The sequence below is a fragment of the Halomonas bluephagenesis genome (assembly GCF_054790765.1).
The window spans coordinates 633,915-691,585 of sequence record NZ_CP133631.1; the positions used below are offsets into that span (position 1 = coordinate 633,915).

49 protein-coding genes (1 of these 49 only partly in view) are annotated in these 57,671 nt (G+C 53.2%); 12 read left to right on the plus strand and 37 right to left on the minus strand.

What is annotated here, in order from left to right; translation table 11 throughout:
* Positions 1-112: 112 nt before the first annotated feature.
* Positions 113-1,087, minus strand: a complete 975-nt coding sequence (locus REH51_RS02850) for a malate dehydrogenase (RefSeq protein ID WP_009721774.1) — start codon at positions 1,085-1,087, stop codon at positions 113-115.
* 268 nt (positions 1,088-1,355) lie between these two features.
* Between REH51_RS02850 and REH51_RS02855 the strand changes: the two genes are divergently transcribed.
* Complete coding sequence (locus REH51_RS02855) at positions 1,356-2,447, plus strand: efflux RND transporter periplasmic adaptor subunit (protein ID WP_009721773.1); 1,092 nt, start codon at positions 1,356-1,358, stop codon at positions 2,445-2,447.
* Positions 2,431-5,505: an efflux RND transporter permease subunit gene (locus REH51_RS02860; RefSeq protein WP_498936796.1), complete on the plus strand. Its 3,075-nt coding sequence runs from the start codon at positions 2,431-2,433 to the stop codon at positions 5,503-5,505. The genes REH51_RS02855 and REH51_RS02860 overlap by 17 nt, the downstream gene beginning before the upstream one ends.
* 681 nt (positions 5,506-6,186) lie before the next feature.
* Here the strand turns inward: REH51_RS02860 and rsd are convergent.
* The 9 genes from rsd to yrfG form a co-directional block, all read right to left on the minus strand.
* Positions 6,187-6,675, minus strand: coding sequence for a sigma D regulator (gene rsd, locus REH51_RS02865; protein WP_009721771.1), 489 nt, complete (start codon positions 6,673-6,675; stop codon positions 6,187-6,189).
* 133 nt (positions 6,676-6,808) lie between these two features.
* Positions 6,809-7,309, minus strand: coding sequence for a disulfide bond formation protein B (locus REH51_RS02870; protein ID WP_009721770.1), 501 nt, complete (start codon positions 7,307-7,309; stop codon positions 6,809-6,811).
* Positions 7,306-8,946, minus strand: a complete 1,641-nt coding sequence (gene gshA, locus REH51_RS02875) for a glutamate--cysteine ligase (protein WP_009721769.1) — start codon at positions 8,944-8,946, stop codon at positions 7,306-7,308. Before gshA ends, REH51_RS02870 begins: the two co-directional genes overlap by 4 nt.
* A gap of 141 nt (positions 8,947-9,087) precedes the next feature.
* Positions 9,088-11,487 carry a Tex family protein gene (locus REH51_RS02880; protein WP_498936798.1) on the minus strand — a complete coding sequence of 800 codons (2,400 nt, stop codon included), beginning with the start codon at positions 11,485-11,487 and terminating at the stop codon, positions 9,088-9,090.
* A gap of 373 nt (positions 11,488-11,860) precedes the next feature.
* Complete coding sequence (gene msrB / locus REH51_RS02885) at positions 11,861-12,358, minus strand: peptide-methionine (R)-S-oxide reductase MsrB (protein ID WP_009721767.1); 498 nt, start codon at positions 12,356-12,358, stop codon at positions 11,861-11,863.
* Positions 12,359-12,498: 140 nt separating this feature from the next.
* Complete coding sequence (locus REH51_RS02890) at positions 12,499-14,055, minus strand: phosphoenolpyruvate carboxykinase (RefSeq protein WP_009721766.1); 1,557 nt, start codon at positions 14,053-14,055, stop codon at positions 12,499-12,501.
* 311 nt (positions 14,056-14,366) lie between these two features.
* On the minus strand, positions 14,367-15,242 hold the full coding sequence (hslO, locus tag REH51_RS02895) for an Hsp33 family molecular chaperone HslO (protein ID WP_498936800.1): 876 nt from the start codon (positions 15,240-15,242) through the stop codon (positions 14,367-14,369).
* A gap of 58 nt (positions 15,243-15,300) precedes the next feature.
* Entirely contained in the window at positions 15,301-15,690 is a 390-nt protein-coding gene (gene hslR, locus REH51_RS02900) for a ribosome-associated heat shock protein Hsp15 (protein ID WP_009721764.1), read from the minus strand.
* Positions 15,690-16,367: a GMP/IMP nucleotidase gene (gene yrfG, locus REH51_RS02905; RefSeq protein WP_009721763.1), complete on the minus strand. Its 678-nt coding sequence runs from the start codon at positions 16,365-16,367 to the stop codon at positions 15,690-15,692. The genes hslR and yrfG overlap by 1 nt, the downstream gene beginning before the upstream one ends.
* Before the next feature lie 70 nt (positions 16,368-16,437).
* Here yrfG and nudE point away from each other — a divergent pair, with 70 nt between their 5' ends.
* Positions 16,438-17,052 (plus strand): ADP compounds hydrolase NudE, encoded by a 615-nt coding sequence (nudE, locus tag REH51_RS02910; RefSeq protein WP_009721762.1) that lies wholly within the window; start codon positions 16,438-16,440, stop codon positions 17,050-17,052.
* 202 nt (positions 17,053-17,254) lie between these two features.
* On the opposite strand, the gene REH51_RS02915 is transcribed toward nudE, so the two are convergent.
* The 12 genes from REH51_RS02915 to nrdR all read right to left on the minus strand — a co-directional run bounded on the left by REH51_RS02915 (position 17,255) and on the right by nrdR (position 32,126).
* Positions 17,255-18,307, minus strand: a complete 1,053-nt coding sequence (locus REH51_RS02915; protein ID WP_498936802.1) for an oxidoreductase — start codon at positions 18,305-18,307, stop codon at positions 17,255-17,257.
* Positions 18,308-18,403: 96 nt separating this feature from the next.
* Positions 18,404-20,248 carry a dihydroxy-acid dehydratase gene (gene ilvD, locus REH51_RS02920; RefSeq protein WP_009721760.1) on the minus strand — a complete coding sequence of 615 codons (1,845 nt, stop codon included), beginning with the start codon at positions 20,246-20,248 and terminating at the stop codon, positions 18,404-18,406.
* Positions 20,249-20,411: 163 nt separating this feature from the next.
* Positions 20,412-22,577 carry a methyl-accepting chemotaxis protein gene (locus tag REH51_RS02925; protein WP_009721759.1) on the minus strand — a complete coding sequence of 722 codons (2,166 nt, stop codon included), beginning with the start codon at positions 22,575-22,577 and terminating at the stop codon, positions 20,412-20,414.
* Positions 22,578-22,725: 148 nt separating this feature from the next.
* Positions 22,726-25,185, minus strand: coding sequence for an endopeptidase La (gene lon / locus REH51_RS02930; protein ID WP_498936804.1), 2,460 nt, complete (start codon positions 25,183-25,185; stop codon positions 22,726-22,728).
* A gap of 172 nt (positions 25,186-25,357) precedes the next feature.
* Positions 25,358-26,611 (minus strand): DUF945 family protein, encoded by a 1,254-nt coding sequence (locus REH51_RS02935; protein ID WP_498936806.1) that lies wholly within the window; start codon positions 26,609-26,611, stop codon positions 25,358-25,360.
* A 130-nt stretch (positions 26,612-26,741) separates the two neighbouring features.
* Entirely contained in the window at positions 26,742-27,215 is a 474-nt protein-coding gene (locus REH51_RS02940; RefSeq protein ID WP_009721756.1) for a phosphatidylglycerophosphatase A family protein, read from the minus strand.
* Positions 27,212-28,189: a thiamine-phosphate kinase gene (thiL, locus tag REH51_RS02945; RefSeq protein ID WP_498936808.1), complete on the minus strand. Its 978-nt coding sequence runs from the start codon at positions 28,187-28,189 to the stop codon at positions 27,212-27,214. Before thiL ends, REH51_RS02940 begins: the two co-directional genes overlap by 4 nt.
* Before the next feature lie 35 nt (positions 28,190-28,224).
* Complete coding sequence (nusB, locus tag REH51_RS02950; protein WP_009721754.1) at positions 28,225-28,728, minus strand: transcription antitermination factor NusB; 504 nt, start codon at positions 28,726-28,728, stop codon at positions 28,225-28,227.
* Positions 28,725-29,213, minus strand: coding sequence for a 6,7-dimethyl-8-ribityllumazine synthase (gene ribH, locus REH51_RS02955; protein WP_009721753.1), 489 nt, complete (start codon positions 29,211-29,213; stop codon positions 28,725-28,727). Before ribH ends, nusB begins: the two co-directional genes overlap by 4 nt.
* 4 nt (positions 29,214-29,217) lie before the next feature.
* The gene (gene ribBA / locus REH51_RS02960; RefSeq protein WP_009721752.1) at positions 29,218-30,384 is read right to left on the minus strand and encodes a bifunctional 3,4-dihydroxy-2-butanone-4-phosphate synthase/GTP cyclohydrolase II; all 1,167 of its coding nucleotides are present in this window, start codon (positions 30,382-30,384) and stop codon (positions 29,218-29,220) included.
* Positions 30,385-30,456: 72 nt separating this feature from the next.
* Positions 30,457-31,623 (minus strand): bifunctional diaminohydroxyphosphoribosylaminopyrimidine deaminase/5-amino-6-(5-phosphoribosylamino)uracil reductase RibD, encoded by a 1,167-nt coding sequence (gene ribD, locus REH51_RS02965; RefSeq protein WP_498936810.1) that lies wholly within the window; start codon positions 31,621-31,623, stop codon positions 30,457-30,459.
* Positions 31,623-32,126, minus strand: coding sequence for a transcriptional regulator NrdR (gene nrdR / locus REH51_RS02970; RefSeq protein ID WP_498936812.1), 504 nt, complete (start codon positions 32,124-32,126; stop codon positions 31,623-31,625). Before nrdR ends, ribD begins: the two co-directional genes overlap by 1 nt.
* Before the next feature lie 237 nt (positions 32,127-32,363).
* Between nrdR and REH51_RS02975 the strand changes: the two genes are divergently transcribed.
* The 3 genes from REH51_RS02975 (at position 32,364) to dsbG (ending at position 35,905) form a co-directional block, all read left to right on the plus strand.
* Positions 32,364-34,133, plus strand: a complete 1,770-nt coding sequence (locus REH51_RS02975) for a sugar phosphorylase (RefSeq protein ID WP_009721748.1) — start codon at positions 32,364-32,366, stop codon at positions 34,131-34,133.
* A 105-nt stretch (positions 34,134-34,238) separates the two neighbouring features.
* Entirely contained in the window at positions 34,239-35,054 is an 816-nt protein-coding gene (locus REH51_RS02980; RefSeq protein ID WP_009721747.1) for a TlpA family protein disulfide reductase, read from the plus strand.
* Between the two features lie 71 nt (positions 35,055-35,125).
* Entirely contained in the window at positions 35,126-35,905 is a 780-nt protein-coding gene (gene dsbG, locus REH51_RS02985; protein ID WP_009721746.1) for a thiol:disulfide interchange protein DsbG, read from the plus strand.
* 132 nt (positions 35,906-36,037) lie between these two features.
* On the opposite strand, the gene REH51_RS02990 is transcribed toward dsbG, so the two are convergent.
* The 11 genes from REH51_RS02990 to REH51_RS03040 all read right to left on the minus strand — a co-directional run bounded on the left by REH51_RS02990 (position 36,038) and on the right by REH51_RS03040 (position 45,986).
* Positions 36,038-37,093 (minus strand): c-type cytochrome, encoded by a 1,056-nt coding sequence (locus REH51_RS02990; RefSeq protein WP_009721745.1) that lies wholly within the window; start codon positions 37,091-37,093, stop codon positions 36,038-36,040.
* Positions 37,090-37,785: a c-type cytochrome gene (locus tag REH51_RS02995; protein WP_009721744.1), complete on the minus strand. Its 696-nt coding sequence runs from the start codon at positions 37,783-37,785 to the stop codon at positions 37,090-37,092. The genes REH51_RS02990 and REH51_RS02995 overlap by 4 nt, the downstream gene beginning before the upstream one ends.
* Before the next feature lie 104 nt (positions 37,786-37,889).
* Positions 37,890-39,236 (minus strand): ATP-binding protein, encoded by a 1,347-nt coding sequence (locus REH51_RS03000; protein WP_009721743.1) that lies wholly within the window; start codon positions 39,234-39,236, stop codon positions 37,890-37,892.
* Complete coding sequence (locus REH51_RS03005) at positions 39,233-39,934, minus strand: response regulator (RefSeq protein WP_009721742.1); 702 nt, start codon at positions 39,932-39,934, stop codon at positions 39,233-39,235. The genes REH51_RS03000 and REH51_RS03005 overlap by 4 nt, the downstream gene beginning before the upstream one ends.
* A 154-nt stretch (positions 39,935-40,088) precedes the next feature.
* Entirely contained in the window at positions 40,089-40,511 is a 423-nt protein-coding gene (locus REH51_RS03010) for a DUF6691 family protein (protein ID WP_498936814.1), read from the minus strand.
* Between the two features lie 10 nt (positions 40,512-40,521).
* Entirely contained in the window at positions 40,522-40,983 is a 462-nt protein-coding gene (locus REH51_RS03015; protein WP_009721740.1) for a YeeE/YedE family protein, read from the minus strand.
* Positions 40,984-41,001: 18 nt separating this feature from the next.
* On the minus strand, positions 41,002-41,193 hold the full coding sequence (locus REH51_RS03020; RefSeq protein ID WP_009721739.1) for a YgaP family membrane protein: 192 nt from the start codon (positions 41,191-41,193) through the stop codon (positions 41,002-41,004).
* A 27-nt stretch (positions 41,194-41,220) separates the two neighbouring features.
* Positions 41,221-42,087 carry an MBL fold metallo-hydrolase gene (locus REH51_RS03025; RefSeq protein ID WP_498936816.1) on the minus strand — a complete coding sequence of 289 codons (867 nt, stop codon included), beginning with the start codon at positions 42,085-42,087 and terminating at the stop codon, positions 41,221-41,223.
* Positions 42,088-42,447: 360 nt separating this feature from the next.
* Positions 42,448-43,668 carry a glycosyltransferase family protein gene (locus tag REH51_RS03030; RefSeq protein ID WP_009721737.1) on the minus strand — a complete coding sequence of 407 codons (1,221 nt, stop codon included), beginning with the start codon at positions 43,666-43,668 and terminating at the stop codon, positions 42,448-42,450.
* Positions 43,669-43,688: 20 nt separating this feature from the next.
* A complete protein-coding gene (locus tag REH51_RS03035) occupies positions 43,689-44,624 on the minus strand; it encodes an HAD-IIB family hydrolase (RefSeq protein WP_498936818.1) in 936 nt (311 codons plus the stop codon).
* 348 nt (positions 44,625-44,972) lie between these two features.
* The gene (locus tag REH51_RS03040; RefSeq protein WP_498936820.1) at positions 44,973-45,986 is read right to left on the minus strand and encodes an OmpA family protein; all 1,014 of its coding nucleotides are present in this window, start codon (positions 45,984-45,986) and stop codon (positions 44,973-44,975) included.
* A 205-nt stretch (positions 45,987-46,191) separates the two neighbouring features.
* Here REH51_RS03040 and REH51_RS03045 point away from each other — a divergent pair, with 205 nt between their 5' ends.
* The 3 genes from REH51_RS03045 to REH51_RS03055 are packed head-to-tail and all read left to right on the plus strand — an operon-like array spanning position 46,192 to position 48,342.
* The gene (locus REH51_RS03045; RefSeq protein ID WP_009721733.1) at positions 46,192-46,902 is read left to right on the plus strand and encodes a hypothetical protein; all 711 of its coding nucleotides are present in this window, start codon (positions 46,192-46,194) and stop codon (positions 46,900-46,902) included.
* 4 nt (positions 46,903-46,906) lie between these two features.
* Positions 46,907-47,500, plus strand: a complete 594-nt coding sequence (locus tag REH51_RS03050; protein ID WP_009721732.1) for a FlgO family outer membrane protein — start codon at positions 46,907-46,909, stop codon at positions 47,498-47,500.
* 41 nt (positions 47,501-47,541) lie between these two features.
* Positions 47,542-48,342 carry a glycosyltransferase family 32 protein gene (locus REH51_RS03055; RefSeq protein WP_009721731.1) on the plus strand — a complete coding sequence of 267 codons (801 nt, stop codon included), beginning with the start codon at positions 47,542-47,544 and terminating at the stop codon, positions 48,340-48,342.
* Between the two features lie 151 nt (positions 48,343-48,493).
* On the opposite strand, the gene glyA is transcribed toward REH51_RS03055, so the two are convergent.
* From glyA to REH51_RS03075, 4 genes are all read right to left on the minus strand, one after another.
* Positions 48,494-49,759: a serine hydroxymethyltransferase gene (glyA, locus tag REH51_RS03060; protein WP_009721730.1), complete on the minus strand. Its 1,266-nt coding sequence runs from the start codon at positions 49,757-49,759 to the stop codon at positions 48,494-48,496.
* A 156-nt stretch (positions 49,760-49,915) separates the two neighbouring features.
* The gene (locus REH51_RS03065) at positions 49,916-51,307 is read right to left on the minus strand and encodes a hypothetical protein (RefSeq protein WP_009721729.1); all 1,392 of its coding nucleotides are present in this window, start codon (positions 51,305-51,307) and stop codon (positions 49,916-49,918) included.
* A 51-nt stretch (positions 51,308-51,358) separates the two neighbouring features.
* Positions 51,359-53,923, minus strand: coding sequence for an ABC transporter permease (locus REH51_RS03070; protein ID WP_009721728.1), 2,565 nt, complete (start codon positions 53,921-53,923; stop codon positions 51,359-51,361).
* Complete coding sequence (locus REH51_RS03075) at positions 53,916-54,749, minus strand: ABC transporter ATP-binding protein (protein WP_009721727.1); 834 nt, start codon at positions 54,747-54,749, stop codon at positions 53,916-53,918. The genes REH51_RS03070 and REH51_RS03075 overlap by 8 nt, the downstream gene beginning before the upstream one ends.
* Between REH51_RS03075 and REH51_RS03080 the strand changes: the two genes are divergently transcribed.
* From REH51_RS03080 to REH51_RS03090, 3 genes are all read left to right on the plus strand, one after another.
* On the plus strand, positions 54,748-55,419 hold the full coding sequence (locus tag REH51_RS03080) for an arylesterase (RefSeq protein ID WP_009721726.1): 672 nt from the start codon (positions 54,748-54,750) through the stop codon (positions 55,417-55,419). The two genes, REH51_RS03075 and REH51_RS03080, sit on opposite strands and share 2 nt — an antisense overlap.
* 120 nt (positions 55,420-55,539) lie before the next feature.
* A complete protein-coding gene (locus REH51_RS03085; protein WP_009721725.1) occupies positions 55,540-56,253 on the plus strand; it encodes a transglutaminase-like cysteine peptidase in 714 nt (237 codons plus the stop codon).
* A 14-nt stretch (positions 56,254-56,267) separates the two neighbouring features.
* Positions 56,268-57,671 carry the 5' portion of an EAL domain-containing protein gene (locus tag REH51_RS03090; RefSeq protein WP_498936822.1) on the plus strand. It continues 504 nt past the right edge of the window, so the window shows 1,404 of its 1,908 coding nt (coding positions 1-1,404); its start codon is at positions 56,268-56,270; its stop codon lies off the right edge, out of view.

The following is a 57,671-nucleotide window of genomic DNA, read 5'->3' on the forward strand; positions in this document are numbered from 1 at the left end:
GCACCGCCCAATAAAAAAACCCCGCAAGCATTAAGCCTGCGGGGTTTCGCATTACTGGGCATTGTTCTTAAAACTGTTCTCAAAACCGTTCTAAGAACGCCAGCAGGCGTGCTTAGCCGAGCAGGTGCTCAACGGCCGCGCGCTCTTCACGCAGTTCTTTCTCGGTAGCCTGCATCTTCTCTTTGCTGAACGCGTCCAACTCAAAACCTTGAACGATTTCATACTTGCCACCCTGACAACGGACTGGGTAGGAGTAGATGATGCCTTCTTCAATGCCGTAGCTGCCGTCAGACGGGATCGCCATGCTAACGATACCATCGCAACCCAGCGCCCAATCACGCATGTGGTCAATCGCTGAAGACGCCGCAGACGCTGCAGAAGATGCGCCACGTGCTTTAATAATCGCCGCGCCGCGCTGCTGTACTGTCGGGATAAAGTCGTTTTCGTACCAGTCACGCTCGACCAGATCAAAGGCAGCTTTGCCGTCTACTTTGCACTGCGCCAGATCCGGGTACTGGGTAGCACTGTGGTTGCCCCAGATAATCATGCTGTCAACGTCAGACACATGCTTGCCAGTTTTCTGAGCCAGCTGCGTCAGCGCACGGTTGTGGTCCAAACGCGTCATTGCGGTGAACTGACCTGCATCGAGGTCCGGCGCATTGCAAGAAGCAATCAATGCGTTGGTGTTAGCCGGGTTACCGACGACCAGCACGCGCACATCACGGCTAGCGTGATCGTTCAGCGCTTTACCTTGTACAGAGAAGATCGCGGCGTTGGCTTCTAGCAGATCTTTACGCTCCATCCCTGGGCCACGCGGACGTGCACCTACCAGCAAGGCGAAATCGGCATCTTTGAAGGCAACGTTCGGATCATCAGTAGCAACGATGTCTTGTACCAGCGGGAAGGCACAGTCGTTAACTTCCATGACAACGCCATTCAAGGCGTCCATGGCTTGGGGAATTTCGAGAAGCTGGAGAATGACTGGCTGATCCGGCCCCAGCATATCGCCAGCGGCGATGCGGAAAATAAGAGAATAGCTGATCTGGCCGGCACCGCCGGTAATCGCAATACGTACTGGATCTTTCATCATTGCTCCTTGATGGTTCGCCTAGTGAGGGTTCTCGTCTGAGAGTGGGTCGACAGAACTCAAGACGCAAAGATGGTATGCCCAGATGTGCAAAAACTCAATCATACATGAGACTACTACCCATTCTCTCAGCGGCTTGGTACTCGCTGCCAAACGCCAGTTGCGCTATGGTGTGTCGGTCAATAAGCATTAACTCTTAATATGACTTCCCCCTCAGCATGACTTACCTTGTGTGATTTTTTTGGGTTAATACGGATATAAATACCCCATGCGACGAATCCCCTACTCTTACGCGCTTGCTAGTCTACTGGTTCTGGCGCTTGTGATATGGCTAGCGGTTGGCGATTTCCAACGTTTTCAAAGCACGCCGCCTGATGTGAATTCCACTGAACGCGACTCAACACCCCGCGTAGAAGTGATCACCCAACAGAGCGCGCCCTATATTCCCAGGCATGTGCTGCAAGGCCAGCTAACCGCGGAAAGAGAAACACTGCTGCGTGCCAACGTGATGGGCTATGTCGCAGAAAAGCCGGTGGCCCAAGGAGAAACTGTCAGCCGAGGCGAAACACTGCTGATACTGGATAACGACGCGCTACCCCAACGTTTACAGCAGGCACGTGATGAGTTAACGCTTGCTGAGTCAGAGTACGCGGGGGCCCAAAACCTACGCCGCCGTGAGCTGATTTCTCAGCCAGAACTGCTGCGCCTGCAAAGTGCATTAAGCGCCAGCGCAGCCCAGGTAGCTCAGTTGGAAAAGCAGTTAAGCGATACCCGCCCAACCGCTCCCTTTGAAGGCGTGCTGGATCGCGTCCAGGTAGAGCTTGGCGACTTACTGCAGCCCGGCGAAGAGTGGGCACGACTGATCGACGATCGGCGACTAACCGGCACAGCATGGGTTGCCCAACAGCAAATCGGCGAGTTAAGCGTTGGCTTACCGGTCACCGCGCGACTGCTCAACGGCCGTTCGCTTTCCGGTGAAGTGTCCTACATTAGCAGCCGCGCAGAGGAAGCCACTCGCACGTTCTATATCGAAGTAACGCTCGACAATCCAGAAAGGCAACGCTTAGCAGGCGGCAGCGCTGAATTCACCGTGACGCTGCCTCCTCGCCAGGTGCATACCCTATCACCCGCTCTTTTTAGCCTGGATGATCAGGGCCAACTAGCCATCAAACACGTTGTTGAGAATAACCGTGTTGCCCAAACGGCTATTGAGCTGGTGAGTGCCGATACCGAACGCGCCTACGTCACCGGCTTACCTAACACCGTGCGGTTGATCACCCTGGGCGCAGGCTTAGTCAGCCCAGGCGAAACCGTAGCACCAGTGTCTACCCAGGAAGGTGGTCATGCGTCAGTTGATTAATGCGGCGCTAACCCACACACGAACCACCCTGCTGTTGCTGGTCGGCCTGCTGCTGGCGGGTACGACTGCCTGGCAGATGATTCCGAAGAAAGCCAATCCAGACGTCACTATCCCGATTATTTACGTCTCACTTTCGCTGGAAGGCGTTAGCCCGGAAGATGGCGAGCGCCTGCTGGTCCGCCCAATGGAGCAAGAATTGCGCGGAATTGAAGGGTTGCGCAAGTTTACCGCCCAGTCTAGCGAAGGGCATGGTTCGGTGACGCTAGAGTTTGATCCCGGCTTTGATCCGGATACGGCGCTTTCTGATGTACGCGAGCGCGTGGATATCGCCCGCAGTAGCTTACCGGATGAGGCGGACGAGCCGCGGGGAATGGAGGTTAACGTCTCCGAGTTTCCGGTCCTGAGCATTGGCCTTTCCGGCGAGCTGGATACCCGAGAACGGGTCACCATCGCGCGGCGCTTGAAGGAGGAGATAGAGGGCATTGCCGATGTTCTAGAGGTCGATATTGCTGGCGACCGCGAGGATTTGCTCGAAATCGTCGTTGATCCGCTGGTGCTGGAAAGCTATGGCGTTGATTTTGACACGCTATTTAATCAAATCTCACGCAATAATCGCTTGGTAGCTGCTGGCAGTTTGGATACTGGTGCTGGGCGGTTGGCGCTAAAGGTACCAGGCATTATCGAATCATTAAACGATGTCATGGACATGCCGGTGAAAGTTGACGGCGATCAGGTGGTTACGTTTGGCGATGTTGCGTGGATCTTGCCGACCTACAAAGACCCCGAAGGGTTTGCCCGCATAGACGGCCAACCTGCGGTAGTGCTGGAAATTTCCAAGCGTGCTGGGGCGAATATCATCGCCACCATTGACGCAGTGAGAGAGCGCTTTGCCCAGGCGGGCGACCTGCTGCCGGAACAACTGCGCATCACCACGATTTTAGATGAGTCGGTTACCGTTCAAAACATGCTCTCTGAGCTATTAAATAACGTGCTAACCGCGGTGGTATTGGTATTGATTGTTGTAGTAGCCGTGATGGGCTGGCGCATGGCGCTGCTGGTAGGCCTGACCATACCCGGTGCGTTTTTAACCGGCATTCTGCTGGTTTGGGCGTTTGGGTTTACGCTCAACATTGTGGTGCTATTTGCGCTCATCTTAGTCGCTGGCATGCTAGTTGATGGCGCCATTGTGGTCAGCGAGCTTGCTGACCGACACCTGCATGAGGGGCAATCTCCCCACCAGGCTTGGCTGAATGCGGCGACACGCATGAGTTGGCCGGTTATTGCCTCTACCGCGACAACGCTTGCGGTATTTGTGCCGCTGCTGTTTTGGCCAGGCGTGGTAGGCCAGTTTATGAAGTACCTGCCTGCCACCGTCATATTGTGCCTTCTTGCATCGCTAGCCATGGCACTGGTGTTTCTGCCTACCCTGGGTCGACTGTTTACCCGTACATCCCCTACAGCTACTGCTGAAGCCGGCCCTATCGATGAAAGCACGTCACTTGGGCGTGGCTATCGCCGCGTATTAGGGCGCTTGCTACAGCACCCTGCCTGGGTATTAGTATTTGCGGTACTGCTAATTGCACTGCTGTATACCGGCTATGCTCGCTTTAACCATGGTGTTGACTTCTTTCCCAATGTAGAACCGGACAGCGCTCAGGTTCTGGTACGCGCTCGTGGCGATTTTTCTGCCAAAGAATCCGATGCCATCTTGAAGCGGGTAGAGAACCGCTTAGGCAGCATGGGTGAAGTCGAAGCGCTTTATGCGCGCTCCTTTGCAGTGCCCGACCAACAAATGGGCAATGATGTGATCGGGATGCTGCAGTTTCAGTTTGTCGACTGGTATCAGCGCCGCCCTGCCCGCGCGATTCTGGCTGACATGGCCGAGCGCACCCAAGATCTACCGGGCATTAACCTGGAATTCCAAGAGCAAGATATGGGACCCGGTGGCGGTAAGCCAATTGTGCTAGAGGTAAGTGCCACCGACCCAGATATTGCTAACACTGGCGTTGACCAGATTACTGCACTGATGCGTGAGCTAGGCGGTTTTACCGATATACAGGATAACCGCAGCCTGCCGGGGGTCGAATGGCAGGGAAAGGTTAACCGGGAAGCCGCTGCCCGTATGGGAACCGACATCACCACCATTGGCAGTGCCGTACAACTGCTGACTACTGGCCTTCAAGTCGCTAATTATCGCCCGCCCACCGTTACTGATGAAGTGGATATTCGCGTGCGATTACCGGAACACTGGCGCACGCTCAACCAGCTTGAACGACTGACTATCAACACCCCACGTGGCCAAGTGCCTATAGCTCACTTTGTAGAAATTACGCCTGCTCCTAAAGTGGGCACCCTGAACCGTATTGATGGGCGCCGTGCTATTACCGTTGAGGCTGATTTAGCGCCTGGCTATTTAGCAGACGAGCGACTGCGGGCGCTACTGGATGCAGGCCAAGGCCAGCTTCCCGATGGTCTGATGGTTAATGTGGCGGGTGAACAAGAGGATCAGCAGGAATCCATGCAGTTCTTGATCAGCGCGTTCTTGATCGCGATCGGGTTAATGGCGCTGATTCTGGTGACACAGTTCAATAGCTATTATCAAGCAGCCCTGGTGCTGTCGGCCATTGTGTTTTCCACTGCGGGCGTTTTGATGGGGCTGCTTATTACTGGCCAAGCATTTGGGATTGTCATGGTGGGCATGGGCGTTATCGCCCTGGCGGGGATTGTAGTGAATAACAATATCGTCTTAATCGACACTTACAACGAGTTGCGCGGCCAAGGCATGACCCCGACAGAAGCAGCATTGGAAGCAGGCACCCTGCGCTTGCGGCCAGTGCTTCTCACCGCCATTACCACCGTGCTGGGGTTAATGCCGATGGTGCTAGGAATCAACGTTAATCTTTTTGCACCCGCGCTAGGGTTTAACGCCCCTTCCGCCCAATGGTGGACACAAATGTCCAGCGCGATTGCAGGTGGCTTAACCTTTGCCACTGCCCTAACGCTCTTGCTAACGCCTTGCATGTTAGTAATAGGCGGCAAGCTAAGGCGTGAGACGTGAGGCTGCATAGCAGGCGCGGCTAGGCCACCGTTCGCGGGTGCCTCATTTGCTCGTGCCTCGCAAGATTCGTTACTCCGGCTACAAAATATATTGAATGCACAGGGGTTGTAGCGCGTGGTAAGCGAAGCGCACCCGCGAGGCATCGCCACAGCAACCATGCGTGCCGGGCCACCGTTCGCGGGTGCCTCATTTGCTCGTACCTCGCAAGATTCGTTACGCCGCGCTACAAAATATATTGAATGCACAAGGGGTGTAGCGCGTGGTAAGCGAAGCGCACCCGCGAGGCATCGCCGCAGCAGCCATTCGTGCCGGGCCACCGTTCGCGGGTGCCTCATTTACTCGTGCCTCGCAAGATTCGTTACGCCGCGCTACAAAATATATTGAATGCACAGGGGTTGTAGCGCGTGGTAAGCGAAGCGCACCCGCGAGGCATCGCCACAGCAACCATGCGTGCCGGGCCACCGTTCGCGGGTGCCTCATTTGCTCGTGCCTCGCAAGATTCGTTACGCCGCGCTACAAAATATACTGAATTCACAGGGGTTGTAGCGCGTGGTAAGCGAAGCGCACCCGCGAGGCAACGCCACAGCAACCATGCGTGCCGGGCTCAACGTTCGCGGGTGCCTCATTTGCTCGTGCCTCGCAAGATTCGTTACGCCGCGCTACAAAATATAATGAATAGTGCTAAGCAGGTGACTTCATCTGCTGGGGGCTGTGGGCGGCGTGCATACGGGCGATTAGCTGATCTTCAAGAGCGAAGCGCTCTGCCAACCCTTTCGCTAAACGGTCAATCCATGCAGGTAAACGCACTAGGTTCTGCTGGCAACGCACTGGCGAGGCAAAGTCTTCGTCAAACTCCAGCACCATAGCCGTCGACATTTCTAAGCGCTCAAGGAGCTTTGCAGCGATGTGCAGCGCACTCTCGTCGTCAAATGCCTTTGCTTCCTCAGCAAGCTGGGGGTAAATCTCGAAGTGCCCTGCGCTGATGTAGTCCATCAGTAACTCACTAAAAGTATCAATGCGTGCTTTGCTAATCGCCTCTAATTCGGCGTCACAGGCATCTTTCAGCTCAATGAAGCTAACTAACAGCGAGCGGCGCTGATCAAGCCAACGATCAATCAAGCTGTGCACGCCTCCCCAGCGCTCCAGGGCATTTTTGCAATCTTCGAGCATGGGGCTTTCTCCTTACAGATAGCCGTCTCCAACTAAGCTAGACTCGCGCGTCCGGGGACAGCTGTCAATCCTAGCGGGTACGGTTTACTTAATTAAATGAGGCCAATCAATTAGCGTAAACCTTATCACTTATTTAACTCTTTTTTACAGACCATAGAATACGCAGAGGCGCGATCGCGAGCAATAAAAAGCCAATCAAGGTCCATGCAGGAAGTGATAAGCCCAAAAACATGAAATCGATTTCAGCACACTCGCCAGAGCCGGTAAGCACCATGGCAACGACTTCTTGCATCGGCAAGATATCCATCATGTACTCAAGTCCTGGGCCGCAAGTCGGCACTTCGTCAGCGGGCAAGCCTTGAAGCCATACATGCCTTCCTGCAATAAAAGCACCCGTGCCTACTGCGGCTAATCCCAGTAAGCCGTAGATAGCTTTGCCTACTTTACCGCTTGGGTTATGCAGGGCAGCGACACCTAGCACCAGCCCTGCGGCAATCACCGCGACCCGCTGAAAAATACACAACGGGCAGGGCTCCAGCCCCATAATATGCTCAAGCCCCAAGGCTAACGCCATCATTAGTACACAAAAGACGAAGCCCGCTAACGCGGTGGGGCGAACTGCTAATGATGTCATTGACCATCCTCTGGTGAAATAGCAGACAGCGCTCTGGACTCACGCGCTTTGGCAAAATAAGTGCTTAGGAACTCACTAAAGCTCTCTTGATCGGCCACTTCAATATCATGCTGCTGTTGGTGTGAGGTTTCGATCAACTGAGCAAGCAGTGCTTCACGAGAACGCAGCATGGGCGTGGATTTAAGCTTATCAGCCTGCTCTTGAGCTAGTTGCAGCAACGTATCGCTGAGCGAGCCATTACCAGCCTCTAGGCGCGCCAGCAGCTGTGCAGAAGGTGTTAGAGAAGGATCTTTCAGCCGCGGCGCTAGCTCATCGAGTGCTGCGGCATGAGGGACACCCTCTTCTACCGCATCCAATAGGCGCGCCACTTCGGCCATTTCCGCAAAAATTTGCTCGCCCCACTCCTGCACAGACGTTGCTTTACCGTTGTGGACCAAGCTCAGCGCCGGGTCGCGCCCACGCTCTACGACGAAACGGCGATTGTCGTCTAAGCGGTCGCACTCTTCGTCTGAAATCCACGGGCTATCGCTTAGTAGACACCACATTAAGAAAGTATCAACAAAACGCATCTGGGCTTCGGTGACACCTAATGGATCGAAGGGATTAAGATCCAAACAGCGCACTTCGATGTACTCTACCCCACGCGCTTCAAGCGCCTGACTGGGCGTTTCGTTGTGCTTGGCGACCCGCTTAGGGCGAATATCGCTGTAGTATTCATTTTCAATCTGCAAAATATTGGCATTTAACTGCTGCCATTCTTCGCCGTTCTTAACGCCCAGTTTTTCGTAGTCTGGCCACGGGGTGGAAATAGCATGCCGTAGGGTGTTGACGTAATTGGACAACGAGTTAAAGCAGATTTTAAGCTGCGACTGCACTTTGTTCTGATAGCCCAAATCCGACATACGCAGCGTAGTCGCATAGGGAGCGTAATAGGTGTCGTCACTCAGCGGCTGCAGCTTTTCAGGCACTTTACCTGTTGGCAGGAAGCTTTTGTCGATGGCGGGTGATGCGCCAAATAAGTAGAGCAGCAGCCAGCTATGACGACGAAAGTGCCGAATCATGCCGAAATAACGCGTAGAGCGATAATCGTTAAAAGGAATATTGGTGGCTTTTTCAAGCTCCCGCAGGGCATGCCACATATCATCAGGTAGCGATACGTTGTAATGCACCCCAGCTATGGCCTGCATAATCCGCCCATAGCGCACATCCAACCCTTTACGATAAACATGCTTCATCGTGCCAACATTGGAGCTGCCGTAGTCGGCAATCGGCACGCTATCGTTACCAGAAAGCCGAGACGGCATACTACCCGGCCAAATCCACTCATTTTCCAAGTGGTGATAGGTAAAGGTGTGAAGGTCGGATAAAAACGCCAACGCTTCCCTTGGTTCTGAATACACCGGAGTGATGTATTCCAATAGCGCTTCGGAGTAATCCGTCGTGATATGCGGGTGGGTTAGCTTTGAACCCAGCGCGTGCGGGTGCGGCGTTTGAGCAATATGACCGTTGGCGTCAACACGCAGGCCTTCTTTTTCCAACCCGCGACGCAGGCGACCCAGGCGCCCTAAGCGCGCGCTGGGGAGCAAACGCTCTACCTGGGCGGTCAGCGCAGATGGCACAGTGAGAGGTTCAGACAAAGTGAACACTCCTTCTTAGTAAGGCCCGCTTAACACAGGCCTTGTTGAAATCAGCTGGCATCGCCATGTGTTTTATCCTGCCTTCTACTAAGCGTAGAAAGCAGGATATGGCGGCAACCGTTAAATATTCAAGACGCGCGACTATTTGCCCTGCTTTGCTTTAAGCAGTGCTGCGCCGAGCGCGCCCATGGGTGCGGCTGCTTCGTTGGGCTTTCCGCTCTGGCGTTGGCCGCTCTGTCTGCGACCATTCTGCCCCTGACCATTCTGCCCAGAACTAGCCGAACGCTGACTACGCGTAGGCTTGCCAAGCTCGTCGTTAGTAGAGTTTGATGCTGTTTGCATCTGCTCTGGTTCATCGTCCAAACGCATTGAAAGCCCTACCCGCTTGCGGGGTATATCCACATTCATCACCTTAACGGTAACGATATCGCCTGCTTTTACCACACTGCGGGGGTCATCAATAAAGCGGTCGGAGAGCGCTGAAATATGCACAAGCCCATCTTGATGAACGCCAACATCCACAAAGGCACCGAAGTGGGTCACATTGGTGACGGTACCTTCCAACACCATTCCCAGCGTCAGGTCTTTGAGCGTTTCGACACCTTCACGGAATTCAGCAGCCTTAAACTCAGGGCGCGGATCACGGCCAGGCTTATCCAGCTCTTTGAGAATATCGCTGACAGTAGGCACACCAAAACGCTCATCGGCAAAGTCGGCGGGTTTAAGTGCTTTTAGCGTCGCGCTATCACCAATCAAGCCTTTAATATCTCGGCTATTCTGCTTAGCGATACGCTCTACCAGGGTGTAAGCCTCTGGGTGGACGGCGCTGGCGTCCAGCGGGTTTTCGGCGTTACTAATGCGTAAGAAACCAGCACACTGCTCAAACGTTTTCGGCCCAAGGCGGCTAACTTCCAACAATTCTTTACGGCTTTTGAAGGCACCTTGAACATTGCGTTGGGCAACAATATTTTCAGCAATGGCAGCACTTAAACCAGCAACACGGGAAAGCAACGCACTCGATGCGGTGTTGAGATCCACACCGACCGCGTTCACGCAGTCTTCTATAACCACTTCCAGGCTGCGTGACAGCTGCACCTGGGAAACATCATGCTGATACTGGCCCACACCGATGGATTTCGGCTCGATTTTCACCAGTTCCGGGAGCGGGTCTTGCAAGCGACGGGCAATAGAGACGGCGCCGCGCACGGTGACATCAAGATCTGGCAGCTCACGAGAGGCGTATTCCGACGCAGAGTAAACTGAAGCCCCTGCCTCAGACACCATCACTTTACTCAAACGATGCTCGGGCGCTAACGCCTTCAGCAGATCACCTGCCAGCTTATCGGTTTCACGACTGGCAGTACCATTGCCGACGGCAATGAGTTGAACGCCATGCTGTTTAACCAGTTTAGCGAGCACATTGAGCGATTCGTCCCAGCGATTTTGCGGCGCATGGGGATAAATGGTGGCTTGGTCGATAAATTGACCGGTCGCATCCACCACCGCGATCTTACAGCCGGTTCTTAAACCTGGGTCAATCGCTAGCGTCACTTTTTGCCCAGCGGGCGCTGCCAGCAAAAGATCTTTCAGGTTGGCGGCAAACACCTCGATAGCGGTGAGCTCAGCCTGCTCGCGCAGACGACCCAGCAACTCGGTTTCAAGCGCGGTATAGAGTTTTACTCGCCACGTCCAGCGCACTACTTCGCCCAACCATTTGTCGGCGGGGCGACCTTCATCGCTAACACCTACTTGTTTGGCAATGGCGATTTGAGCAGGGTGAATCGGTGCGTCCTCTTCACCAGGCAGACGAATCGCCAAGCTTAGAATGCCTTCATTGCGACCGCGGAACATAGCAAGAGCACGGTGGGATGGCACTTTGGCCAGTTTTTCGTCGTGCTCAAAGTAGTCAGAGAACTTCGCGCCCTCCTGCTGCTTGCCGTCTAACACACGGGCACTTAATTCGCCCTCTTGCCATAACCGCTCACGCAAACGGCCAATCAGCTCAGGGTCTTCAGCGAAGCGCTCCATTAGAATTTGCTTAGCACCATCAAGCGCGGCTTTGGCATCTTCAATGGCGGGAATATCACCTTCTTCAGGGCGCAGATATTGCGCTGCCTCGCTTTCGGGATTAAGCATTGGATTGGCCAACAGGGCATCAGCCAATGGCTCTAGACCCGCCTCTCGGGCAATTTGTGCTTTCGTGCGGCGCTTTTTCTTAAACGGTAGGTATAAGTCTTCTAGGCGCTGCTTAGTTTCAGCTGCCTGAATCGTTGCTTTCAGCGTGGCATCCAGCTTGCCCTGCTCATCAATAGCCAACAGTACGGCTTCACGGCGCTCTTCCAGCTCCCGCAAATAGCGCAGGCGTTCATCTAACTGACGCAGCTGAATATCATCAAGGGCACCCGTTACCTCTTTACGATAACGGGCAATAAACGGCACGGTAGCACCACCATCCAGAAGCTCTACCGTTGCGGAGACCTGTTCAGGTCGTACGTTTAGCTCAGTGGCTAAGCGTAAAATAATGCGTTGTTTGACATCCATAACGTGCAACTAACTCATGCAGCATTCGAGGTGCCGACAAGGTACCACAATCGCACGATGCTGGCATGAATTGGCCACGATGGGGGAGCTGCCCTCGCGGGTGCGCTTCGCTTACCACGCGCTACAACATCAATGAACTCAATGGTTGCATCCCTGTAGCGCGGTGTAACGAGTCTTGCGAGGGACGAGCAAACGAGGCACCCGCGACACTCCATGGCACATGCTCAAGCCCAGCACCGCTTCGCGCTGTCCTCGCGGGTGCGCTTCGCTTACCACGCGCTACCACATCACTGGGCTCAATGGCTGCATCCCTGTAGCGCGGTGTAACGAGTCTTGCGAGGGACGAGCAAACGAGGCACCCGCGGATGGTGTTTTATGCAGGCACGAACCGCAGTGCCACACCGTTATTGCACCAGCGTAGGCCCGTGGGCTCTGGACCATCTCCAAAGATATGGCCTTGATGGCCGCCGCAGCGGGCACAGTGGTATTCCGTGCGCGGCCACACTAGCTTGAAATCTAGCTTGCTAAGTAAGTGGCCTTCAACATGCTCGAAAAAACTGGGCCAACCGGTGCCAGAATCATACTTCATTGCACTGGTGAAAAGTACAAGATCGCACCCAGCACAGCGGTACTCACCCTCCCCAACCTCTCCGTCTAAGGGGCTTGAAAAGGCACGCTCAGTTCCCTCTTCACGCAGAACGTAAAATGCTTCATCAGACAAGCGTTCCCGCCATTCGTCTTCGCTTAATTCAAGCTTTTCAAGGTCGGGGGCTGCTTCAAGGTCTAATCGCGGAAAGCCAAACGAGACGCCAGGAAGAATACCTGCCAGCCCCGTTAGTCCCGCAAGACCTATAAAATGACGTCGCTTCATTTGCGCACTCCCTCAACACGTCAAGGACGCAGACATAAAAATGGGACAGCGCCGAAGCGCTGTCCCATTTTGACTGCTTGACTGTCCAAACGTTCGATTAGTTATCCAAACATTCGACAACCTTCACCCTGCTGTACATATCAGGTTAACTGCGGGCCTGCCTTGATAATTGCTTCGTTAACGCCTTCAAACTTCTTGAAGTTATCAACGAATTTAGTGGCTAGATCTTGCAGATGACGGTCATACGCTTCTTTGTCAGCCCACGTTTCGCGAGGATTGAGCAGGCTAGAGTCTACGCCCGGCACTGCTACCGGCACTTGAAGGTTAAGGCCTTCGATGTGCTGGGTTTCAACATCACGAAGCACGCCAGACTGAATGGCACTGATGATGGCGCGAGTGGTCGGGATAGAGAAACGTGAGCCACCTTCGCCGTAGGCACCACCTGTCCAACCGGTGTTGACGAGATAAACCTGAGCATCTTTCTTATCTACCCGCTTGATCAGCAGGTCGGCGTATTCGCGCGCAGGACGCGGGAAGAAAGGCGCACCAAAACAGGTAGAGAACGTAGCAGCCAAACCTTCAGATGAGCCCATTTCGGTCGAACCCACTTTCGCGGTGTAACCTGACAAGAAGTGGTAAGCCGCAGCTTCTTTAGAAAGAATCGACACGGGCGGCAGAACGCCAGACATATCGCAGGTCAGGAAGACAATGGCGTTAGGCTCGCCGGCCAGGTTCTCCGGTACACGCTTTTCAACGTGCTCCAACGGATAGGCGGCACGAGAGTTCTGGGTCAGGCTGTCGTCGGCGTAATCCGGCTCGCGACGATCATCAAGAACGACATTCTCCAGCACGGTACCAAACTTAATTGCGTTCCAGATAACCGGCTCATTCTTCTCAGAAAGGTCGATACATTTAGCGTAGCAGCCACCTTCCATGTTGAAGACGATGCCGTCACCCCATGCGTGCTCATCATCGCCAATTAGGTAGCGCGCTTGGTCAGCGGATAGTGTGGTTTTACCTGTGCCTGAAAGACCGAAGAACAGGCAGGTTTCGCCGTCTTCACCGACGTTCGCAGAGCAGTGCATCGGCAGAACGTCAGCTTCTGGCAACAAGTAGTTCTGCACCGAGAACATAGCTTTCTTCATTTCACCGGCATAACGCATACCGGCAATCAATACTTTGCGCTCGGCAAAATTGATGATGACACAGCCATCTGAGTTGGTGCCGTCACGACTTGGGTCACACTCAAAGCCCGCGGCGTTCAGAATCGTCCACTCTTCTTTAACCGCTGTGTTGTAAGCCTGCGGGCGCACAAACATGGTACGGCCAAACAGATTTTGCCAAGCGGTTTCTGTCGTTACACGAACTGGCAAATAGTGAGTGTTATCGCTGCCAACATGCAGCTCAGCCACGAAATGCTCACCGCTACCCAGATAATCTTCTACACGTGCCCAAAGCGCTGAGAATTTTTCAGCATCAAACGGGCGGTTCACGCTGCCCCAGTCGATACTATCGCGAGTAGAGGGCTCGTCGACGATATAGCGATCTTTCGGTGAACGCCCTGTGCGCAGACCGGTGTTTACCACCAGCGCACCGTTAGCCGACAAGCGGCCTTCACCACGGGCCACGGCGCGCTCGATAAGTTCGGCGCTGCTAAGATTAACGTGGGCTTGGAGAGCGGCTTGAGTCGTGGTCATGTCGATTCCTGGGTCTCGAATTTACCGGGCGTCACCGACGCCTTGAGAAATCATCTCAGCCTCCTATTGTTTCCAATAACCATGGGCTGAGTGCGCTGAAGTCCGGCGCATTATGGCAAAAAGAAAGCCCCCAGGAAATGGGGGCTTTAATCAAATATCTTGTAGTTAAACTACTACACTGACACTACATTTTGTGTTGCAGCGCAGTATTTTTTCAAACAACCGTTCGGCAGGCGTCCTATAGGCTTTGCTATGACTAGCGCGGTACACAAAGGGCTTCAACGCCCATGCCGCCATCCACGACTACACAATCAATGAATCACCGGGGGTGGCGCGTCCGGATTTTCTAATAAAATTTCAATATCAGCGGCTGTGTAGTGATATTTCGTGTGGCAAAAGTGACACTGCGTATCGATTGCGCCCTCTTCGCGCAAAATATCGCGCAGTTCCTCTTCGCCAAGCGTGTATAGCGCATGGCTCATTCGCTCCCGTGAGCATGTACAGCCAAAGCGTAGTGATTTCGGTTCAAACACTCTAACCGTCTCTTCGTGATAGAGACGATAGAGTACTTCGCGTTGCTCAAGCCCCAGAAGCTCTTCTGTTTTAATTGTGTCGGCGAGATGAACGCTGCGCTCCCAAGCATCAACATCTTGGTTTTGTGAGGCATCGGGCAGGCGCTGAAGTAATAGTCCACCGGCTCTCTCACCGTCAGCCGCTAACCACAGGCGGGGGGGCAGCTGCTCTGACTGAGCGAAGTAGGCTTCTAGGCAACCGCCTAGCGTATCGTGATCAAGCGCAACAATACCCTGATAGCGATGCCCTTCCCGTGGATCGAGGGTAATCATAATTTGGCCTTCACCTACCAGCTCTCGGAAACTGGCGTGTTCGCTGGGCAGTACCGCATCTTCAGCAATGCGCGCGATTGCACGCAGCTCTCCACCGGGATTGGACTCTGCCATTAATAGTGCAAGCGAGCCTCGGCCGCGCACTTCAATGCTTAGCGTGCCGTCTAGCTTTACTGTGTCGGTTAGCAAAGCAACCGCTGCCAACAGCTCACCGAGCAACTGATTAACTGCTGGCGGGTAAGCGTGGCGGTCGAGCACCTCATTATAGGCAGTGCTGAGCGTGACAATTTCACCACGCACATTGGTTTGGTCAAACATAAAACGTTGGATTTGATCAGACATAAGAAAACCGCCGGAGAAATAGAGAGAAAGCTTACCGCCATGACGAATAAACGCGTGTTTAATCGCCCTGTTGGCGCTGGAAACGCTGGATATCACGCCGCTGCTTTTTATCAGGACGTTTGAGCGGGTGCTGCATGGCTTCATTGGTGAGACGACGAGCTTCAGCTTCTTTGGCACGGCGTTGCACGCTTTCTTCCGTTTCAGCGTAGAGCTTGCGTGCTTCTGGCGCACCGCGGCGCTGGTCGGAAAGCGAAACCACTTCCACCTCAAAAATATCCCAGCCTTGAGGGACACGAATAAGCGCTCCCAGCTCGACATTTTTGCTAGTTTTTACGCGGGCACCGTCATAGTGGACTTTGCCACCTTCTATCGCTTTTTTAGCCAGGGCGCGGGTTTTGAAAAACCGCGCTGCCCAAAGCCACTTATCTAAGCGAACGCTGTCGCTCATTAACGCTCTCCTCGCTGCCCTGGCAGGTTGTCTGGCAGCAGTTGGGCAAATCGGTCTAGGGCGATAAACGCTTGTAGCTCTTTTTCTGGTCGCTGGCTATCGGGCTGCTTAATGCCCAGCAAGTGTTTGATACCGAACTCACGGGCGCTCTCGAGCACGCGCGCATTATCATCGATAAACAGCGTGCGCGCTGGATCAAACGGCTCTTGCTCTTGAAGCGCAAACCAGAAAGCCTGCTCTTCTTTTGCAGCGCCCACATCTTCTGATGAGATGATGGCGTCGAGGTAGTTTTCCAACCCTGTCAACGGTAATTTTAGCGCGAGGCTGGCACGGTCTGCGTTGGTCGCTAAAATGACACGGGGATGGGTTTGCTTCAGCCAGGTTAAAAAGTCTAGTGCGTCACTACGCAGGCCTATCAAGTGCTGTACTTCGCGTTTCAGCGCCACGATATCCACCCCAAGTTCGCGGCTCCAGTACGCAAGGCTGTACCAGTTCAGCGTGCCCTGCTCACCGATAATACGGGCACGCAGCGCTTCTTGGCTCGCTGCGTCTAGCTGATGAAGCTCAACATAGCGTTTTGGCAGGTGCTCTAGCCAGAAATGGCTATCGAAGTGCAGATCCAGCAGCGTGCCATCCATATCAAGTAGGACAGTATCGATCTCGCGCCAATCAATCATTGCCGCTCCAGTCTGAAAGAATAAGCATGCTATTGTAGCGTAACCCGTTTTTTGCAGCCACGGAGGCATGATGTCTAACCACGAATCATCACCCGGCGACACCCGCACCGGCTACCTGAAAAAGCCGCAAATTTTGGCGCGAACGAGCGTCGCCAAAAGCCGTTTATTCCATATTGAGTCGCTTGACTTGCGCTTTTCTAACGGCGAAGAGCGTCAGTTTGAACGCTTAACCGGCGCAGACCGAGGCGCGGTGATGATTATTGCCATGCCCGACCCGGAGCACGTGCTGCTTATTCGGGAATATGCGGCCGGCTTTGAAGATTATGTGCTGACACTGCCGAAGGGGTTAGTTGATCCCGGCGAAGATATTGTCACTGCTGCCAACCGAGAGCTGATGGAAGAGTGCGGCTTTGGCGCACATCGCATTGAGCCGCTGGTGGAGTTATCTCTTGCGCCTAACTACATGCGCCACCGTATGCAAGTGCTAATGGCCACCGACCTTTATCCCAAGCGCCTGCCAGGCGACGAGCCAGAGCCATTGATTGTCGAAACCCATGCCATTGAAGAGCTACCGGCCTTGCTATTGCGGGACGACTTCCACGAGGCTCGTGCCATCGCCGCCCTCTATATCGCAAGAGATAAGCTGCGCGAAGAGAAACGTGATAACGCAATGGATTTACTGTAAAGCGTTAACGGTCAACTCCGTGAGCGCGGTCGCGGGTGCGCTGACGCTTACGCCGCGCTACAAACCCCGTCAACTCAATAAGTTATGTAGCGCGTGGTAACGAATCTCGCGAGGAACGAACGTAGGCGGCACCCGCGAGAGGCGGCGGAACGACGCCCAGTGGCAGAGCATTCATTCCAACACTGAGCCGCCGTGCTGGTGCTTACAAATGATGCTTAAGCGGTATCCAGCGCCGTTGGCGGTGGCTGTCTAGGCCAGCTTCCAACAGCATCATGCTGCGTAGCGCATCGTCAATATCGACAGGCAGTGGTCCTTTATCACGAATTGCGGCAGCCCCACCTTGATAATAAGCGAGGTAGTCACCCGCCTGGGTGGCATGCTCGTGGCGTACCAGCGGTGCATCCTCAACGTCGCCCTCGCGAAGAGTCAGCGTGCCCGGGGAGTCAGCACCCCATGCAGGCGTAGGCATTTCACCCGCTTTTAAGCGATCCTCTTGAGGATCTAGGCCATATTTAAGATAGCTGCCTTTCGTTCCATTAATGCGGAAGCGCGGTGTTGATTCAGCAATCAGCGTGCCGGCACTTAGGCTGACTCGGCAGGCGTCATACTCCAACAGCGCTAGAAAGTCATCATCGGCTTTAGCGTCGTCTCTACGCACGCCGAGATCCAGCATGATGGCATTAGGCATCCCAAACAACTCACAAGCTTGGTCGAGCAAGTGCGGGCCGAGGTCATACCAAATTCCACCTCCCGGTGTGGCTTTTTCTCGCCAGCGGGCGCGAACCTCTGGCCGAAAACGATCAAAACGCGATTCAAATCCGGTGACACGACCTAATGTACCAGCTTCCAACAGCGCTTTAATGGTCAGGAAGTCACTGTCCCAGCGGCGGTTATGAAACACCGACACTAGGCGCTCTTTATCAATCGCCAGCGCTTTTAGCTGCTTGGCTTCTGAAAGCGTGACGGTAAACGGTTTATCGACGACCACGTGCTTCCCCGCCATCAGCGCTGCTTTCGCAAGCGGAAAGTGCGTGTCGTTAGGCGTAGGGATAACAATGAGATCAATATCGCTGCGCTGACACAGCGCCAGCGCCTGGCTTTCAACCTCAACATCTAAATCAGCATGCACTTTGGCGGCATCACTGGAGGATACTGCGACCAAATCCAGGCCTTCCGTTGCCTGAATGAGTGGCGCATGAAACGTTTTACTCGCAAATCCATAGCCAACGAGGCCAACGTTGATAATCGCCTTCATTACATTCCTTAGTCATTTTGACGGTTTGCATTGGGCATAAAGCAGTCCACATAAAGCAGCCCGCTTTGCACGGGCTGCTTTACATAGTGCCTAACCCTAGTCGAGCTTGGAAAGATCGCGAACCGCGCCCTTGTCCGCTGACGTTGCCAGTAACGCGTAGGCTTTCAGTGCGGGAGTTACCTTACGCGGGCGTTGCTCGACCGGCTTCCAGGCATCTTTTCCTTTGGCTTCCATCGCCTCGCGGCGCTTCGCCAACACGGAATCAGACAGTTGCACGTTAATCGTGCGGTTGGGAATATCAATCAGAATGGTATCGCCCTGCTCGACTAAACCAATCGCGCCACCCGCCGCCGCTTCGGGAGAAACATGACCGATGGAAAGCCCGGAGGTACCGCCAGAAAAACGGCCATCTGTCAGCAGTGCACACGCTTTACCCAACCCTTTGGATTTTAAGTACGAGGTCGGATAGAGCATTTCCTGCATACCCGGGCCGCCTTTGGGGCCCTCGTAGCGAATGACCACTACGTCACCCTCTTTGACCTTTCCATCCAATACGTTAGCCACCGCTTGGTCTTGGGATTCAACGACGTGAGCTTTACCTTCGAATACGAGAATAGAGTCGTCAACGCCTGCCGTTTTCACCACGCAACCATTGAGCGCGATATTGCCGTAAAGCACAGCCAAGCCACCTTCTGTTGAGAACGCATGCGCTAGGTCGCGGATACAACCAGTCGCACGATCGCCATCTAGACTTGGCCAGCGAGCGCTTTGTGAGAAAGCGGTTTGAGTAGGAACGCCACCAGGGCCTGCTTTAAAGAACTCGACCACCTCGGCGTTTGGCGAGCGCATAATGTCCCACTCTTCCAGCGCCGCTTTTAGGCTATCGCCGTAGACAGTCGGCACTGACGTGTCCAACACTCCCGCGCGATCCAGCTCGCCCAGAATGGCCATAATGCCACCCGCACGGTGAACGTCTTCGATATGATATTTCTGGGTATTAGGAGCCACTTTACATAGCTGCGGCACTTCCCGAGAGAGCCGATCAATATCCGCCATGGAGAAGTCGACTTCCGCTTCCTGGGCCGCCGCCAGCAAATGCAAAATCGTATTCGTAGAACCGCCCATGGCGATATCTAACGTCATGGCATTTTTGAACGCGGCCTTATTGCCAATCGCACGGGGCAACAGGTGGGCTTCTTCGCCTTCATAGTAGCGCTTGGCGAGCTCTACAATGCGGTGCCCCGCATTTTCAAACAAACGGCGACGGTCTGAGTGGGTCGCCAGCACGGTACCGTTACCAGGTAGCGCCAAGCCTAATGCTTCCATTAGGCAGTTCATAGAGTTAGCGGTAAACATGCCCGAGCAACTGCCGCAGGTGGGGCAAGCACTGCGCTCGACTTCTGCAAGGGTTTCATCATCGACACTATCATCAGCCGCCATAACCATAGCGTCGACAAGGTCTAGTCCGTGATCTAACAGCTTGGTTTTGCCCGCTTCCATGGGCCCGCCTGAGACAAAAATCACCGGAATATTGAGGCGCATGGCAGCCATCAGCATCCCAGGGGTAATTTTGTCGCAGTTGGAAATACACACCAGCGCGTCAGCGCAGTGGGCATTACACATGTACTCAACGCTATCAGCGATAATATCGCGGCTGGGCAGCGAATAGAGCATGCCGTCGTGGCCCATCGCGATGCCGTCGTCTACCGCGATGGTGTTGAACTCTTTAGCAACACCGCCTGCTTTTTCAATTTCACGTGCGACCAGCTGGCCCATGTCTTTTAAGTGAACATGGCCCGGCACAAACTGGGTAAACGAGTTCGCAACCGCAATAATGGGCTTATGGAAGTCGTCGTCCTTCATACCGGTGGCGCGCCAAAGAGCGCGGGCACCGGCCATATTGCGGCCAGCGGTGGTCGTACGGGAGCGATACTCGGGCATGGTGTCCTCTACATCTTTATCATGGCCTGCCGCATTCTTGGCGACAGGCAAGTGAATCCAGCGGCCTTAGATTGTGGCATGAGCGCACCGCGGAGACTAGATGGAGAGAGCAGATGGTGAGAGTAACCGCCGTGCCCTATTCGTAAGCGTCTTTTCGTCAGAGTTAAAACGTCTCCCACTGTGCAGGGTGCTCTTGACTAGCCAACCCTTGTGCCGCAGCACCTCCCCCGGAAGGAAGTTTCAGTGACGCTTTACGCTGCGCTTGATTAACCTGCTGTAGCTTTTCCCGGGCAGAATGGACATTTTCTTCCTGAGCACCTTCCAAACGGAAGGCATCCACTACATTCGCCAGCTCAAACGTCTCTAGCGCTAAATTATCGGCAGAGGCCGCGATGGTTTGTACTTTGGTGGCATTTTGCTGAGTAACATTGTCCATCTCAGCAATCGCGGAATTAATTTGGCCAATGCCGCTGCTCTGCTCGCTCGAGGCGGTGCTAATCGACTCCATAAGTTCACTGACACGGCTGACCTGCTGCATCACATTGTCGATGGCACGTTCTGCCTGCTCAACCGCGCCGCGCCCGCCGCTGACCTCTTGTGTCGTGCTATCGATCATCTTGCGAATTTCTTGGGCCGCATCCGCACTGCGGCTTGCCAAATTGCGCACTTCACTAGCTACAACCGCAAAGCCTCGGCCATGCTCACCGGCACGTGCGGCTTCGACCGATGCATTGAGCGCCAGGATATTCGTTTGGAAAGCGATTCCGTCAATGACGCCTATCATCTCCGCCATTTTTTCAGCACTTTGGGCAATACGCTGCATTCTTGCGACCAACTGCTGCATTTGCTCTCGGGTATCCCGGGTGCTTGAGGCATTCTGCACCGCCAGCTCCGTCGCTTGGCGGGCATTCTCAGTATTTTGCTGCACCGTGGAAGTCATCTCTTCCATGCTAGAGGCCGTTTGCTGCAGTGACGACGCCTGCTGTTCGGTACGTGAAGCAAGCTCTTCATTTTCTGCGGCAATTTGCTGAACAGCAGGTGTGACAACCGATACCCGATGTTCTACGTCACCAACAATGCTGGCTAAACTAAAGCGCATGGTATCCAACGAATAAAGCAGTTCACCCAGTTCGTCTTTAGTTTCACGACGCTCCCGCGCAGCCAAATTTCCTGCTGCAATCTGGAAAGTAATATGCCGCGCCCCTTCCACACTGCGCAGCACTGACCTTAAAATCACCGTGCTGAGACCTACCATCAACAGCAAGCCGAGAACCATCAACGCCACTTGGGCAATCAACATTTGCTGACGCCCCTGCCGCGCCTGCCCCACCAGCGCTTCAGCACTTGCCCGTTCATCGCTGACTAACTGGCTACTGCCCTCTCTTAGCTGCTCGGTGGTAGGCTGTACGCCGTCGTTAAAGGCTTCGAAAGCGGCAAAGCCATTTGCGTCGCTGATCGCCGTTATAGTGGTATCGACACTGCTTCTCCAGGCCGTCAAACCCGCACCAAAGGCTTGTAAGCGCTCTGCACTAGAATTGCTGTCGGTAAGATACTCGCTCCAAAGCGTTTGTATTGACTGGGAGTACTCGCTCACTGACGCGGCAACCGCTTCAACATCAACCCGACGGGGATTGCGCACAGCAGGTTCCAATTGGGTAACAACCTGACCAATTTGACGCTCTAACCGTTGAAGATTAGCGACAGCTTCTAATCCTGAACGATTTAACGTGTCCAGGCGTTCACCAGACACCATCAAGCCATACATCCCCAAACCGCCAGCTAGCCCCAGCAGAATAAGTGACGCCACCACCATGCCCGTTAACTTAGCTTTTAGGCTGTTAAACTGAAAGCGGGCAAAAAAGCCTCCCACACCACGGCGCTTTAATGCGCCCTGCGACAGCGTATAACGGCGTGACTTGCCTTTTTCGCGTATTTCTTTATAGACGGTTTCAGCCAGCGCAATACTATGAGCCGGTGCTTTGCGCCGCAACGAGGTGTACCCTACGATACGGTCGCCATCTCTGAGCGGGGCCACGCTAGCACTGACCCAATAATGATCGCCGTTTTTACGACGATTTTTAACCGTCCCCTGCCAAGTCGCACCTGACTGTATGGTTTTCCAGAAGTCTGCATAGGCTGCTTCCGGCATATCTGGGTGGCGAATTAAGTTGTGGGGAGCTCCCATCAATTCATCGCGGGTATAGCCGCTTACCTCGACAAACGCTGCATTCGCGTAGGTCACGTTACCCTTCAAATCTGAACGTGAAATCAGCACAGTCTCATCGTCGAGCGTGTACTCACGCTGAGTGACGGGTTGGTTATTGCGCATGCAGAGACTCCCCTCGGGACTTTTAATTTTGGTTTGCTTCTATTATCTCGCGTCTCAAGGGAATTTAACCTCTGAATAACTATGCAAAAGCGCCGCACTCTTCGGTGCGGCGCTTTAACCATGCGTTTTTTACGTTCGAATGAAGTACCTACGTGAATACGACGTTGGCCACATCACGATAGCGGTTCGCAAAATGAACCGTCATTCCCTCTTTTAAATAATCGGGAAGCTCTTCGTAATCGCGTTTATTGGCTTCTGGCAGTATCACCTCAAAAATGTCGCTACGGCGCGCAGCGATAATCTTCTCTCGAATACCACCCACCGGTAATACTTGACCGGTTAGAGTCAGTTCGCCGGTCATCGCCAAGGGGCGATTAATTGCCTGATGCTTAGCCAGTGAAAGCAGCGCTGTAGTCATTGTGACCCCTGCCGACGGGCCATCTTTGGGCGTTGCCCCTTCTGGCACATGGAGATGCACAAAGGCTGAGTCAAAAAAATCGGCATCAGCGCCATACTCCTGCAAATGCCCCAGCGTGTAGCTATAGGCAATATTGGCAGACTCTTTCATCACATCGCCAAGCTTGCCGGTGAGTTTAAAGCCGCGATCCAACGCATGGACTTTACCTGCTTCGATAGGCAGCGTTGCTCCTCCCATGGAGGTCCAAGCAAGGCCAGTAACAACGCCTTCGCCTTTTAGCACTTTTTCTTTGCGGAATAGGGGTGCTCCCAAGAACTCTTCCAGGTTTTTGACCGAAATTTTGACTGTTTCCAGTTGCTCTTCCAGAAGCTTCACCGCTGCCTTACGGACAATACGATGCAACTGTTTTTCCAGCTGGCGTACCCCCGCTTCACGTGCATAACCATCAATGACCTGCTTGAGTGCGGCATCCGTCAAGTTGATACGCTTCTTGGGCAAGTTGTCGCGTTTCAGTAGCTTCGGCCATAGATGGTGCTTAGCGATCAGTAGCTTTTCTTCCGCGATATAACCTGAAAGACGGATCTGCTCCATACGATCAAGCAGCGGACCTGGGATAGAGTCCAGCGTATTCGCGGTGCACAAGAACAGTACTTTGGAAAGATCCATGCGTACATCGAGATAGTGATCCAGGAAGTCGACGTTTTGCTCTGGGTCTAGTACTTCAAGCAAGGCTGACGCGGGATCGCCCTGGAACGATTGGCCCAACTTATCAATCTCATCGAGCATAATCACTGGGTTTTCGACTTCAACTTCTTTGAAGGCCTGCACTAGTTTGCCTGGCATTGCGCCCACGTAGGTACGACGGTGGCCTTTAATTTCAGCCTCATCGCGCATACCGCCCACAGAGAAACGGTAAAACTCACGTCCCAGCGCTTCAGCAATAGAGCGCCCAATCGAGGTTTTACCGACCCCAGGGGGGCCTACCAGCAGCACAATCGAACCACCCACATCACCCTTGAAGGTGCCTTCGGCAAGAAACTCAACAATTCGCTCTTTCACGTCTTGTAAGCCGTCGTGATCGCGATTGAGAACTTCCCTAGCATGAGCCAAGTCGAGCTTGTCCTGACTGGTGACTCCCCAGGGCAACGAGGTTAGCCAGTCAAGATAGTTACGAGTAGTGCCGTACTCTGGCGAGCCTGTTTCTAATACGCTGAGTTTGTTGAGTTCATCATCAATACGCGCCTGGACTCGCTCGGGCACCACCAGAGACTCTAGGCGGCCCCTAAAGGTATCAACATCGTTTTCACGGTCGTCTTTGGAAATACCCAGTTCACGCTGAATAACTTTAAGCTGCTCACGCAAGAAAACCTCTCGCTGCCGCTCCTGCATTTGAGCATTCACCTGCTCACTGATTTCGCTTTGCAACTGAGCAACATCAATTTCTTTGCGTAGTAGCGGCAGGACTTTATGCATACGTTCCGCGACTGACAACGTCGCAAGCACATCCTGCAGCTCAGGACCTTTAGCAGACGTGATCGCGGCCGCGAAGTCGGTTAGCGGGCCGGGCTCATGAGGGCTGAAGCGATTGAGGTAGTGTTTTAGTTCTTCGCCATAAAGCGGGTTAATCGGCAATAACTCTTTGATGCCGTTAATAATGGCCATCGCATAGGCGCGGGTTTCTTCATTCTCGGCATCTACGGGTTCTTTGGGATAGCTTACTTCAACCAGGTAAGGCGGCTCTTTAGACAGCCAGCGCTGAATTTTAAAGCGTTTAACCCCCTGAGCAATAAACTGAATTTGTTGATCTTCGCTCTGCAGTTTATGTACTTTGACCGCCGTGCCAATCTCGGGAAAATCGTCATGACCTAACGACTCAACACCTTGTTCACCAACAAAGGCAACACCGATGGTGTGATGAGGTGTATTACCTACCCGACGCATGGTTTCTTCCCAACGCTCGCGGTTGATCACCAGCGGCTGCACTTGAGCAGGAAAAAATGGCCGATTATGGATTGGTAGTAGGTAGATACGCTCGGGAAGCATATCGCTGGCGGGCACTAACGAGTTGACTTTTTCACCGTCTGAACGATGCTCTTCACTACTCGAGGCGTCGTCTTGCTGCGCGTCGGACTCATCGTCCGTCAGCCAGTCGAGATGTTCGTGATCGCGGTCGTAATCCTGGTCGCTCATGCGCACTCCTATAGCAGTGACTAGCGGATTGATCCGCTTAGCAATGCTTAAGGAATGTGGGCACAGAGGGTGAACTTCAACCCTTGGCACCATTTGTAGCGGTTCATCTGAAGAAGGGCAACGTCTCGAGAACTCGTCGTTGTTAAGTTTAAAACGTTGAAGATTAAGGCGTTTAAGGCCAAAGCTGGGGCATCGGTCGTCCATTAACACGTAATTCGCCGCGAATAACATCAAACTCTAATTCTCGCGTGCCAAGGGGGAGGCCTAGCCAAAGCGCTGCTACGGTTGGCGCATCGTACCAAGTGAAGTCACCATCAACACGATCTAGCCAGCGAGCACGCTCTTCTGGTGTGTCTAATCCTGTTATGGTGAGTTCATCGAGCCCACGCGCATCAAAAAAGAGCGCCCCATCCGCATTAACATTGATACCAAGCAGCGGGCTTTCAATAGCCACCGTCGTGATGTCTAAACGGGGGGAGTCGCTCAACACGCCCTTTAAATCGGGGGCCAAGCGCACCAGCAAGCCTTCTGCCATGGGAAGACTAGCATCGCCCCATGAGGCTTCCTGACGCAGCCGCAAGATGGTTTCGCGCACAGCATCCGCATTAAGACGTGAAAGCTCGGCTTCAATCCGCCCGCTTAACAGAGGGGGATCTGGCGCTTCGCTTGGGACGCTCACCTCACCAATAATCAATTCGCCATTGAGACGCAGCTCTTGCTCGTCGAGCACCATATGGCTGTGCACATCAAGCGGCGAAAGATAAATATCATAGGCAGGGTAATGAAGCGATAACGACTCAACATGGAGGTGGTCGCGTTGAGCAAAGTGATAGGCATCATCGATGTAGGTATAACGGCTTTCAAGGGATAAAGGACCCATCGTTAGCTGGGCAGGGCCATCCGTTAGCGTTAGCTGGTCGACCAGTGCACGCAATCGCCAATCACCAAACACGCCTTCTAAACGCATTCTGGCACCGCGAACAGATAGCTCACGGCCATTTTGCTGGATAACAAAGGGGGCAAGTGCCAAACGCAGTTCACTATGACCACTTAGCGTATGGTAGCGCCCTTGCCAGCGAGGTATAGACGGGGCAGAGACCTCGCCCACTGCTTTTTGCAAAACGCTATCTAAACGGGGCAGCAGCGTTCCTTCAACGTCAGTACTTAACGCACCATGACGAGCACGGTAAGTCAGCTCTAGCCGCCACGGCCGTCCTAACAGGGGCGATAAAAGCAGCTTTCCCTGAGACGTTAACCATCCTTGACGACTCTCCGTCCGACTAACTCGCCACTCCCCTCGCGCTTCCAAATCTTCTAGTGCTTGACGAAGGCTGCGTTCAAACAAAATGCTCGATAGCAGTTGTGCCACCACCCACGCCACCGCCAAGGCTGCGAGAATAGGGACGATCAGTCGTTCCTTGCGCATGCGATCTCCTTGAACCCCCCCGCGATTGGAGCCATTCGCCACCGACGTTGCGTGATCAGTTTTCAGTAATTATCTAAGTCCATTCATTATTATAAGTGGCTCAACTTCTCGTTTTTTTACAGATAGGCTATTAGTGTAGCCAAAACCATAAATGCATCGTACTCCACGCGTAGATGCCAGCCATTACGTCATCAATCATAATGCCAAATCCACCGGCAACTCGCCGGTCTGCCCAACGGATGGGCCACGGCTTGAAGACATCGAAAATACGAAAAACGATGAACCCCCATAGAGCCGCCTCCCATGAAAAGGGCACTGCCGCCATGGTTATCCAGTAGCCAACAAACTCATCCCAAACAATACCGGAGTGATCGTGTACGCCTAAGTCATGAGAGGTTTTATCGCATAACCAAACCCCAACGACAAATGCAGCGAAGACAATACCCAGATACCAGCTCAAAGGCAGGTCGGCCATCATCCAATAGAAAGGAATAGCCGCCAGAGTACCAAAGGTGCCTGGTGCCCAGGGCACCGCACCACTGCCTAAACCAAACGCAAAAAAATGGGTTGGCCGACGCCAAACGCTCGCTGGTGCTCGGTTCATGGCGCTTCCCCGCTAAAATGCTGCCATCCTTCGTAGTCACTGGGGGCAACGCCAGTCACGCCTAGCGTTTCCGTACAGCGGCCTATCACGGTCAGCGAGAGGCCACAATCGGCGAGTCGCTGCTGAGCAATAGCGAGATTATTAGGTGAGAGTGTCACCAGCAGTTCGTAGTCATCACCACCCGACAGCGCGGCTTTTATCGCACCATCGTGGCCCATCGCCTCTTGCAGTCCGGTCGCCAACGGTAGCGCGTCGACCTCTAGTACACAGCCTACTTCAGATGCCTTACGTAAGTGCGATAAATCTGCCAGCAAGCCATCCGAAATATCTAATGCCGCTGTCGCAATGCCGCGCAATGCAGCACCCGCAGCTAAACGAGGTTGAGGTAACAAATAACGGGCTAGCAGAGGGTGCGATAACTCGCGTTCGCCCTGTCGCCAAAGTGCCAGGCCACCAGCGCCACCACCCAGCGCACCGGTCACCGCAATAACATCACCGGCCTTTGCGCCTGACCGGGTTAGCGCTTGGCCGGTTGGCACTTCGCCCATCACCGTGACACCAATAGTCAGTGCCCCGGAGGTGACATCGCCACCAACCAGCGCCGTAGAATGCTGCTGGCAAAGCGTATGAAACCCTTCGGCGTAACCCGCTAACCATCGCTCGGCAGTTGCACGATCATTAAAGACGCTTTTATCAAGCGTCATTGCCATCAGGCACCAACGAGACGTCGCTCCCATGGCAGCTAAATCGCTGAGCGCCACCGCCAGCGCGCGATGCCCTATCGCGTTGGCGGGGGCATCGTGGGGGAAGTGGACGTCACTCACCGATGTATCAACGCTAACCACAAGCTGTTGACCTGCTTGGGGCACTAAAAGCGCTGCATCGTCGCCATTTTCAAGCGCTATGCCAGCTGTCGCGTGCGCCTCCTGCGGCGACATGAAGTAGCGCTGAATCAGTTCAAATTCGCCAAGCACAAAGGCCCCTTAAACGCATTATCAGGAGGCTCGCCTTACAGACGGCGAGCGCTGACCTCGGCACTTCGTAAGCGATTTGCTAGCTTATCGAGAATGCCGTTCACGTATTTATGGCCGTCGGTGGCACCAAATGATTTGGCCAGCTCAACGCCTTCGTTAATCACTACTCGGTAGGGCACTTCCATTCGCCGAGAAAGCTCGTAGGCTCCCAAGCGAAGGATGGCTAACTCAACGGCATCCAGGTCTTCTAAGCGACGGTCGAGCAACGGCGCAATTTCACGATCTAACTCCGCTTTGAATCTGACCGTGTTATGCAGCAGTTCATGAAAAAGCGCCTTATCAGCGATTTCCATTACCTTCACCCAATTTTCGTAATCTTCCAGGTCATCATCCGCTACTTGGCTGCGAAACTCAGCTTCGATAGTGGTGATTGATTTACCTGTCATTTGCCACTGGTAAATCCCCTGAACCGCTAACTCACGTGCGGCGTGGCGCCCTAGCTGCGCGGCAGAGGGCTTACGCTCACGACGTTCGCTCATTGGTTATCTCCTAACGGCAATGCACGCAGTAACGACACCATCTCCATCGCTGCCATTGCGGCTTCCGTACCTTTATTACCCGCTTTGGTGCCTGCCCGCTCAATCGCCTGCTCGATAGACTCAACGGTCAACACGCCGTTTGCTACCGGCGTATCAAACTCAAGTTGGAGGTGGTTAATGGCGGTATTGCAGCCACCCGCCACATATTCAAAATGCGGTGTGCCACCACGAATGACAGCGCCCAGCGCGATAACAGCATCGGGCTTCATGACGTTAAGTACGCGCTTTACTGCCAGCGGCAGTTCCCAAGCACCGGGTACGTGGACAAGGTGAATATTGTCCGCATCAACGCCGTGGCGTGTCAGGCTATCGATAGCACCTTCCACCAGGCTATCCACCACATGGTGGTTAAAGCGACCTACAACGATGACATAACGGCCATCGACATCCACAAAAGTGCCTTCAACTTGCGAAAGGGATTGCATCAATTTATTCCTGCTGAGAAGTTGGCTCATACGCCGTGTCATTTGGCCCCAGACGCTCGACAACTTCGAGATCAAAACCGGAGAGCGCTGAGAATTTCCACGGTGAGCTGAGTAGCCGCATTTTGCCTACCCCTAAATGGCGTAGGATTTGCGAGCCAGTACCAATCGTTAAGTAGTTACCTGAACCGTCCGAATCGCTGGTGCGAGGTTGACGCACGCGATCCAGAAAAATATCGAGTTGATCTTTCAAGTCTTGGTGAGGACGACCATCGTCAATCAGCACAAAGACACCCGCAGACGCATTGGCGATCTCTTCGAGCGCACGATGAGCATCCCAACGGCACTGTTCACCTTTCATTAACCCTACGATATCACGCAGCGTATCCGCTAAGTGAACTCGCACAGTCGTCGCCTGCTCTGGCGTCGGCTGGCCCTTCACTAACGCTAAATGGTGAGCACCTTGGATACGGTCACGGAAAACATGCAGCGCCAGCTCCCCATGGGCCGTCATTACGCTGGTAGTTTCAACCGGATCAACCGTTTGTTCATTAACGATACGATAGTGAATTAAATCAGCAATCGTGCCAATTTTAATACCATGCTTTTTAGCAAACACTTCAAGCTCAGGGCGACGCGCCATGCTGCCATCGTCATTCATGATTTCACAAATAACGCCACTAGGATCACAGCCTGCTAATGAGGCCAAATCACAGGCTGCTTCTGTATGCCCGGCACGACGCAGGACGCCACCCGGCTCGGCCATCAGCGGAAAAATATGCCCTGGCTGGACGATATCCGACGGTTTGGCATTCGCCGCCACTGCCGCTTGAACAGTGCGCGCACGATCAGCTGCTGAGATACCAGTGGTCACACCTTCGGTCGCTTCAATGGAAAGCGTAAACTTAGTGCCAAACCCAGAGCCATTGTCACGCACCATTAGCGGCAGGTTTAGCTGCTCGCAACGCTCGCGAGTCATTGGCATGCAAATGAGCCCACAGGCATAGCGCGCCATGAAGTTGATATGCTCGGCCTGAACTTTTTCGGCCGCCATGATGATATCACCTTCGTTTTCGCGATCCTCATCATCCATGAGAATCACCATTTTGCCCTGGCGGATATCTTCCACCAGCTCAGCGATAGGGGACAAACCCTCTGAAGAGGAATGCGCCATGGAATCTCCAAAATAAGTGGTCGCAATACATGCGATTTCGCGCGTCAGGGTACCTTGCTCTGGCCCCGCGCGCTAGTCAGTGCGCGGTTCCGCGATTATTCGCCAGTCACTCCCAACAGCTCGAATTTCTTTGATAGTCAAACGCTTTTGGTCGGCCATGCGGGTCATGCCGGGCAACGCAAATAGTGGTCGCGCCTCGCCTCCCAAAAGCGTAGGGGCGACAAATAGCTGCAGCTCATCCACCATATTCGCATCTAACAGCGCGCCTGCTAGGGTAGCGCCGGTTTCAACGAGCAGCTCATTGACCTGCTCATGTTCGGCCAACCAGCACAACATATCCGCGAGGTCGATTCGACCTTCTTGAGCCGCAGGCAGCACCTTAATATCAGCGCCCGCAGCTTCCAGCTTTTGGCGTTTTTCTTCACTGTGGTGTTCGGTGGTAATAATCAGCGTGCGGCCTGGTTCACGAAGGCAAGCTGCCGCTAGCGGTAACCGCAGGCGCGAGTCCAAAATGACGCGCAGCGCCTGCCGCTGACTTACCGCATCCGCGTTATCGAGCGCCAGCTGATTCGCGCGCACTGTTAGCCGAGAATCATCCATAATAACGGACTCAACACCGCTTAAAATAGCGCTTGAGCGTGCCCGCAAACGCTGCACTTGGCTACGGGCTTCTGGGCCGGTAATCCATTGCGACTCTCCAGACCCCATGGCGGTACGGCCATCCAAACTCATGGCCATTTTTAAGCGTACAAAGGGGCGTTTGTGCTGCATACGGGAAATAAAGCCAGGATTTAGCGCACAGGCATCTTGTTCCAACAGCCCAACATCTACCTGAATCCCCGCTTCCCGGAGCCGATTGATACCGCGTCCACTAACGCAAGGGTTAGGGTCAACCATTGCCACGACCACACGGGCCACTTGGGCATCCGCTAACGCAACGGCACAAGGGCCAGTGCGTCCTGTATGGGAACAAGGTTCTAACGTGACATAAGCCGTTGCGCCTTTTGCCTTAGCACCAGCGGCGTTAAGTGCGTGAATTTCTGCATGAGGTTCGCCAGCACGGAGGTGAAAGCCCTCGCCAACCACTTGCCCTTCCGCGTGTTGATCGTAGCGGACAATAACACAGCCCACCCGGGGGTTGGGGTCTGTTGTATACAGCCCTTTCGCCGCCAATTGCAGAGCACGCGCCATAAATTGATGATCAGCGCTGGTAAAGCCTCTCTCCGTCAACTCGTTCATCAAGCCTCTCCGCGATCTGGGCCGCTGTAGGCTGATGTCGGATGATCGCCTGGATCTTGAGAAAGACGGTCTATCTCGGCGCGAAATTCGTCTAGATCCTGAAACTTACGATATACCGATGCAAAGCGAATATACGCCACCTGATCCAGGTTGCTTAATGCCTTCATGACGGCTTCACCGATATCCCGCGCATTAACTTCGCGATCCCCACGGGCACGAAGCGATTGGCGAATACGCTCAACGGCGGCCTCTATTGCCTCGGCACTTACCGGACGCTTTTCAAGCGCTCGCAGCATGCCTGCACGCAGCTTGCCCTCGTTAAACGTTTCACGTGAGCCGTCGGATTTCACGACCCTCGGCATGATGAGTTCTGCGGTCTCATACGTGGTGAAGCGTTCTTGGCAGCTAGCGCATTGGCGACGACGGCGCACCTGGTCCCCGTCGGCTCCCAGCCGCGAGTCGGTCACTCGAGTATCATTAGCACCACAAAAAGGGCAATGCATGGCAGTCAACCTGTTGTCAGTACGTGCAGCGTGTCAGCCTGTGCGGATAACGGCACATATAAGCATATTATGAACTATTATTAGCAGCGGAGTAGCCACGCGCTACAACGACATGCAGTTTAAGGGCGCTTGCAAGCAAAAATAGTCGCTTCTTTAAACGCGGCGTTAACCTAGCATTGTAACGATTTGGCACACAAGCTGCAGCGTTTGTCGTAGGTTGTTTAAGAGGACTCCCCTATGACCCCATTTGAGCAGACGGTCCATCAATTCCTTTCGCACCTCTACGGCCCCCGCGCCAGCGAGATACAGCGCCGCATTGGTCAACACATTGAGCACTTTCGCCGTGCGTCACAGGCGCCAGCCACAACACAAAATATGGCGGCTGAAAGCGGTAACGCACCAACATGGAGCGAAAAAGATCAGTGGGTCATTAGTTACGGTGATTCCATTGTGGCAGAGGAAACGCCCCCACTTGCTGTGCTTAATGAGTTTCTTCAACGCTATTTGGGCGAGCGCATTAGCGGCGTGCATGTACTGCCTTTTTTTCCTTGGAGTAGCGATGATGGCTTCTCAGTCATTCATTACCGTGAGGTTAATCCAGAGCTAGGTGATTGGGAGCACATTCGCGAGCTAGCCAGCCACTATGACGTCATGGCCGACTTAGTGCTTAATCACGTATCTCGTGAGTCACTGTGGTTTGTAGATTATCTAACCGGCAGCCTGCCAGGTCGTGATTACTTTATTGAAGCAGACCCAGAAACCGATGTTTCTGACGTTATTCGGCCACGCAGCAGCCCATTGCTAGTGCCCATTTCCACGCGCCGAGGCACTCGCCATGTATGGGCGACATTTTCAGAAGATCAGATTGATTTAAACTTTGAAAATCCTGATGTATTGCTAGAGTTTGTTGGCATTTTGCTGTTTTACCTTCAACAGGGCGTGCGCATCATTCGCCTGGATGCGATAGCGTTTTTATGGAAGCGCCTGGGAACATCTTGCATCCACCTCCCTGAAACCCATACGGTTGTCCGTTTACTGCGCGCCATTGTGGATGAAATATCGCCTGGCACGCTGATAATTACCGAGACCAATGTCCCTCACGCAGAAAACATCAGTTACTTTGGCCTAGAACGGTTAGCCAATGGGGCGCCTGACGAAGCCCATATGGTCTATCAATTTGCCCTACCACCACTGCTATTGCATACACTCACCCGCGGTGAAGCCACTACCCTTCAAACATGGCTTTCCAGCCTGCCGATACTGCCCAGACACTGCACCTATTTAAACTTCACAGCGAGCCATGATGGTATTGGTGTGCGTCCTTTAGAAGGGCTGCTCCCGGACCATGAACGAGATGCGCTGCTAGAGCTGATGCATCGCTTTGGTGGCTTTGTCAGTATGCGCAGCAATCCCGATGGTAGTGACTCGCCCTATGAGATCAACATTACCTGGTTTGAGGCCATGCGCGGCACGCGTAGAGGACCAGATCCCTGGCAAATTGCCCGCTTCCTTTGCAGCCAGGCCATTATGCTCACGCTTCAGGGCATTCCCGCCCTCTATATTCATACACTGACCGGCACCCTTAACGATGTTGAAGGGGTGGAACGCAGCGGCCGTTTACGTTCAATTAATCGCCGCCGTTGGCAGCGTGACGAATTAGCCCTGTTACTTGAAAGCCCTTCAACACCAACCCACGATGTTTTTCATGCCCTTAGCCGCCTGTTGGAGCTACGGCGGGTAGAACCCTGCTTTCACCCCAACGCCACACAGCGCGTACTGCCCACACCTCCTGAATTGTTAGCCATTGAGCGAGGACCACTCAGTGACGGCCGCCGCCTGCTTGCCCTGTTTAATGTCACCGACACGCTGCTGCCATTAGATAGTGTGGGAGAAGCACTTGAGCAGGCGCTTAGCCAACATGTTTGGCGTGCTTTAGACATGCAACCCCCCGGAGAGGAAACCGCGCTACCGCCCTATGCAATAAGATGGATGGTGGCAGACACATGAAAGAGGCATTGCGGCATAACGTCTCAGCAATAGGTAATATAATCGTCAAATAATCGACTACTGTGATACTGCAGCATTCATCATTAACTGAGATAACGGTTAACTATGCTGCAGCAAAGTATCGCAATTGGTCCCCTGGGCTTCAGTCTTCATCAACTTGTGTTTGTCATGGCTTTTTTGATGGCACTTATGGTGGGGGCGATACTAGGGCGGCGGCACAATGTAGCGGTGAGCGATACGCTCATAACGGTATTTTTTATCGCCTTTATCGCCGCACGGGCAGTGTTTGTTGTGCGTTACTGGGGAGCGTATGACGGCATTATTTCCCGGCTAGATATTCGTGACGGCGGCTTTAATTTAGCGGGCGGCATGATGGCTGGACTTGGCTACGCAAGCTGGGTTCTGTGGCGCTCTTCACACCAACGCTGGCCGTTAGGAGGTGCCTTGCTAGCGGGTTGCCTTACATGGGGAATTATAGTCGGCAGCACTGCCTTAATTGAACAACAGGCGCGCCCTCTCCCAGACACTCCGTTAGTCGACCTAAGTGGCCAACCTACCAGCCTGCCTCAATTTGCCAACCAGACGCAGCAGCCTATTGTCGTTAATCTTTGGGCAAGCTGGTGTCCTCCTTGTATTCGAGAAATGCCGGTTTTTGAAGAAGCACAAAATACCGAACAAGGCATTACCTTTGTGTTCGTTAACCAAGGGGAAAACGCCCAGCATATTGAAGCGTTTATGAGCCAACATGACCTTTCACTGGATAATGTGTGGCTTGACCAACGCAATGCACTGGGGAAGGCAACGGGCGCCCATGCTATGCCCACCACCCTTTTTTACAGCGCAGAAGGAAAGCTCGTTAACACGCATTTTGGCGAATTTTCCCATGCAACCCTTCAACAAGGCTTGGAACGTTTGCGCTGAGGCAGCCTCTTACCTTGGCTCATGACGACATCGATTTACATTGCGTATCTTTTATACATAAGGACATACTTATGAAACACTTCTCCCTGTCTCGTTTAAGCAGCTTGTTACTATTAACAAGCATTGGCACCACCTCGGCTGGCTATGCCGAAGAGCTGCCGGCACCGGTTCAAGCACTAGCCAACCAAGGGCTGACGATTCACGGCCAGTTTGAGGCGCCAGGAGGCATACGTGGTTACGGTGCTAGCGTGCAGGGCCAGGATATGGCGATTTATTTAACCCCTGATGGCGACCATGCCATTATCGGCACGCTGATGGATAGCCAGGGTAACGACCTCACCGAAGCACAGCTAGATGAGCATGTTCGCGTGCCGCTGGAAGCGCAAACCTGGGAGTTGCTAGAAGAGAGCCACTGGATTCAGGACGGCGATGAAAACGCGCCACGGGTAATCTACACGTTTACCGATGCCAACTGCCCTTACTGTCGCCAGCTGTGGCAACAAAGCCGACCCTGGGTAGAAGCAGGTGACGTACAACTGCGCCATATTATGGTGGGCATCCTGGCGCCGAACAGCCCCGCCCTGGCAGCCACACTGCTAGGTGCAGACGACCCTTCTGCCGCGTTGCATGACCACAGCAAAGGCGATGCGCTTTCAGCGAGCGCCCAGCCTAGAGATATTGAAGAGCAAGTGTATGCGAACAACCAGCTTTTTGAGGAGCTAGGCCTATACGCTACGCCCACCAGCGCCTTCCAGCGCGAAACGGACAGTGGCGATTTACGTATCGACCGAATTCAAGGCTTGCCAAGCAACGAGCGCTTAATTGAGATGATGGGCAGTGAATCGCCTTAGTGCAGGCAATGTAGCTAGGCTCTAAAGCTCCCGGCCAAAAACCTCATATCAATAATTAGCCCGTGGTGTCATACCACCGCGGGCTAATATTTTCTCCTGATCCGATGCTTTGGTCGCTGCTCGTCAAACAGATTACTCGCCTGACAGGTTCTCAAAACGGGGCATCCCCACATTCCAAGGTTCGATGTCGCCTTTTTCACCAAAGTTAGCATGATCACCAAGCACGTGGCCGTCATGCTTCCGGGTTTGCCCATACAGCGAACGTTTATGGAAAGTAGGCCCAAAGCGCTCAGCGGTTTCGGCAACATCTCCTGTGTAACGGGGGTCTTGCGGACGCTCTTGGCTACTCATGTAATACGCAATATCCCAGGCATCCTGGTCACTTAACGAACGCGGCTGACCTAAAGGCATATTGTTGTAAATAAACCCAGCGGCGGTATCAACCCTGACGATGCCTGCGCCCCAATTATTAGAGCCATCCCCCCAGAGTGCTGGGAAAACATACTCGCCATTCTCATAGTGCCCAGAGCCGTCCTCTTGGTGACAAATGGCGCAATTTTCTTGGTACGCTGCTTCGCCGCGAGCGTAATCAGGGGCTTCATCTGGCTCATCTGGCGCAGGAAAACCGCGGCCATAAATAGGCTGACTGGGGTACATTGGCGCACCAGTAGCCAGCCATTGGTGATAAGCGCTCAGTGCGAGCATCTCATCACTGCCATACTCAGGTGGCGTTCCATTCATTGAGTAAGCAAAGCAGCCAGCAATGCGTTCCTCAAGATTGTTAACGTGCTGATTTTTACCCCTGAAGTCGGGAAGCGTGACTGCCGCTGCCCAAACCGGTGCACTAAACGGCTGACGCCCCTCACCTAGGTGGCAACTAGAGCAGTTCATATCGTTATAAACATTTTCACCACGTAGCTGCTGAGTATTGGTGAACAACTCGTAGCCATACCGAATAACTTTTTTTAGCTCTGGATGAATGTCGGCGTCTTCCAGGTCTGCCATAGTCGGCGGAACATGGACAAGCTCGCCCTCCTGCGGCGCAGGGAAGCCAAGTTCCACTAACCCCTGGTAGGTCGCTTCGCTTGACGGGACGGCATCATTTGCAGCGAAGGCGCTGACGACGATGCCGGTGGCTAACGAACAACCTGTTAGCGCTAACACGAGACGCTTTTTACGCAAATTCATTGTGCTGTCCCCCCTTCTTCGCTGTCAGTTTGAGCGCTAACATCCTGGGTGGCATACCACGCTGACACCGCCTGGATATCCTCGTCACTCATACGCTTGGCAATAGCCCCCATCAAATGCTGAGGATCATTACTGCGCTCATCATTTTGCCAAGCATGCAGCTGGTTGCTTATGTAACCTGCGTGCTGGCTTGCAATACCGGGAAATTCTTCGCCGACGCCCTTGCCACCCGGGCCGTGACAGCTTTTACATGACACAATATAGGCATCCCAATCGCCACGCTCTGCCAGTTGTTCGCCGCGGGTTAATAGCGCCTCGTCAGCATCATCGCCACCTTGGCCAAGCGTGATAGGCATTTCGCTATAATAAGCAGCAACGTCAACTATTTGCTGGTCATTGAGCATGTTAGCAAAGGGCATCATGGTGGCGTTTTGGCGACGCCCCTCTTTAAAATCGTGTAGCTGCTTAATGATGTAATCGGCATTTAGCCCAGCCAAACGCGGCCACGATTCGCCTCCAGGTATATTCATCCCGCTGCCATTAGCTTGATGACAGGCAATACAAGTTGCCGCGGCAGCTTGGCCGCGCTCGGCATCCCCCGTTTCGGCAAAGGCAGTCGCAGCGAAAGCGCTGGCACCCACAAGACTGGCCCCCATTAGCAAGCTAAGCTTGCCCCACTGTTTTTTATTCATATCTCCCCCTGACTGCTGGTCGTTATTTACTTGCTTATTCGTTATTTCTTACCTGCCCGTTACTTACTAGTCGTTGCCCACTTACTGCACTGACGCAGAGAGAGCTATCGAATAGCCTCTGCTATATACCCTTGTTTTTTGCCTGCTGTTGGAATGGTTAAGTGGGCGCTAAACCCACCGGTCTCAACATTTTCAAAACTCACCCAGCCATCAAACCGCTCAACAATCGCCGCCACAATCGCTAAGCCCAAACCACTGCCTTGCTGCTTGCTCACGCGCCAAAAACGTTGGGTTAATTGTTTCAATGTAGCGTCGTCGACACCGCCCCCCTGGTCATGCACAGTGAACGTTACGTGATGCTGGTCAGGGGTATACCGGACGGTTAACACTACAGGCAGCTCGCTTGCCCCATGGTGCAGCGCGTTATCCAGTAAGTTACGCAGTGCGGTTATTGCCAGCTCTCTAGGCATGGCAACGCACACATGGGGTAATTGAGTGGGAAGCTGACACTGCCCTGCGATTGCCACGCTGTCGGCAATCGCGACTTCAACAATCTCATCTACCTGGCTTGGCTCGCCGTCATCAAAGCGCATGCGCCCTTCAACTCTTGCTAACGTCAGCAACTGATCTAGCGTATGCGCCAGACGTACCACCCCCGCTTCTGCGTAGCTGAGCGCTTCTTTAGCCGTTTCACCGTCGGTTCGCTGCGCTACTTGAAGATGGGTTTTAATCGCGGTTAAGGGGGTGCGCAGTTCATGAGCGGCATCGTTGGTGAAACGCTGCTCTCGGACGATGGTCTGTTGAATTCTCACCAGCAAGCCATTGAGTGTATCAATCAACGGTTTGATCTCTTTCGGCACACCATAAGTAGACACGGGCGCCAGCGCTTCCGGATGACGACTGGCCAGCGATTCGCGCAGCCGTGACAGCGGGGCCAAACCACGCCAGACAACCACCCAGAGCGCAATCAAACTCCCCGCTAACGCCACCACAAACGGCACGACGGCTACGCGAAACACATCGCTAAGCAACATGTCCCGCTCATCCATCCGGTCAGCGGTGGTAATGACGAGATCTCCCCGCTCATAGGTGAATACGCGCCAAGTGGTATCGCCTTCTTGTCGGTAAGCGTGACCACGCTCACCCGGAGCCAGTATGGTTTCCATGTTGGCATGGGTGCGGGCGATGATATCGCCACGCGGGGAGTGAACCTGACATGCCAATCCCTCAATGGGCGGGATGGATAAGGCGCGAGCCTGACTCTGCTCCCAGACATCTTCAGGCAGTTGAAGCACGAGCCCGGCGACCATGCGTGCCGACTGAGCAAGACGCTGATCCAGTGTTTCTACAAACTTTTTCTCTAAATCACTGAGCAACCAAGCGGCGGCAATGCCCCAAAGCAACGCCAACGTCACTCCCAAGGTGAGCAATAGGCGGGCACGTAAGCTCATTGCTGCCCCTTATGAGGCGTGCCGGGGATATGAACAGCCTCTGGTTTACCTAACCGATAGCCCAACCCACGAACCGTCTCAATGACGCCACTGCCTAGCTTTCTACGTAGATGGTGGATATGCACGTTCAGCGCATTACTCTCTACATCATCACTCAAGCCATAAAGGCTATCTTTTAGCTGGTCGGCAGAGAGCACACTGCGCGGCGAATGCAAAAAAGCCTCCAAGAGCACTAACTCTCGGCGCGACAGCGTCACCAACTGGTCAGAGACTTTCACTTCACGCGCATTGGGATCCAACGTTAGCGCCCCGTGCATCGTCATACCCTGGCTACGGCCAGACACTCGCCGAAGCAGCGCATGAAGACGGGCGACTAACTCATCAAGATCGAAGGGTTTCACCAGGTAATCATCGGCCCCGCACTGCAAGCCATCAACACGGTCTCGTACCGCATCGCGTGCCGTCAGCATTAACACCGGGGTAGAGATACCTTGGTCACGCCACGACTGCAGCAACTGCAAGCCATCACCATCGGGAAGACCGCGATCGAGTATCACAACGTCACTCGCCACTGACTGCAGGGTTTGTCGCGCAGCTTGAATCGTAGAAACATGATCGACGACAAAGTCGTACACCATTAAGCCGGAACGTATTCCTGATGCGACAAGCGGATCATCTTCAATGAGCAAGACATGCATGGCGGTTTTCCTTTTATTACTACTAGCATGGCAAATTCACATTAACCCAGCATTAAGCTAGCGGTCTGTGCCATAAACCTATTTATAAAAACCAGTTACAAAAAAGCCCTTGTCTGAAGAGACAAGGGCGATAGCGGTTGTTTATACATTAGCGCTACTGGCTGGTACGTTTTGCGATAACCCAGCCTGCCACCATCGCGGCCAATAACGCTAATAGAGGCAGCGAGAGCCCACCGATGGAGGCGATGGCAGGGCCAGGGCAATAACCAGAAAGGCCCCACCCAATGCCAAACAGCGCTGCGCCACCCAGCAACTTGCCGTCTAACGCTTGCTTAGTCGGGAGCTGAAAATTAGGGCTAAACAGCGGCTCGCCACGGGCAAATACCAATCGGTAGCCCACAAACGTTGTGCCTACCGCACTGCCTAGCACAAACATCAGCGTCGGGTCCCAAGCGCCAGCCACATCTAAAAAGCCAAGTACACGAGCAGGATCCGTCATGCCAGAAATAGCTAGCCCAAGCCCGAATAGTAAACCAGCGATATAGCCAGCAGCGGTTTTTACTGTTGCACTATTCATATCATGCGCCTCATACACCACCTCCGATCATATGCCGCGTCACATAGACCGTGGCGACCGCTACAATGAGAAACACGCCGGTGGCGGCCATCGAGCGAAGTGATAAGCGTGCTAAACCACAGACACCATGACCACTGGTACAGCCGCTGCCGAGCCCAGTCCCTAACCCGACTAACAGGCCTGCTAACAACATCAGCGGCACACCGCCAGCTGGCGCACCGATCACCGCACCGGGAACATCAGCAACGTTGCCCAACCCGCCTCCCATTGCCATGACCAGTAACGGGCCACTCACCAGCCCGAACAAAAAGGCTAAACGCCACGCGCTGTCGCCTTTAGGTCTCTGGGTTATTAAGTTTCCAATAATGCCGCTAATGCCAGCGATGCGCCCCAAGGCTCCCATCAACCACACAGCGGATAAGCCTATAAACACACCACCAACGAGCCCTTGCAGGCTTGCCATCCAGTCCACGGGTGTCTCCTTACTGTATTAATGCTTGCTTTTGCAGGTTGAGATGCCCAGCAGAGGATACAACGGGCAAAAGTTAAACAGCCCAGTGGCAAGTGGTAAAACGCCGATCCACCCCCATGCACCAATGGTGCCGGTAAGCGCCAGTACAATCAGAATCAGGCCAACAACGATTCGCGCCACTTTGTCGATACCGCCGACGTTTGCTTTCATTTTCTGCTCCTCAATCATCAGAATTATTTAAAAACGGTTGATAGGGACTTTCAGATACACAACGCCATTGTCGTCGGCAGGCGGCATTTTGCCCGCGCGCATGTTGACCTGTACGGAGGGAATAATGAGCTTAGGCATGCCGAGCGTGGCATCACGCTCCGTGCGCATTTTCACGAACTCATCTTCTGAAATGCCTTCATGTACATGAACGTTTGCCTCACGCTGCTCTGCAACACTGGTTTCATGCTGATAAACGTCTCGGCCTGGCGCTTTATAGTCATGACATAAAAACAGCCGCGTTTGCGTCGGCAACGCCAGTACCTTTTGGATGGAGCGATACAGCGTACGTGCATCACCACCGGGGAAATCACAGCGCGCGGTGCCGTAATCCGGCATAAACAGTGTGTCTCCAACGAAGGCCGCGTCGCCTATCACATAAGTAAGGCAGGCAGGCGTATGGCCTGGCGTATGAAGCACGCGCCCCTGAAGACTGCCAATGGTGAACGTATCGCTTTCGCTAAACAGAGCATCAAATTGGCTGCCGTCCCGAGCAAACTCGGTGCCTGCATTAAATGCTTTACCAAAAATTTCCTGCACGTCGACAATATGGGCGCCAATCCCCGTTTTTCCACCTAGCGTTTGGTGCAAATAGGGAGCTGCAGAGAGGTGATCAGCATGCACATGGGTTTCTAAAATCCATGCCACTTCAAGGCGGTTATCGCGAATAAATTCAATAATTTGATCGGCGGAACGTACATCAGTACGCCCTGCTGCGTAGTCGAAATCCAGCACCGAATCTAGAATAGCGCAGGCGTTACTATCTGGATCCTGCACCACGTAACTAAAGGTGTTGGTCGGTTCATCAAAGAAGTGAGTAACAATCGGGCGTTGCATTCTATGCCTCCAGCTAATGGCAAGTAGTGATGCTGCTATGCACACATCATAGACCATATATGGTTATATGTTTATACTTATTTGGAATTTAAAGCCGTTTCTTGAGCATGATCAAGATTACCCGTTGGCAAACAGCCGCTGAGACAAACCGGAGAGATCAAGTAGGGGGCTTACTGAAAAAAAAGCACCCCGCTGTCTGCGAGGTGCTGAGATTACGCAATGGCGTTAACAGCTAAGTGGGATTCAAAAACCTTTTTAAATTTAAAATCCCTATAGACCTAAAGCCCTTTAAACTTAAAGTTCTATAAACTTAAAGTTCTATAAACTTTAGGATTTATAGAAATTAACAGGCACGTGGTGTTAAACCTTACCTTGGTTATCAAGCTCTACCGCTTCATGCATGCGGGCTAGCACGTCAGGCATCGCCGCTTGCACGCGGTTCCAGCTAGGAATAAATGGACGCTCGCGGGGGTTGTCTAAAAACAGATTGCCGGCTTCCAGCAAATTGCTGGCAAATAACTCCACTGCCTGCTCTTCACAATGGCGATCTAAACTTAGCCCGTTCATCGTCGCGTCGTGATCGTAGGCTTCGATGAGGTCTAAGGCTAAACGGTAGTAGGTCGCTTTGAGCGTCCGGAAATCCTCGCTGCTAAAGCTAACGCCTTGGGTAGCCAGCTTACGATACAACGCTTTTGCAATATCCAGACTCATTCGGTTCAAGCCACTGGTAGCATCCTCTTCACTAACGGGCTGATGCTTGTGGTCATAGGCGTCGGCAATATCTACCTGACATAGCTGACGGTGGGAATAGTTACGCTGCAACTCGGACAGCACGCCGATTTCCAATCCCCAGTCAGCGGGAATTCGGATGCCCTCAAGTACATCGCTGCGCATGGCAAACTCACCGGATAAGGGGTAACGGAAGCTGTCTAGATAATCCAGATAAGGTGACGGGCCACAGACGGTTTTCAAAGCACGCAGCAACGGCGTCACCATCAACCTAGAGACGCGCCCATTGAGCTTTCCTTCAGCGATACGCGGGTAATATCCTTTACAAAAACTGTAATTGAAGCGGGGATTCGCGACGGGATACATAAGGCGTGCCAGAAGGCCCCGGTCGTAGGTAAGAATATCGCAATCGTGAAGACCAACAGTGGTGGAACGACCGGAACTAAGCACATAGCCAGCGCAATACCATACGTTTCTTCCTTTACCTGGCTCTAATGCCCCCAAACCGTGACTTTCTAGCTCTTGGTCGATGGTGCGTAAACGGGGGCCGTCATTCCATAGAATTCGTGTGTGCTGAGGCAAGCGCGAAAAGAATTCCCGTGCATATAAAAATTGATCACGGTCTGCCCTATCCAAACCAACGACAATTTCATTGAGATAAGGCACTTTCACCAGCTCATCAACAATCGCCGACAGCGCAGGTCCTTCCAGTTCAGAAAAAAGCGAGGGTAAAATTAGCCCCATTGGGCGACGTTTGGCAAACTGACAAAGCTCCTGCTCAAGGGCCTCAACCGGTCGACGCGTTAAGTTGTGAAAATCAGTAATCACACCATTTTGATGAAAATCACTCATACGCTAGCCTCCCGTGGCTTTTAAACTGATGCAGCGGCTTCATTTGCTGGCGTCATTTTTAGACGCCCGTCATCTCGCCCCCACCAGTGGGCTACCCCCTCAGCCCAGCCAGTTGGCCCAGTTGCATTCGTTCGATATAGCGAGCTGTTTTGCGGCTCAACGTTAAGTGCGTGACAACCTCGAATAACCACGGCTTGATCGACGGCTTCCAGCATCGTGATATCGTTTGGGCCATCGCCCAGGCCCAATGAAAGCGGCTGGCTGCCTCGTAATGCAGTAAATCGTTTAATTAGCCACTCTACGGCCCCCCCTTTATCAGACAAGCGCCCAATCACATGCCAAAAACGGCCCCCTTGTGTAAGTTCAAGGCCATCGCCTTCAAGCGCAATGCGGAACGTTTCAAGTGCGGCTGCATTATCTTCCCAAATAAGCGGCTCACTCCCCTCCCGCTGCCGCGCTGCTTTGGCACGGGTTTCATCAAGCCCAGTTAACGCCATTACCTGTTGAAGACTTAAGTCGCCCATTCGAGTAAACCGAATCCCCAGACGCTTACGCCAAACATTTAATCGCGCTCTAATGAAACCACTATCAACACCGGTGTGTTTTATAACGACGCCATCTCGGCCATTACCAGGGCGATCTAAACGCGCATGGCACCAACCTGGCGGTAGACCAATAACGGCACCATTCTCAGCAATAAAGGGGGTCGCTGTTAGCCCAAGGGATTCCCGCAGGGGGATGAGCTCAGCGCGGGTTTTACTGGTGACCGGAATAACCGGAACCCCTAGCTGTTTAAGGCGAGCAAGCCAGGGCTTGGCAGGTGAGAAATCATAGTTATGATGATCTAACAGTGAACCGTCTAAGTCGGTGACTACCAAACGCGGTTGAAGCGCTGGATCCAAGTCGCTTGGTGACTGAGCATCGCTGGGCAACGCAGTACGCTTGTGTTCGGTCATAGCACCACCCTTTTGCAATCTTAAAAGTCGTTACGCACTTCCACTTTTAGATAAGCAACCAAGCAGTTTGTATGCCAATACAATTTTATTCTTAATAATCAAAAATTTAACTCATAAAAAGTAGCCGCTTTCTTATGAGCCCCAAAACAACGCAGCTTCGGCGCACCAAAATGGCGCGCAAATAAATGGAAAAAAATTCGACAAGGCCTTGGCAAAAGCTCATAAATAGCTATACTCAAATTGTACCCACTGACAACCTTGTACACCCCTCACCTGATGTCAGTGGGCTGCAGTGAGCCAAGCCCTTTAACACCCGCCTCCCCCGGCGGGTTTTTTTTGATCAATGCGTTAGTCCACGTGAATAACGACCTCAACGCGACGGTTTCGCGCTCGCCCTTCGGCAGTGAGGTTATCTTCTAGTGGCTGGGTTGCTGCTAATCCAACGGCTCGCAAGCGCTCAGGGGAGACGCCTGCGGCTTCCAGTGCTTCAACGATGGCAATCGCACGCGCACTGGAAAGCGCCCAGTTGGACGAAAACTCTGGGGTATTGATAGATTGGCTATCAGAGTGCCCCTCCACCCATACTTCCCCCTCAAAGCGCTGTATGGTGTCCATCAGCGACCCTACGAGCGATGAGCCACCTTCTGTTAACTGGGCATCGGCAGAGGGAAATAGCAACCGATCCTGCACACGCAAACTGATCCCTTCGGCAACCCGGGAAACTTCAACGCCTTCCAAGTTGGGTAGATATGTCGATGCTTCCACACGCTCAGTCAATCTCTCATCAAGCGCTAATGCGCTGTTGATCGCCACATCAGACACTTCTTGTACATTGACAGGAGGACGGTCAGTGAGCACTACCATGTAATCCGCCAACGGAGAGGCCGATTGACGCTCATCGGTGGGCAGTAGTAACTGCGGAAGCATAATCTCACCAGCCGATGGCTCCTTATCTGTTGGTGTTTCTTCAATGCGCGCCAATAATGGCGGCACACCCACGACAGCAGAGCGAACCTTAGGTAACCCTGCTACGCCTAGCGCAGCGCTAATCGCGAACGGACTGAGCGTATCACTACTGGGAAATACACTTGGTACCGGGCGCTGCTGGCGATGCTCTGCTAGCGCATCCGGCAGTGGTATTTCTCTAGCAGGCGACGACTCATAGCCGTACTCTTCGGCGGCTTCCTGCTGAAACCATGATGGGTTTGTCACATCAGCCGCAGCAATAATGATAACGAACAGGGCTACCAGCAGTGTCATGACGTCGATATAGCTAATCATCCAACCGCTATTACTTTCATCTTCTGTATAGGCGGTTAGCAATGAATCGTGACGCGGACCAGCGCGGTGGGCTTCAAGCATGGGGGGTTTCACTCATTCAAGTTTTTAACCTCGTGGCCGATCTAGGGTAAGCATGGCAAACTAGTCTATCAAAAGCCGTTTCGTAGCGAGAAGGAACTATCAGGTGCGCACCCGACCTATGTCATCAAGAACTGTTTCATTTTCGACAGAGTCATCAAGAACCATGTCATTACCGACCATGTCATCATCGACAATGCCATCATCCATGGTTCAACTATTGCGCCCTGCCTGTATTGGACTGGCGAGCCTGATGCTAAGCGGCTGCTTCTATGCCAACACATCGCAAGCCCCCATTGCCACTACTTACCCATATAGTGAGCAGCAACGTATGCAAGCGGCTCAACACTGGGAAGTGCTAGCCCAGCACGAAGCCGCTGGTATTCTTCGCAGTGAACGGGTTCGCTTTAGGGATTTACATATTCCAGCGCAAGAGCATGCATCAGTTAGCGCCTACTACGGTGGCGAGTTTGAGCGCGGTTTTCGTACGCTATTAACAAGCGAGCTGGTGTCGCGAGGGGGAAGCGTGATGACACAACCCAACACTGGCGGTGCCATTGTTCAAGTAGACGTGGAAGTCGTTGAACATCGCGATCGCGGCTATATACGCCCACCGTTTGGTGCTTACACCGCCCTCGCAGGCGGGGTTACCGTGGCTAGCATGGCTCTCGGTAACTGGAGCGAACCTGCGCTAGCATTAATTCCCGCTGCGATGGCGGCAGATACGACCAGCGGCAGCTGGACATATGAGGGCAAAGAGGAGGTTATCATCACTACCCAGATCGTTGATAATGACCGTATTCTCTATTCCTCTTCTAATATTTATTACATTAATGCTGGTGACCGACGTCACTACGCACCGCATCGTGTTCCTCAAGCGCCTGCAACCCCAACTGTTTCTATCACCGATACTTGGTAATTACATGCTTCCACTCTCTTCCACCCTGTTCCAGCTGCGCGGGTTAGCCGTTAGCGCTCGCTTGGTTGTCGCTGCGTTGTTTATGCTGCTTTTAGCGGGCTGCACCGCACTTGGCAATAACAATAGCATGCGAAATGCCGAGCCTCAGCCAGACCTTTCTGAGCTAGCTCACGAAGCCGCAGCGCAAATGGTCGCCAGTAACCCGGATCTTACACGCCATAGCCCGATGATTGCGGCTACTTTTGTGAGTATTGATAATTTAAGCCAATCGTCTACATTCGGCCGTATCAGCTCTGAAATTATGGCGTCCGCCCTCGCAAGGCAAGGCATGCAGGTGCGCGAAGTCAAAATGCGTGACAGCATGTTTATCGAAGAAACCGTTGGCGAATTAATTTTATCTCGCCAAGTACAACGTCTTAGCGCCCAGCACAATGCACGCTCCATACTGATGGGTACCTATGCACAAGGCCAGGACTATCTCTATGTTAGCGCACGGGTAGTACGCGCGGGTGATGCGATGGTGCTTGGCAGCGCTGACTTTAAACTCCCGCTGGATAATAACACCCGAAGCTTATTGGAAGGCCAAGGCGGCTGGTAGTCGATTCACCCCTTGCCGCTACACGAACGAGAAGGATGAACATGTCCACCCGCACAAGCAAACCACTTATCGTGGCCACTAGTCGCTTGATAAAGCTATGCGCAAACGTTACCAAGCTGCTTAGCTATATTTTTCATACTGTGCTGCCGAACAAGCGCTTCACACTGCCAGACCATGCCGCGCCCTGGCTGACGCCTAAAGATGATTCGGCTATTCCGCGCATTATTTGGCAGACTAACTTCACCAACAAGGTAACCCTTCCGGTTTACCTGAATTACTTGTTTAATCGGCTGATGGCTCCCCGTTTCGAATATCGCTTCATGATTACCGAAGCGCGGAGTGATTTCATTAAAGAAAACTTCGATGATGCCCTATTCTCCAATTATTCAAAGCTACAAATTGGCGCGGCGCAGGCTGATTTTTGGCGCCTAATGGTGCTTTACAAGTACGGCGGGGTTTACCTCGATATTGATGCACATGCCATCTGGCCACTTTCCCGCGTTGTTCCTGGCGATATTGACGAACTCTACGTCACGACACGCAAAGGTGAACTGAGCAATTATTTCATCGCCAGTAAACCAGGCAATCCCAACTTACGTAGACTGATTGATCAAGTGCAGCAAAACATTGAAGAGAACACTCTCACCAACGTGTTCGAGCTAACAGGTCCTGGCGTATTTATTCAGTTATTAGACCAACACGTGGTACCCACGGTGTCTTACCGCCACGCCTGTAACCAAGGCAACTTTACTAACGAGCACTTCCAGTACATTGATAAAAAAGCGGGCAAATGGACTAGGGAGCAGAAAAAAGTCAGCATCATTCGTCAAGAAGAGCCTTGATTTTAAGCTCGGCTTTCACGCCAATAAAAAAAGCGCTAACCGTAAAGGTTAGCGCTTTTTATTTATCGTTTTAGTTTTATTTCTTTTTGCCTTGCCATGCCGCTACTATTCGATATCACAAACCTACACGGCATAGCAAAGCGGGCACGTGTTACTTGTAAACCGGGAAGCGGCCACACACCTGCGCCACTTTATCGAGCACTTGAGCCTCGATTGAGCTGGTGTCATCGCCCTTAGCAAGCACATCTAAGATGTCACAAATCCAACCGGCCAGTTGGCTGCATTCGTCTTCACCGAAACCACGGGTAGTAACGGCAGGCGTACCAATGCGCAAACCAGAGGTCACGAACGGGCTTTGCGGATCATTAGGCACCGCATTTTTGTTCACGGTAATATGAGCGCGGCCCAGGGCGGCGTCAGCATCTTTACCGGTCACACCCTGCTTGATCAAAGACAGTAGGAACAGGTGATCTTCGGTACCACCAGAAACGATATCGTAACCACGGTCGATAAATACCTTGGCCATCGCTTGGGCGTTTTTCACCACCTGCTGCTGGTAAGTTTTAAACTCAGGTGCCATGGCTTCTTTGAAGCAGATCGCCTTAGCAGCGATAACATGCATCAACGGGCCGCCCTGGCCACCAGGGAAGACGGCTGACTGCAGCTTTTTCTCGATATCCGCATCGTTTTCAGCAGAAAGAATAACGCCGCTGCGTGGGCCACGCAGGGTTTTGTGAGTGGTTGATGTCACTACGTGTGCATGGGGCAGCGGGCTTGGGTAAACGCCTGCAGCAACCAAACCAGATACATGCGCCATATCAACCAGCAAGTAGGCACCTACTTCATCAGCGATCTCACGGAACTTAGCCCAATCGACAATTTGCGAGTAAGCAGAGAAGCCAGCAATGATCATTTTGGGCTTGTGCTCGCGAGCTAGCTCGGCCACCTGATCGTAATCAATAAAGCCCTGCTCGTTCAGCCCATACTGGATAGCATTGTAGTGCTTGCCAGAGAAGTTGGGCTTAGCTCCATGGGTCAGGTGGCCGCCAGCATCCAGGCTCATCCCCAAAATGGTGTCGCCCGGTTTTACCAGCGCTTGGAAAACCGCGCTATTGGCCTGGGAACCAGAATGAGGCTGAACATTCACGTAGGTTGCGCCGAACAGCTGCTTGGCATAGTCGATCGCAAGATTTTCAGCGATATCGACAAATTCACAGCCGCCATAGTAGCGCTTACCTGGATAGCCTTCGGCGTATTTATTGGTCAGCTGGCTGCCTTGCGCTTCCAATACGCGGGGGCTGGCGTAGTTTTCAGAAGCAATCAATTCAATATGAGCTTCTTGGCGTGCAACTTCTTTCTGCATCGCGTCAAAAAGCACATCATCGAATCCGGCAATTGTCATATCGCGGCTGAACATCGGCGGGAACCTCGTTACGAAAGGATCATCATGGAGAAACTAGGGCGCTATCATAACGCAGCCTGACGCGACTTTCATCGCATCCGCGTCAGGTCGTGCATGAGCGTATTTCATGTTTTAGCCATTAGCGAAAAGCTGACTAACTGGTCAACCACGCTACTTTAGCTCAAAGGTGAACGTAAACCGCTCGGTGTGCCCCATCGGATTCATCATGAATTGGTTAAAAGTAAACGGATTGGGCAATGCCACATTGACTGTTAAGGCTTGGGAATGACCAGCCATAATGTCGACTAACCCTGTCATTAGTTTGGTGATTTGTGAGCCTAACAGCGGCTCAAGCTCTCGGGCCTGCCCCAAGGCCTTAGAGATTGCTTGCGCTTCGGTGATACTCTCATTTGCCGCGATCTCGGTAGTTAATCGCGGCAGCAACCCTTCATCGGTATAGGCCACTACCACGTCACCACCATGCAACATTGCCGATTCAAACAGCGCAGGGTTTTGCATTGCCTGCTCAATGGAAACGCTTTTTGGCAAAGTGATCGGTACATCAAGGCTGTATTCAATTCCCGCAGCATCACTCAAGCGCAAGTAGCCATCAGAAATCAATCGGTCGGTTTCCCCCTCTTCATCCCAGCGTGAGTGGCTGCGCCCTTCGGCTAGTAACTGACCACTCCCCCCTGTGAGTAGCTTGTTGAAGGTTTCGAACTCTTGTCGCTGCTCGAGTGGCAGTAAAGGCAGCAGCCCTCCAATATCAAAAAATGCGCCTTCGAAGCCTGCATCGCCCACATAGGAATTGCCTTCTACCCAGGCGCTATCCAACACTACGCTCCAACCTTCTCCAGATAGGTTAACGCCGCTCAACTCAGCGTGTTCAACACTCTCCTCCCCTGGTGTGTCGACCCCGGTTAGCTGCTCAACGCGCAAATTAGCAAGCGAAAAAACCACGCTAATACCACTCTCCAGGTCATTAAAATCAGCACTGACTCCCTGCATATCGAACAAGCCAATGGCGCTACTGCTGGCCTCTTCAAGCGTGAGCGTCTCAATGTGCAGGTGCCCCTCAAGCGGGGGAGAATCTAGCTCACTAAAAAATTCATCAGCCGCCTCACCTTGTAGATTTAGCGTGATGTCGCGAGCGTTCATCGCCTTCCATACAAAGTCAGGAGCGCTCATTTCTTCAATCGACGGCACCGCTTGCGCAGCGTTGGGTAGTTCAATGGAGACAATACTGAAAAAAGGCTGTGGGCTGTCTGCCTCGCTAACGGCCATACCATCAATCATTACACTGTCTGGACGATGATAATCGCCTTCAACGAGGTAGCGTTCGATAGTAAACACGTCGCCATTGGCATAAGTGATAGCAATGTCTTCAGCAATGATAGTTTCAGACTGCTCATACACTTGGGCGACCGTGAATGCGCTCGCTTCATTGCCCAGCCGCTCGCGAAGATCTGCTTCAAACTGCTGGGGTGAAGCGCTCACCGCACCGGAAAGAAGCAGCAACGAAAACCCAGCGGTAAGCTGGCGATGACCTAGAGACACCGGCATGTCATGACCTCCTTGTGAGAAGCGCTAAGCATAGCACTTGGAAAGGTGCTGTTAAGCTTCACCGAGCAACCCCAAGCTGGCCGCAGGCGCTTGACGCCGCAGGCTGTAAGAAAGGGCATGTCCGATAATGCCAATCAGCAGCGCTCCCCCCAAGGGCAGAACAAGCCATAACCCCACATGCAGGCGCGGTGTTAAATCAAGCCAGTAGAGGTAAAGTGCGGCAGTGGCAAACTCTGCAAGGGCAGCACCCATTAAGCCACTAGCGAAACCGAGCAGCGCGTATTCAGCTCCTTGCACCCTTGAAATCATTCGGTTACCTGCACCAAATACACGCAGCAAGCCACTCTCATGGGCTCGTACCGGTCGGCTAGCAGTCAGTGCTGCATAAAGCACGCTAACCCCTGCCATCAGAACCAGGATAAGCACCAGTTCTACCGCTCGAGTGACCTGGGTAAGCACCTCGCGCACTTGGCCTAAAATGGCATCCACGTTAAGCAGTGATACGCCTGGGAAATCACTGACTAGCTGCCGGATTAAGCCCTGCTCTTCTTCTGGCAAATGAAACGCAGTGATAAAGCTATGCCCAAACGCTTCAAGTACTCCTGGTGGGAAAATGACGAAGAAATTCGGGTTAAAGCTATCCCAGTTAAGACTACGCAGGCTCTCAATGCGGGTCGTTATCGTATCGCCGCCTACGGAAAACGTTAGCTCGTCGCCTAACCCAAGACCAAGGCGCTCCGCTAAGCCATCTTCCACTGAGATGGGCACAACGTTAGACGCCGCCTGAGGCGTGGCCTCCACTTCGCTCATCCATCCCTGGGGCTCACTAGGTTGTGAAAACCACTCTCCGGCGACGATCTGATTACCTTCGGGCAACTCTGATTGCCAGGTAAGATTCAGTTCGCGGCGCAGCGAGTTATCTCCTCGTGCGTCGGGCGGGACAGTGTCTATCGGCGGCTGGCCATTGATAGCGCTGATTCTCCCACGCACCATCGGGTACAGCGTGCTTTGGGTCTCCACCCGTGGAGCAACCGCGTCTTCGAAGGCATCTCGCTCACTGGGCTGAATATTGATAGCAAAGTAGTTAGGGGTATTCTCCGGCAACTGATCTTGCCAGGTGGACAACAAATCACCTCGCACCAGTACGATCATCGCCATCGCAAAAAACGTGACCGAAAACGCTAGCAGTTGCCCGAGCCCTGCCTGCTTTCGGCGGGCCAGTTGCCTTCCGCCCAGCCGAAACGCTTGGCCCCATTCACTTCCACCGGAAAGCCGTTGAACAGCTTTCAACAGACCGTTTAGCAACAGCGTGCTGGCCATCCATAAAAGCCCTAACAGGGCCGCGCCACCGATGAGCAGCGCCAGTGCAAGCGAAAAACTGCCTGAGTAAAGCCACAACAGGCCACCAAACACTAGACTCGCCACTCCCACCACTAACCAAGCAGACGGCGGTAGTGGGTCAAGCTCACGACGTAACACTTTCAGCGCACTGACACGTTTAATGCGTAACAACGTGGGGCCAGCAAAACCAACCAGTACCGCAAGCGCAGTAAAAATGCCCAGCCAAAGCGGCATAATGCCGGGGGGTGGTAAAGTCATAGGCAGAAAACTTGTTAACAGCCACAACAGCACAGCCTGACCAATAAGCCCTAACAGCGCGCCTATGATAGAGGCCATTAGCGCTAGTCCCATTAGTTGCAGGGTGAAAATAGTCACCAGCTGATATTGACTAGCGCCGAAGCAGCGCAGTAACGCAGCGGTATCCAGATGGCGTTCAACGTAACGGCGAGTAGACATAGCTACCGCTACGCCCGCTAATAATACGGCTGCTAATCCGGCAAGCCCCAGGTAACTCTCAGCACGTTGAAGCGCGTTGCCCAACTGAGGGCGGTCAACACGTACATCACGTACATCTACCCCTTCACGCCTTAGCTCGGCCAGCAAGCCTTGCACTTGCTCCAGTGCTGCGGGAGGCCCCGCGGCAAGCAGTTCAAATTCGAGTCGCGACCCCAACTGCACAAGCCCTGTTGCCTCTAAGTCGGCGGTATTGAGCATTAAACGTGGGTTAAAATTACCAAAGCCGGCAGACTGATCCGCCTCACGCTCGATAATCCCACTAATCAGAAGTTCAGTTTGACCTACCTGAACACGGTCGCCTAACGCAATGTCAATCAGTTGCGCTAAACGCGGGTCTGCCCAGGCTTCTCCTGGTGGTGGACCTGATGCAATCAGTTCAACCCCGTCACCACGATCCACATGGGAAACGCCATAGTGAGGATACACATCATCAACCGCTTTCAAGCTAGCCGGTTGAAAACGCTCGCCACGACTAATCATCGACACTAGATCAACCTGATCACTCAGCGTAAAACCCGCTTGCTCTAACGTCGTGCGTAGCTCCTCAGAGAACGGCTCGCGCTGTTCGAGGACTAAATCACCTCCCAGCATTTGACTTGCCTGGCGCTCCAAACCACGCTCCAGGCGGTCTAAAAAAAAGGCGATCATGGTAGAGGCGGCAACGGCCAATACCAGCGCTACAAACAGCGCGCGAACATCAGCCGCGCGTAGATCACGCTTCAAGCTGCGTGCAGCAAGCCGCCAGTTTACATCACTCATCGCCACCCCCGTTTACAGCAGCGGTTGGTTCGAACGGCATTAACTGCCCGTTAGCCAGGCGTAAACATCGGTCGCAGCGGCGTGCAAGTGCGTGGTCGTGGGTCACTAAAATTAGCGTCGTGCCTGCTTCACGGTTCAGCGTGAAGAGCAAGTCAATAATCTGTGCCCCCGTATCAGGGTCAAGGTTACCGGTTGGTTCGTCAGCAAATACTAGCTCAGGGTCGGTAACGAATGCGCGTGCAATGGCAACGCGCTGCTGCTCACCTCCCGAAAGCTGCTTAGGCAGATGTTCTGTGCGCTCACCAAGCCCGACTCGCTCAAGCCATTGAGCCGCGGCCTGAGTTTCTCCTGCTCGGGGGGACAGCTCTAACGGCAATAGCACATTTTCCAATGCACTTAACGTCGGTAGCAGCTGAAAGTTTTGAAATACAAAACCGACTCTTCCAGCCCGCAACGCAGCACGCCCATCTTCATCCATTTGGCTCAGCGGCTGGCCAAATAGCGTGAGTTCACCATCACTGGGCGTATCCAACCCTGCCAGCAACCCTAGCAGCGTCGACTTACCAGCACCGCTTTTACCAAGAATGGCAACACTTTCTCCCGCTGCCACGCTAAGCGAAAGGTCGTGTAAGATAGTTAGCGAACGTTCACCGCTTCTCACCTTTTTTGAAAGTTTTTCAGCATGAAGTACTGGCTGGTGAGCTTGCTTGTGAGGAACCTTGCTGGCAGTGATGGTGTCGGTGGTGGGCTGATGCAAAGAGGCATCATCGGTTGGCAAATTAGCTGTTGGGTCCAAATTGGCTTGTGGATCAGAGGAGTAAGACATGAAGCATGGCATCCCTGTAGCGTGGCAAAGACTGAACCGCATGGTAACCGGAGGGTTGCTGGCACTGATAGTCATCTTTAGCGCGCCGGCACTCAACGCCGACCAACGCCCAACACTTTTAGTCATGGGCGATAGCCTTAGTGCCGCCTATGGTATAGAGCAAGAACGGGGCTGGGTCACGTTATTGGCTGAACGGCTAGAAGGGGAAGCCCAGGTTATAAATGCCAGTATCAGCGGTGAAACGACGTCCGGCGGTGCACAACGATTGGCTAACATCATCGGACAGCGACAGCCTGATATCGTTCTGTTAGAGCTCGGTGGCAACGATGGATTACGTGGCCTTCCGCCTACTCAAATGCGTTCCAATCTAGCTAACATGATTGAACAAAGCCAACAGGCTGGTGCTGACGTACTGCTTCTCGGCATTGATATTCCGCCCAACTATGGCCAAGCCTACCGTGATGCCTTCACAGGCGTTTTCCATTCGTTAGCTGATGAGTATGACGTGTCTCTCGTCCCTTTCTTGTTGGAAGACGTAGCACTTAACGGACAACTAATGCAGGACGATGGCATTCACCCCACCGCCGAGGCTCAGCCAATTATTTTAGACAACGTCTGGCCAGCACTGGAACCACTGCTCGACAGCGTGTTTCAAGCATCCGCCAAATGAGGTGACGACAGTCCTCCCTCCGCGTTTAAAGCTAGTACTTTCTAATGAGAAGATATTACTGAGGAGATAGTGCACTTCAACGCAGTAGCTTGTAGGCTTAACGCTTATTAACTATTACTCATGGCGTTTATGCCTGCCTCCTCTCGCTCCCAACTTAAACAACTTTCGCGTCGACAGTTTTTAGCTACTGTCGGCGCGGTTGTGCTGAGCGCAGGATTAGGTTTTCACGCCTCGCCTGCAACAGCCTTCAACCCCCAACGATTACGGCAGAGCATGCAACAACAGTATGGCCAAAGCGGGCTTGCTGTTTTAGAGGAGTGGTTTGCCATGTTGGAACGCTTGCGTGGGCAAGAGGTGCAAACGCAACTTCGCGAGGTAAACGACTTTTTTAACCGTCGAATACGTTGGGTTGATGATATCCATGTCTGGGGGCAAGAGGACTTCTGGGCGACGCCATTAGAGGCAATGGGTAAAGCACAGGGCGATTGTGAGGACTATTCCATCGCTAAGTACATCACGTTGAAACAGCTCGGTGTTCCCGGTGAACGCCTGCGAATGATTTATGTTCGTGCGCGCATTGGCCGCAGCCAAATCACCCAGGCACACATGGTACTTGGCTACTATTCAACTCCCAGTGCCGAGCCGTTAGTGCTTGATAATATTGCACCTTCTATTTCTCCGGCTTCTCAACGCACCGACCTAGACCCGGTTTTCAGTTTTAATAGCGAAGGACTGTGGGCTGGTGGCACAACGCAATCACGTGCCGACCCGCTAGCGCGACTATCACGCTGGCGCAACGTCGTTGAACGTATGCAATCACAAGGTTTTATTTAAGAGGATTAGGCACTATGTCGCTGATTAAACAGCTTTGGCTGGCCATTATTGCGCTACTGTTGCTTTCATTTATCGGCAGGCTTGCGATCAGCATCACCTCGAGCCGCGACTATATCGAGCAGGAGGTGCGCATTAAAAACGAAGACAATGCAACAGCATTGGCACTTTCCATGAGCCAACTCAATAAAGACGTGGTGACGCTGGAGCTGTTAATTTCCGCACAGTTTGATACTGGCTATTATCGCCGTATTACCCTTCGAGACACAGAAGGCCAGGTGCTTATTGAGCGTTCAGCCAACGAATACCGTGGAGACGTGCCCGCCTGGTTCCGCAACCTTATTCACTTCGATGTGCCGATTGGCATGGCAACGATTCAAGACGGCTGGCGGCAATTCGGTACGCTTGAACTCGAAAGCCAGCACAGCTTCGCCTATGCCTCTTTGTGGCGCATTATGCTTGAGCTTGCAGGCTGGTTCTTGCTGGCCGGTGCGATCAGTCTCGCCATCGCGACGGTCGTTGTACGCGGCATCAAGCATCCTCTGGTACGGGTTGTCGCCCAGGCAAAGGACATCAGCGCCCGACGCTTTACCACCATTAAAGAACCCCGCACGTTAGAGCTACGAGAAGTAGCCCAAGCAATGAACGTTCTGTCTGCCAATGTGCGCCAAATGCTCAGCCAGGAAAGCCAAAAACTGGATGAGTTGCGTCGGCATCTGCAACACGATCGTGTTACAGGGGCGCTCAATCGCGACGTATTTATGGGCCGCTTGTCATCATTAATGGGGAGTGAAGACGCCCGTGCCACGGGGCTGATGGTAATGACCCGAGTAGAAGCACTTGAAACGCTTAACGAGCAGCTAGGCCATCAAGCCACTGATCAGTTATTAAGTGAGTTAGTGACACAACTCCTCAAGCTGGCCCCCACACAAGAAGAAGCACTGGTTGGGCGCTTGAACGGCAGCGATTTTATACTCATGCTGCCTTTAGAAGAGGATACTAAAGCACTCATACCTCGCCTTCGCCAAGCGCTTGACACCATCGCGCTCAAGGCACCCAACATCGGCATTCGTTTACCGACTGCCGTGGTTGCCTACACGCCTCATGACGGCCGAGGTGGGTTACTGGCTAACCTAGACGACGCCCTTGCTGAAGCCGAAAGCGCGAGCGCCCGTACCACGGTGGTTGTTCGAGAGCACCAACATAACTCACTTTTTGGCAATCATGCCGAATGGCGTTCAGCGCTCAATGCCGCGATTACGTTGGGGCCCCAGCTCGCTTATTTTCCAGTTATTGATGCTCACCACAACGTACTGCACTACGAATGCCCTGCTCGCCTAGAGCTTGCCAATAACTGGCAAACAGCCGGCATGTTTATTCCTTGGATTTCGCGCTTCCACTTAGAACCTGCGCTAGATATT

What these genes read in the sequence shown, in the direction of transcription:
- REH51_RS02850 (WP_009721774.1), bottom strand. Translation starts at nt 1,087, where the DNA reads ATGAAAGATCCAGTACGTATTGCGATTACCGGCGGTGCCGGCCAGATC.
- REH51_RS02855 (WP_009721773.1), top strand. Translation starts at nt 1,356, where the DNA reads ATGCGACGAATCCCCTACTCTTACGCGCTTGCTAGTCTACTGGTTCTG.
- REH51_RS02860 (WP_498936796.1), top strand. Translation starts at nt 2,431, where the DNA reads ATGCGTCAGTTGATTAATGCGGCGCTAACCCACACACGAACCACCCTG.
- rsd (WP_009721771.1), bottom strand. Translation starts at nt 6,675, where the DNA reads ATGCTCGAAGATTGCAAAAATGCCCTGGAGCGCTGGGGAGGCGTGCAC.
- REH51_RS02870 (WP_009721770.1), bottom strand. Translation starts at nt 7,309, where the DNA reads ATGACATCATTAGCAGTTCGCCCCACCGCGTTAGCGGGCTTCGTCTTT.
- REH51_RS02880 (WP_498936798.1), bottom strand. Translation starts at nt 11,487, where the DNA reads ATGGATGTCAAACAACGCATTATTTTACGCTTAGCCACTGAGCTAAAC.
- msrB (WP_009721767.1), bottom strand. Translation starts at nt 12,358, where the DNA reads ATGAAGCGACGTCATTTTATAGGTCTTGCGGGACTAACGGGGCTGGCA.
- REH51_RS02890 (WP_009721766.1), bottom strand. Translation starts at nt 14,055, where the DNA reads ATGACCACGACTCAAGCCGCTCTCCAAGCCCACGTTAATCTTAGCAGC.
- hslO (WP_498936800.1), bottom strand. Translation starts at nt 15,242, where the DNA reads ATGTCTGATCAAATCCAACGTTTTATGTTTGACCAAACCAATGTGCGT.
- hslR (WP_009721764.1), bottom strand. Translation starts at nt 15,690, where the DNA reads ATGAGCGACAGCGTTCGCTTAGATAAGTGGCTTTGGGCAGCGCGGTTT.
- yrfG (WP_009721763.1), bottom strand. Translation starts at nt 16,367, where the DNA reads ATGATTGATTGGCGCGAGATCGATACTGTCCTACTTGATATGGATGGC.
- nudE (WP_009721762.1), top strand. Translation starts at nt 16,438, where the DNA reads ATGTCTAACCACGAATCATCACCCGGCGACACCCGCACCGGCTACCTG.
- REH51_RS02915 (WP_498936802.1), bottom strand. Translation starts at nt 18,307, where the DNA reads ATGAAGGCGATTATCAACGTTGGCCTCGTTGGCTATGGATTTGCGAGT.
- ilvD (WP_009721760.1), bottom strand. Translation starts at nt 20,248, where the DNA reads ATGCCCGAGTATCGCTCCCGTACGACCACCGCTGGCCGCAATATGGCC.
- REH51_RS02925 (WP_009721759.1), bottom strand. Translation starts at nt 22,577, where the DNA reads ATGCGCAATAACCAACCCGTCACTCAGCGTGAGTACACGCTCGACGAT.
- lon (WP_498936804.1), bottom strand. Translation starts at nt 25,185, where the DNA reads ATGAGCGACCAGGATTACGACCGCGATCACGAACATCTCGACTGGCTG.
- REH51_RS02935 (WP_498936806.1), bottom strand. Translation starts at nt 26,611, where the DNA reads ATGCGCAAGGAACGACTGATCGTCCCTATTCTCGCAGCCTTGGCGGTG.
- REH51_RS02940 (WP_009721756.1), bottom strand. Translation starts at nt 27,215, where the DNA reads ATGAACCGAGCACCAGCGAGCGTTTGGCGTCGGCCAACCCATTTTTTT.
- nusB (WP_009721754.1), bottom strand. Translation starts at nt 28,728, where the DNA reads ATGAGCGAACGTCGTGAGCGTAAGCCCTCTGCCGCGCAGCTAGGGCGC.
- ribH (WP_009721753.1), bottom strand. Translation starts at nt 29,213, where the DNA reads ATGCAATCCCTTTCGCAAGTTGAAGGCACTTTTGTGGATGTCGATGGC.
- ribBA (WP_009721752.1), bottom strand. Translation starts at nt 30,384, where the DNA reads ATGGCGCATTCCTCTTCAGAGGGTTTGTCCCCTATCGCTGAGCTGGTG.
- ribD (WP_498936810.1), bottom strand. Translation starts at nt 31,623, where the DNA reads ATGAACGAGTTGACGGAGAGAGGCTTTACCAGCGCTGATCATCAATTT.
- nrdR (WP_498936812.1), bottom strand. Translation starts at nt 32,126, where the DNA reads ATGCATTGCCCTTTTTGTGGTGCTAATGATACTCGAGTGACCGACTCG.
- REH51_RS02975 (WP_009721748.1), top strand. Translation starts at nt 32,364, where the DNA reads ATGACCCCATTTGAGCAGACGGTCCATCAATTCCTTTCGCACCTCTAC.
- REH51_RS02980 (WP_009721747.1), top strand. Translation starts at nt 34,239, where the DNA reads ATGCTGCAGCAAAGTATCGCAATTGGTCCCCTGGGCTTCAGTCTTCAT.
- dsbG (WP_009721746.1), top strand. Translation starts at nt 35,126, where the DNA reads ATGAAACACTTCTCCCTGTCTCGTTTAAGCAGCTTGTTACTATTAACA.
- REH51_RS02990 (WP_009721745.1), bottom strand. Translation starts at nt 37,093, where the DNA reads ATGAATTTGCGTAAAAAGCGTCTCGTGTTAGCGCTAACAGGTTGTTCG.
- REH51_RS02995 (WP_009721744.1), bottom strand. Translation starts at nt 37,785, where the DNA reads ATGAATAAAAAACAGTGGGGCAAGCTTAGCTTGCTAATGGGGGCCAGT.
- REH51_RS03000 (WP_009721743.1), bottom strand. Translation starts at nt 39,236, where the DNA reads ATGAGCTTACGTGCCCGCCTATTGCTCACCTTGGGAGTGACGTTGGCG.
- REH51_RS03005 (WP_009721742.1), bottom strand. Translation starts at nt 39,934, where the DNA reads ATGCATGTCTTGCTCATTGAAGATGATCCGCTTGTCGCATCAGGAATA.
- REH51_RS03010 (WP_498936814.1), bottom strand. Translation starts at nt 40,511, where the DNA reads ATGAATAGTGCAACAGTAAAAACCGCTGCTGGCTATATCGCTGGTTTA.
- REH51_RS03020 (WP_009721739.1), bottom strand. Translation starts at nt 41,193, where the DNA reads ATGAAAGCAAACGTCGGCGGTATCGACAAAGTGGCGCGAATCGTTGTT.
- REH51_RS03025 (WP_498936816.1), bottom strand. Translation starts at nt 42,087, where the DNA reads ATGCAACGCCCGATTGTTACTCACTTCTTTGATGAACCGACCAACACC.
- REH51_RS03030 (WP_009721737.1), bottom strand. Translation starts at nt 43,668, where the DNA reads ATGAGTGATTTTCATCAAAATGGTGTGATTACTGATTTTCACAACTTA.
- REH51_RS03035 (WP_498936818.1), bottom strand. Translation starts at nt 44,624, where the DNA reads ATGACCGAACACAAGCGTACTGCGTTGCCCAGCGATGCTCAGTCACCA.
- REH51_RS03040 (WP_498936820.1), bottom strand. Translation starts at nt 45,986, where the DNA reads ATGCTTGAAGCCCACCGCGCTGGTCCGCGTCACGATTCATTGCTAACC.
- REH51_RS03045 (WP_009721733.1), top strand. Translation starts at nt 46,192, where the DNA reads ATGGTTCAACTATTGCGCCCTGCCTGTATTGGACTGGCGAGCCTGATG.
- REH51_RS03050 (WP_009721732.1), top strand. Translation starts at nt 46,907, where the DNA reads ATGCTTCCACTCTCTTCCACCCTGTTCCAGCTGCGCGGGTTAGCCGTT.
- REH51_RS03055 (WP_009721731.1), top strand. Translation starts at nt 47,542, where the DNA reads ATGTCCACCCGCACAAGCAAACCACTTATCGTGGCCACTAGTCGCTTG.
- glyA (WP_009721730.1), bottom strand. Translation starts at nt 49,759, where the DNA reads ATGTTCAGCCGCGATATGACAATTGCCGGATTCGATGATGTGCTTTTT.
- REH51_RS03065 (WP_009721729.1), bottom strand. Translation starts at nt 51,307, where the DNA reads ATGCCGGTGTCTCTAGGTCATCGCCAGCTTACCGCTGGGTTTTCGTTG.
- REH51_RS03070 (WP_009721728.1), bottom strand. Translation starts at nt 53,923, where the DNA reads ATGAGTGATGTAAACTGGCGGCTTGCTGCACGCAGCTTGAAGCGTGAT.
- REH51_RS03080 (WP_009721726.1), top strand. Translation starts at nt 54,748, where the DNA reads ATGAAGCATGGCATCCCTGTAGCGTGGCAAAGACTGAACCGCATGGTA.
- REH51_RS03075 (WP_009721727.1), bottom strand. Translation starts at nt 54,749, where the DNA reads ATGTCTTACTCCTCTGATCCACAAGCCAATTTGGACCCAACAGCTAAT.
- REH51_RS03085 (WP_009721725.1), top strand. Translation starts at nt 55,540, where the DNA reads ATGGCGTTTATGCCTGCCTCCTCTCGCTCCCAACTTAAACAACTTTCG.